We start from the raw sequence: 56926 nt of genomic DNA on the forward strand, positions 1-56926 counted from the left end.
GCACCACCTCCTCGTCGCCGGACTCCTTGGCCCGCACGACCTCCAGGTGGTGTTCGTACTCGGCGAGCACGCGCTTGAAGACGATGTCGCTGACGCCCACCTTGTCGGCGAGGCGCGGCAGGGCCTCGTAGGCCTCCTCGGACGCGGTCGTCTGCGCGAGCCTGAGCTCCTCCTCGACCGCGGTGTCCTCGGGCAGCCGCGAGAACCGGATGATCGACGGCAGCATGATCGACTGCACGACCAGCGTCAGCACGACGACGCCGGACGTGATGAGGATGATCTGGTCGCGGAACGGGAAGGGCGCGCCGCCGACGACCGTGTCCGGCACGGCCAGCGCGGCGGCCAGCGACACGGCGCCGCGGAACCCGGCGGCCGACGACACCAGGCGTTGACGTGCGCCGACGCGGCGCAGTCGTTGCTGCGGACGGCGGTCGAGCGCGCGGATGATGTACGGCGTGGTGTAGCTCCAGAGCAGGCGGGTGCCCGCCACCGCGAGCGCCACCAGGCCGATCGTGCCGAACGCCCGGAGCGTCTGCGAGCCGTCCAGCGACCGGATCGCGCCGTTGGCCTGGAGGCCGATCAGGACGAACAGGGCGCCGTTGAGCAGGAACGTGGCGATGCCCCAGAACGCGGAGCTCATCTGGCGGGTGTCCGCGGGTACGACGCGCGGCCCGACCTGCGACAACGCCAGGCCGCAGACGACCACGGCGATCACGCCGGAGCCGTGGGCGACCTCGGCCAGCAGGAACGCGGTGAACGGGGTGAGGAGGCTGATCACGGTCTCGTGCATGGGGTTGTCGAGCCGCTTGCGGACCTGCACGGCGAGCCAGGCGACGGCCAGCCCGGCCACCGCGCCGCCCGCGTAGGACAGCAGCAGCCGCAACCCGACCAGGCCGACGCTGAACTGCTGCTCGCCCGTGGTGATCGCGATGGCGATCGCGTAGATCACGAGCGCGGTGCCGTCGTTGATCAGCGACTCGGCCCGCAGGATCGTGGTCGTGCGGCGCGGCATGCCGCGGGCGATGGCCGAGACGGCGGTCGCGTCGGTGGGCGCGAGGGCCGCGCCGAGCACCCACGCCGGACCCCAGTCGAGGCCCAGCGCGTGGGCGACCGCCGCGACCGCCGCCGCCGTCGCGAGCACGAGCAGCGTGCTGAGCAGCACGATCGGGCGCAGGTTGCTGCGGATCTCCCGCAACGAGGTGTTGAGGCTCTCCCAGTACAGCAGGGCCGGGAGGAAGATCAGCAGCATCGCCTCCGGCGGCAGGCTGACCGACTCCAGGGCGGGCACGAAGCCGAGCGCCGCGCCGCACACCACCAGCAGGACCGGGGCGGCGAGGCGCAACCGTCCAGACGCGACGCTGCTCGCCAGGACGCAGACGCCCAGCACCACCACGAGTTCGAGACCGAGCATGGGGTCAATTTAGGCGGCCCGGGCGCCGAACGCGTCATCCAATTCGGCCATCGAGGAAGGGGCGGACGCGCTCAGGCGCTGAGCGCGTCATCCAATTCGGCCAGCAGCCGCGACTTGGGCCGCGCTCCCACGATCTGCCGGATCGGCACGCCGTCGCGGAACAGCAGCATCGTGGGCAGCGACATGACCTGGTAGTCGCGGGCGGTCGCGGTGTTCTCGTCGGCGTTGATCTTCAGCACGGTCAGGTCGTCGCGCTCCCGGTCGATCTCGTCGAGCACGGGCGAGAGCATGTGGCACGGTCCGCACCACTGCGCCCAGAACTCGACGAGCACGGTGCCGGTCCGGGTCTTCTCCGCGAACGTGGCGTCGGTCAGCTGCACTGGAACTCCTTGGGTTCTGGCACGAGGCACGGATCCTGGAAGGCGAGTCTGGCCAGCAGGAACTCCCGGACGGTCTGCAACCGCTCCAGGCAGGCGTCCACCTCGGCGAGCTTGCGCCGGTAGACCTCCCGCGAGTCGGGGCACGAGTCGCCGGACTCGTGGCCCGCGCGCAGGCACGCCACGAACGGCTTGGTGTCCTCCAGGGAGAGTCCGACCGCCTGCAGCGACTGGATCTCCTTCACCAGTCGCAGGTCGTGGTCGTCGTACTCGCGGTAGCCGTTGGACGTGCGTTGCGCCGCCAGCAGTCCCTGGGACTCGTAGAAGCGCAGCGCACGCGTGGTGGTGCCGGCTCGCTTGGCCAGTTCGCCGATCCTCATGACCGGAACGCTAAACCTTGACGCGCACGTCAAGGCAAACCCGCGAAATATTCCCGTCCCGGCGAGTTTTCCCACCCAGTGGCCGTCGAAGCGGTGACCCCCTGACCACGCACAGAATGCGAGGACCCGACGAGAGGGGGACCGGTGGGGTCACCACTGCACCTGGCCGTCGCGTTGCGCGCGACCGGCGACGAGGCGTTCACCGCGAAGCACTGGGTGGAGCTCACCCGTGAGGCCGAGGAGGCCGCGCTCGACTTCGTCACGTTCGACGACTCGCTGGGCGGCGAGCCCGGCCTCGACGCGGTGCTGACCGCTGCCCGCGTCGCGCCGCTCACGTCGCGCATCGGGCTCGTTCCCACGGCGGTCGTCACGCACACCGAGCCGTTCCACCTGTCGAAGGCCATCGCGACGCTCGACTACGTCAGCAAGGGGCGCGCGGGCGTGCAGCTCACGACGGACTCGTTGCACGGCAAGCACTTCGGGCGGCGCGACAACTTCGACGACCTGTGGGGAGAGGCTGCGGACCACGCCGAGGTGCTGCGGCGGCTGTGGGACAGCTGGGAGGACGACGCCGAGATTCGCGACGTCGCCACCGGCCGGTTCATCGACCGGGAGAAGCTGCATTACATCGATTTCGAAGGGCGCTGGTTCAGCGTGCGCGGGCCGTCGATCACGCCGCGGCCGCCGCAGGGTCATCCGCCGATCGCCGCCACCGAACCGGGGTTCGCGGACATCGTGTTCGCCGACGACGCATCGGTGTCGGACGGGCTCGTCTTCCGCGACGTGATCGGGATCCCCGAGGTCGACCAGCTGCTCGCCTGGCAGAGCGAAGGATTCGCCGGGTTCCGGATTCACGCCGAGCTGCCCGAGGTCACCCGCGGGCTCGTCCCGCAGCTGCGGCGCGAAGGCCTGTTCCGGACGGAGTACGAGCACGCCACGCTGCGAGGGCACCTCGGCCTGCCCAAGCCCGCCAACCAGTACGCCTAGGAGGAACGCGAGATGACCAAGCAGATCCACCTCGCCGCGCACTTCCCCGGCGTGAACAACACGACGGTGTGGAGCGATCCGCAGGCGGGCAGCCACATCGAGTTCGACTCGTTCGTCCACTTGGCACGGACGGCGGAACGGGCGAAGTTCGACTTCTTCTTCCTCGCCGAGGGACTGCGGCTGCGCGAGCAGGGCGGTCAGATCTACGACCTGGACGTGGTCGGCAGGCCGGACACGTTCACCGTGCTCGCCGCGCTGGCCGCGGTGACCGACCGGCTCGGGCTGGCCGGCACGATCAACTCCACGTTCAACGAACCCTACGAGGTGGCCCGGCAGTTCGCCTCGCTCGATCACCTGTCCGAAGGGCGCGCGGCGTGGAACGTCGTCACGTCGTGGGACGCGTTCACGGGCGAGAACTTCCGTCGCGGAGGCTTTCTCAAGCAGGAGGACCGCTACACCCGCGCGGAGTCCTTCCTGCGCACGGCGTGGAAGCTCTTCGACACGGGCATCGGCCGGTTCGAGCACAAGGACCAGCACTTCGACATCAGCGGCACCTTCGGCGTTCCGCAGTCACCGCAGGGCCGTCCGGTGATACTGCAGGCGGGCGATTCCGAGGAGGGCAGGGAGTTCGCCGCCGCCACCGCCGACGCGATCTTCTCGCGGCACGGGACGCTGGAAGCCGGCCAGCAGTTCTACCGGGACGTGAAGGGCAGGCTCGCCAGGTACGGCCGCACGCCCGACCAGTTGGTGGTGCTGCCCGCCGCCACGTTCATCCTCGGCGACACCGACGCGGACGCTCAGGAGAAGGCGGCTCAGGTGCGGAGGCAGCAGGTCAGCGGGGCGACCGCGATCCGGTTCCTCGAACAGGTGTGGAACCGGGACCTCAGCGGCTACGACCCGGACGGGCCTCTGCCGGTGGAAGAGCCGCTGACCGGCGAGAACACCATCGCGAAGGGCCGCGCCAGCGTGCGGATGTTCAAGGACCCGGTGGCCACGGTGAAGGAGTGGCGCGAGCGGGCCGCGGCCAAGAACCTGTCGATCCGCGACCTCGTGATCGACGTGAGCGCGCGCCAGACGTTCATCGGGTCGGCGGACACCGTCGCCACGCAGATCAACGACCTGGTGCAGCAGGACGCGGCGGACGGGTTCATCCTCGTGCCGCACGTGACGCCGGGCGGGCTGGACGAGTTCGCCGACACCGTGGTGCCGCTGCTGCAGGAGCGCGGCGTCTTCCGGGAGGACTACACCGGTCCGACGCTGCGGGATCACCTCGGTCTCCGATAGTTGTTCACCACGTGGACGTCCTTGCTCAGGCAATCGAGCGCTCCCTAACGTGAGGCGCGTTCTGCACGTGCTCTCATCCGAGCGCAGGGAAGGGAGGGCAGGAATGACCGACTTCGCCTTGTTCCTGTCCTCCCGCAGGCACATCGACCACGGGCGCGTGTCGAGCGCCGCCTGTACCGGCTGACCTCTCGGCCCTTCCTCGCCCCGCCTGCCCGACAAGGACCCGCCATGTCTTCTGGCACCCTCACCCCAGTGTCCACAAAGGACACAGAACTGGCCTCGTTACCCGTCGTCGCCTCCCGCCATCCGTGGCGATGGGTCGGCGTCGTCGCCGTGCTGGTGCTCGTGGCGCAGTTCGTCCACGGCCTGGTCACCAACCCCGCGTGGGACTGGCCGACGTTCGCGCGCTACTTCACCGCCCAGTCGATCCTCACCGCGGTCGGCACCACGATCCTGCTGACCGTCGCCGGAACGGTCATCGGCTTCGCGCTCGGCATCGTGGTCGCGGTGTTGCGGCTCTCGAAGAGCCCGTTCCTGCAGGCGGTCGGCTGGACCTACGTCTGGGCGTTCCGGTCCATTCCGCTGATCGTGCAGCTGCTGTTCTGGTTCAACATCTCCTACCTCTACCAGCGGCTGAGCCTCGGCATCCCGTTCGGGCCGGAGTTCGTGACGTTCGAGACGGTGCAGCTGATCAGCCCGATGGGCGCGGCCGTGCTCGGTCTCGCGCTGCACCAGGCCGCGTACGCCGCCGAGATCGTCCGCTCCGGCGTGATCTCCGTGGACCGCGGCCAGCTCGAAGCCGCCGCCGCGCTGGGCATCCCGAGGTTCCGGCAGTTCCGCAGAATCGTGCTGCCGCAAGCGATGCGCGCCATCCTGCCGAACGCCGCGAACGAGGTGATCAGCCTCTTCAAGGGCACGTCGGTCGTGTCCGTGATGGCGATCGGCGAGCTGTTCTACCAGGTCCAGGTGATCTACGGCCGCAACGCGCGGGTCGTCGCGCTGCTGATGGTCGCCACCGTCTGGTACATCGTCCTGACCACACTGCTCTCGATCGGCCAGCACTACGTCGAGCGCTACTTCGCCCGAGGAGACCGCCGGTGATCGAGGTGCTGGGCGTGCACAAGAGCTTCGGCTCCAACGAGGTGCTGCGCGGGGTGTCGCTGGACGTCGCGGCCGGCGAGGTGGTCGTCGTGCTCGGGCCGTCGGGTTCTGGCAAGTCGACGTTGCTGCGCACGATCAACCACCTGGAGAAGGTCGACCGCGGGTTCATCAGCATCGACGGCGACCTGGTCGGCTACGAACGCCGTGGCGGCAGGCTGCACGAGCTCAAGGAACGCGAGATCCTCAAGCAGCGCAGGCACATCGGGTTCGTGTTCCAGAACTTCAACCTGTTCCCGCACCTGACCGCGCTGGAGAACGTCGCCGAGGTCGCACCGGTCGAGGAAGCACGGCGGTTCCTGGCCCGCGTCGGCCTGGCGGACAAGGAGGACGCGTACCCGCGCCAGCTGTCCGGTGGTCAGCAGCAACGCGTCGCGATCGCGCGAGCCCTCGCCACGAAACCGAAAGTCGTGCTCTTCGACGAGCCGACCTCGGCGCTCGACCCGGAACTGGTCGGTGAGGTGCTGGACGTGCTGCGCGACCTCGCCCGGTCCGGCACCACGATGATCGTCGTCACGCACGAGATCGGTTTCGCCCGCGAGGTGGCCGACCGGATCGTGTTCATCGACCAGGGCGTGATCGTCGAGCAGGGCACGCCGTCCGAGGTGCTCGACCACCCGTCCCACGAACGCACCCGCGCGTTCCTGTCCAAGGTTCTCTAGCAAGGAGTTCGTTGTGCGCAAACCACTTCTCGCCGCGCTGGCCCTCGTCCTCGCCGCCTGCGGCACGGCCGAGAGCGAGCCCTCGTCCAGCGGCGGGGCGTTGAACGTCAACCTGAGCCCCGACCAGAAGCGCGTGACGGCGCAGAAGGACGACAAGATCGCCGCGAAGGTGCCGGAGAAGTTCAGAACCAAGGGCGAGCTGGTCATCGGTGGCTCCGCGGGTACAGCGCCGCCACTGCGGTTCTACGCCACCGACGACAAGACCGTGATCGGCGTCGAGACCGACATCGCCACGCTGGTGGCGGACGTGCTGGGCCTCAAGCCGAAGCTGGAGGTCTCCTCGTGGGAGAACCTCTTCGTGGGCCTCGACAGCGGCGCGTACGACGTCGGCCTGTCCAACATCACGGTCACCGAGGCGCGCAAGGAGAAGTACGACTTCGCCACCTACCGCCTGGACACGCTGGCGTTCGAGGCGAAGAAGGGCGGTGCCTGGCGGGTGAAGAAGCCCGAGGACGTGGCGGGCAAGGTGATCGCCGTCGGTTCCGGCACCAACCAGGAGAAGATCCTCGTCGACTGGAGCGCGAAGAACGTCGCCGCGGGCCTGAAGGCCACCGACATCAAGTACTTCCAGAACTCGTCGGACTACTACCTGGCGCTGCAGTCCGGCCGCATCGACGCCTACCTCGGCCCGAACCCCACATCGGCGTACCACGCGGCCACCTCCGGGCAGACCGAGGTGATCGGCAGCTTCTCCGGCGGTGCCTCCGTGCCGGGCAAGATCGCCGTGACCACCAAGAAGGACAACGGTCTCGTCGCCCCGGTCCAGGAGGCGCTCAACCAGTTGATCGCGAACGGGAAGTACGCCGAGGTGCTCAAGCGCTGGGGGCTGTCCGACGAGGCCGTGCCGGCGTCGGAGATCAACCCCCAAGGCCTCCCGAAGACCTGAGGACACCACCATGCGACTCAGCATCACGATCGACACCGAGGACGAGGACGTCGCGGTGCGGCTGCTCGGCGCGTTGAAGGACGTGGGCCTGGTGCAGGCCGCGGAGGACGTGGCCGACGAGGCGGAGGTGCGGATCCTGCCGGACACCCGGCAGGTGCTGTTCCAGGGAGAACCCGTCGAGCTGACCAGGCTGGAGTTCGAGCTGCTGCTGCACCTGTGCGAGCACCCTGATCGCGTGCACCGCCGTCGTGACCTCCTCGCGGCGGTGTGGGGTGTCAACGACAACTACAGCGGCGCACGGACGGTCGACGTGCACGTGCGACGGGTGCGGCAGAAGCTCGGTGTCGCGGCGGACGTGATCCAGACCGTGCGCGGGGTCGGGTACCTCGTGGCCTCCAGCGGGCGAGTGCGGGTGGAGCGGTCGCCGAACGTCGTGCGGCTCGCCGACCGGCGGGCCGGGTGAGGGATGTTCGACCGATCAGACCGGTCCGGTATGCGCGGAACAGTCCTTGTGAGGCCTTTATGGGTTGATTAGTTTTCAACCAGTGGCAACGACGTCTGTGCGGATCCAGGTGCTGGGTTCGACGCGGGCATGGCACGGCCGGACGGAGGTGGGCCTCGGCCCGCCGGCTCGCAGGGCCGTGCTGGGGCTGCTGGTGCTCGCCGAGGGCGAGTCGGTGACGACCACCGACCTGATGGACGCGCTGTGGGGCGAAAGGCCTCCGCGCAGCGCGGCGAACGTGTTGCAGACGCACGTCAAGCACCTGCGCCGGTTGCTGGAGCCCGGCCGCACGTCGCGTTCCACCAGCGAGGTCCTGCCGTACACCAACGGCGGCTACGCGGTGAACCCGGACGTCGTGGACATCGACCTGATGGCCTTCCGGCGCCTGGTCGCCGCGGCCCAGGACGGTGAGGCGCTGGCGTTGTGGCGCGGCAGGCCGCTGGCCGACCTGCCCGCCCTCGCCACCCACCCGAAAGTCGTGGCGCTCGTGGCGGAACACCGCGAGGTGCTCGCCCGCTACGGCGATGCGATGATCGAGACCGGCGCCGCGGCGGACGTGCTCCCCGGCATCGCGGAGGCGGCCGCGGACCAGCCGCTGGACGAGGCGTCACAGGCGCGCCTGATCCGCGCGTACCACGCGGTCGGGCACCGGGCGATGGCGTTCCAGACCTACCACGAGGTGCGTGACCGGCTCGTGGAGGAGCTCGGCATCGATCCCGGTCCCGACCTCCGCGCGGCGCACGCGGCGTTGCTGCACGACGACGTCGCCGGAGTTTCGCGGCCTGCCCTGCGGGTGCCCAGGCAGCTGCCGGCCCAGCCCACCGGGTTCACCGGCCGCGCCTCTGCCTTGTCCACATTGGACTCGCTGGCGCCCTCTCGCGACGACGGTGCGGTGACCATCATCGCGATCTCCGGCACCGCCGGGGTCGGCAAGACGGCGCTGGCGGTGCAGTGGGCGCACCGCGTGCGGGACAGGTTCCCCGACGGGCAGCTCTACGCGAACCTGCGCGGGCACGCGAAGGGCGGGGCCACACCGCCGATCGAGGTGCTGGCCCAGTTCCTGATCGCGCTGGAGGTGCCGGCCGAGCGCGTGCCCGTCGACCTGGAGACGGCGGCGGCGATGTTCCGCACGTTGACGACGGACCGCAGAATGCTGGTGCTGCTGGACAACGCCGCGGGCCCGGACCAGGTGCGGCCGCTGCTGCCCGCCGGTCCGGCGTGCGTCGTCGTGACCGGCCGCGAACGGATGACCGGGCTGGTCGCCCTGCACGGCGCGCGTCAGGTCACGCTCGACGTGCTGAGCCCGGAGGACTCGGTGGACCTGCTGGCCCACGTGCTGGCGCCGCAGCGGGTCCGCGCCGAACCGGTGGCGGCCGCGGAGCTCGCGAAGCTGTGCGCGCACCTCCCGCTCGCGTTGCGGATCGCGGCCGCCAACCTCGCCGATCACCCCGAACGCGGGATCGAGGACCACGTCGCGGACCTGCGGGACAGCAACCTGTTGACCGCGCTCGCCGTGCAGGGCGACGAGCAGACCGCGGTGCGGACCGCGTTCGACCTCTCCTACGCCGCACTTCCCGGTGCGGCACGGCGGTTGTTCCGCCTGCTGAGCCTCGTGCCGGGCGCCGACGTCGGGACCGAGGCGGTGGCGGCGCTCGCCGGTGTCGCCGCTGGGCAGGCGGCGCGGCTGCTGGACCGGCTCGCCGCCGCGCACCTCGTGGAGCCGCACGGGGCTGGGCGCCACGGGTTCCACGACCTGCTTCGCCGGTATGCCGCCGAACGGGCTGAGCGGGAGGAGGCGGCTGGGGACCTGGACGCGGCGCTGCACCGGTTGTACGACTGGTATCTGGGCGGGGTGGACGGCGCGGCTCGCGTGCTTTACCCGCACATGTTGAGGTTGCCGGTTGCTTCGGGTGGGTCCGCGCCGCCTGCTGGTGTCGCGGAGGCGTCGGAATCCCGGCCGCCCTTCGGCGCCACGGAGGCGTCTGCCTGGCTGGAGTCCGAGCTGGCCAACCTCGTCGCCGCGGTCAGGACCGGTCCGCGGCCCACGACCTGGCTGCTCGCCGACAGCCTGCGCGGCTACTTCTGGATGTGCACGCGCCAGGTGGAGTGGCTGGCCGTCGCGGAGGCCGCGCTGGCCACGGCGGAGCAGGAGGGCGCGCCGAGGGAACGGGCCGCCGCCCGGCTGAGCCTCGCCGACCTGTACTTCCGGCAGGGCAGGTACGGCGACGCCGTCCACCACTACACGCACGCCCAGCTGCAGGCGCGGCAGGCGGGCTGGGTCGAGGCGCAGGCCGCCGTGCTGGGCAACCTCGGGTGCGTCTACTGGCAGTCGGGCCGTCTCGACGCCGCGGCGGTCCGGTTCCGCCGCTGCCTCGCGTTGAGCCGCGGGGTCGGCCAGCCGGCGGGGGAGGCCGTGGCGCTGGGCAACCTCGGCCTCGTGCACTGGGAGATGGGCAGGCTCGCGGAGGCGGCCGAGCACTACACCGAGGCCCTGCGCCGGTACCGGCAGATCGGGTCGCCCTTCGGGGAGGCGCTCAACCTCGGCAACCTCGGCCAGACGCAGCGCGCCCGCGGCCGGCACGCCGAGGCGGTCGAGCTGCTCACCCGTGCGGTCGCGCTGCACCACGAGGCGGGCAACCGCAGCGGTGAGGCGCTGGCGCACAGCAGGCTGGCGGCGACGTTCCTCGACCTGCGCCGCGACGCCGAGGCGCTCGACCACGCGCGCACCGGTCTCGCGCTCGCGCAGGAGACCGGTGATCCGCGCACCGAGGTGGAGGCGCTCGCCGCGCTGGCCGCCGTGGACCTCGGGCTCGGGCACCGGGCGGAGGCGGTGCGCCGCTACCGGCAGGCGCTCGGCCTGGTCCGCCGCATCGGCGACCGGTACCCGGAGATCGACATCCTGATCGGCCTGGCTACGGCGACCGCGGACGACGGGCTCGCGCGGCAGGCGCTGGTCCTCGCCGAGCGCGCGGGTTACCGCGCGCTGCGGGAACGGGCGTCGGCCGCGCTGTCCTGACCTACCCGATGCCCTTGCGCAGGACGCGGCTGTCACCGTTGGGCCACACCGTGATCACGCCCCACGGGTTCACGCTGCCGTCCGTGCCGTCGCCGTTCTTGCACGAGAACTCGCCCATGTTGTAGGCGTTCCAGGCGTCGTCCTGCGCCGGCGTGATCGCCTCCTCTGCGTTCGTCACCCAGACGCACGTGCTGCCGTCCGCCTCGTGCGTGAGGTGCGGCGTGATGGTGGTGATCTTGCCGTTCACGACGCACCACGTGACGTTGTAGGTGTAGGCCCACCGGCCGGGGTCGGCGAGCTGCACCGCCGCGGACGTGAACTCCCGGCACCCGGTCTCGGCCGCGGCGGCCGTGCCCGTGGTGAGACCGGCGGTGAGCAGCGCCGCGCCGACCGCGATCATGAACCTCATCGTGTGCCCCCTCGAAGTCCTGTGGCCTCAATGGGATACCCGTCGCGAGGCCTGCGCAAGGTGCCTGCGCAGCAAGTCCATGCGACGTCCAATCGACGTCCAGTCCGGCGCAATAGCTTGTGCCGCAGGGTTTCCGACCGGGGAAGTGGGACTGATGAAGGCGCAGACCAAGAGGGGTGCCGCCGCGGCGGCCGCCGCAGCCGTGGTGCTGGCGGCCGTCGTCGGCGGTGGCGGCAGCAGTGCCGCTCAGCCGAGCGGGTTGCGGGCGTACGGCATCTCGGCGGACGGCACGTTGATGGCGACGTTCACGACCGATCGGCCGCAGGTGCTGGACTGGGTGCGGACGATCCAGGGCTTCTCCGGCGACACGGCGGCGATCGGGGTGGACTTCCGGGTCCAGGACGGGCTGATGTACCTGGTGGGCAACAAGGGCGGCATCTACACCGTCAAGCTCCCGCCTTCGCCCAGCTACGACCCGGTGATCACCAAGGTGTCGCAGCTGACCGTCGCGCTGTACGGCACGTACTTCGGCGTCGACTTCAACCCCGCCGCCGACCGCCTCCGCGTGATCAGCGACAACGGCCAGAACCTCCGCCACGACCTCAACACCCACACCACCACGACCGACACGACGCTGACCACCCCGCCGGCCACCGGACCGACCAAGGGCGTGACCGCGGCCGCGTACACGAACAACGACCTGGACCCCGGCACCGGCACCACGTTGTTCGACATCGGGACGGCGACCGACCAGGTGCTCATCCAGTCACCGGCCAACAACGGAACCCTCGCGCCGACCGGCGGTCTCACGGTGGACGCGGGCCCCAACGCCGGGTTCGACATCTACAGCACCCTGAGCGGTGGCAAGGCGGTCTCCGTCGCGGGCTTCGCCACCCTGACCGCACCCGACGGCTCCACCTCGCTGTACAGCGTCAACCTGCTCAACGGCACGGCGACGAGCATCGGCAAGTTCCCCCTCCCGATCGGCGACGTGGCCATCTCGCTGAGCGGCAGCTGAAGCGCTCCCACCACGGCCGTCCAGTCGACGTCCAGTCCTGATCAATAGCTTGTGCCACAACGTTTCCTACCGGGGAGTGGGACTGATGAGGGCACGGGTGAACAGGGGCGTCGCCGCGGCGGCCGTGGTGGTGTCGGTGCTGGCCGGCGTGGCCGGTGGCGGTGGGAGCAGTGCCGCTCAACCCGCGGCGGGGTTGCGCGCGTTCGGCATCTCGGCGGACGGCACGTTGATGGCGACGTTCACGACCGATCGGCCGCAGGTGCTGGACTGGGTGCGGCAGATCCAGGGCTTCTCCGGTGACACGGCCGCCATCGGCCTGGACTTCCGCGTCCAGGACGGGCTGATGTACCTGGTGGGCAACAACGGTGGCATCTACACCGTCAAGCTCCCGCCTACGCCCAGTTCCGACCCGGTCGTCACGAAGGTCTCGCAGCTGACCGTCCCGTTGTACGGCACGAGCTTCGGCGTCGACTTCAACCCGGCGGTCGACCGCCTGCGGATCGTCAGCGACACCGGCCAGAACCTGCGCCACAACCTCGGTGACAACACCACGACCGAGGACGCCGTGCTCTCCACCCCGCCCGCGCTCGGCCCGACCAGGGGCGTGACGGCGGCCGCGTACACGAACAACGACCTGAACCCGGACACCGCGACCACGTTGTTCGTCATCGGCACGGCCACCGACGAGGTGCTCATCCAGTCGCCCGCGAACAACGGCCTGCTGACCGCCACCGGCAAGCTCACGGTGGACGCCGCCGACGCCGGGTTCGACATCTACAGCACCCTGAGCGGTGGCAAGGCCGTGTCGGTCGCGGGCTTCGCCACGATCACGGCGGCGAACGGCAGCGCGTCGCTGTACAACGTGAACCTGCTGGGCGGCACGGCGACCAGCGTGGGCAAGTTCCCGCTGGCCATCAAGGACCTGGCGATCTCGTTGACGGGCAACTGACATGACCGATCACCAGACCCTCGTGTTCGAGACGATGGACCCCCTGTTCAAGCACATGCTGTCCGGCTACCTCCTGCGCACCGCGCTGGAGCTCGGCCTGCCCGACCTGGTGGGGGAGGAGCCCGTGCCGGTCGCGGACCTCGCGCGCACCGCCGGCATCGACCCGGACCTCACCCTCCGCCTGTTCCGCGCCCTGCACGGCCTCGGGTTCTTCCGCAGGGCCGCGCCGTACACCTACGTGCACAACGAACTCTCGCTGCTGTTGCGGACGAACACCGGAGACGCCCCTGCGGAGATCGTCAGCGGGTTCTTCAAGCCGGACTGGATGTGGCCGTTGTGGGAGAGGTTCACGGACGCGGTGCGCACCGGCACCTCGCCGTTCTCCTCGGTGCACGGCAAGGACTTCTACAGCTTCCTCGGTGACGTGCCCCAGGTGGCGGAGAGCTTCAACCGCGCGATGACGTTGTCGCTGGGCCCCACCAACCCGCTGGTGGCCGAAGCCCTGGACCTCGGCGGCGGGCAGCACCTGGTGGACGTCGGCGGCGGTCAGGGAAGCCTGCTGCGCGCGGTGCTGGAGCACCACCCCGAGGTGCGCGGCACGCTCTTCGACCTCGAGGTCGCCCTCGCAGACATGGACCCCGAACTGTGCACCGGCGTGCTGGCGGAGCGGTGCGACGTCGTGGCCGGGGACGCACGGGAGTCCGTGCCGGCCGCGGACGCCTACCTGATGCGGCTGATCCTGCACAACTGGGACGACGACACGTGCGTGCAGATCCTGTCGCGCTGCGCCGAGGCCGGGAACCCCGGTGCGCGGGTCTTCGTGGTCGAGGCGTTGCGGTCCGACGGCTACGCGTTCGTGCCGCTCATGGACCTGCAGATGTTCATGCTGGTCGGAGGCAAGGAGCGGGACGAGGACGAGTTCGCCGCGTTGTTCGAGCGGGCCGGTCTGCGGTACGTCGGTACGCGGGCGACGCCCAGCGCCCTGCACGTGATCGAGGCCGGCCGGCCCTAAAAGCGGTTGCCGCCTCGCGGAGGCCCGGTGTTGCATGGCACGCCGGGTCTCAACGGGGGAGTGGTCGAATGCAGGTGTCCCTTGTGGACGAGTTGATCCGCACGCAGTTCCCGCACTGGCACGGCCTTCCGATCACCCGCGTCGAGCACGGCGGCACCAGCCACGCGCTCTTCCGGCTGGGCGACGACCTCGCCGTCCGGTTGCCGGACCGCGAGTGGTCAACCGGTCAGGCCGAACGCGACGCCGCCGTCCTGCCCCTGCTCGCCCGCCACCTCCCGGTCGCCACGCCGGAACCGGTCGCGCTGGGCGAACCCGGTTCGGGCTATCAGCACCGCTGGACCGTCGTGCGCTGGCTGCCCGGTGCGACCGCGACGGTCGCCGAGGTCCGGCCCGACACGCCGATCCGCCTCGCGGAGCTGATCCACGCGTTGCAGGGCATCGAGGTGGGCGACGCGCAGTGGGTCCCGCACCGCGGCAACGCGCAGATCGGCGAGCACGACGACCTGATCCGCGAGCGGATCACGCAGGTCGGCGGAGACCCGCGACTCTTCGCACTGTGGCAGGACGCGCTCGACGCACCGCCCTGGTGCGGGGCGCCGCGCTGGCTGCACGCCGACCTGCACAGCGGCAACCTGCTGTTCACCGGCGGCGAGCTGACCGGTGTGATCGACTGGGGCTGTGCCGGGGTCGGTGATCCGGCCGGTGACCTGATGTGCGCGTGGCTGTTCCTCGACGAGCGCGGCAGGCGGGCGTTCCGGCGCGAGCTCGGCGAGTTCGACGACGCCGCGTGGGTTCGTGCCCGCGGCTGGGCGCTGCACCTCGCGGTCCTCGGGCTGCCGTACTACCGCGACACCAACCCGGTCTTCGCCGACATCTGCCGGCACACCCTCGACCAGCTCTGTCCTGGGTGGAACGGCTAGCACCACGCACAGCGCCGCGCACGGGATCTCCGCGAAGCCCGCCATGGCGGCGGCGACGGCCAGTTCCGTGCCGGTGGACGTGGCGAGGTCGAGGCAGGCGTCGACGAGGAGAAGCACCGCCGCGACGGCCGCGGGTGTCCGGTAGTGGGCGCCGGTGCGCAGCAGGAGACCGGTGGTGATCAGGGCGGCGGCTTCCAGGGTGTCGAGGGTGACCCAGACGGCGGCCTGCGCGGGCGGCAGGGTGGTGGCGAGGTGGGCGAGCCAGGGCAGCAGGGCGAGCCCTGATCCGGTCAGCAGCCGGGAGGAGAAGGTCACGTGATCAACCCTCTGATCTCGGCCGGGCGAAATCAGTCGCACTGCTTTCCGTTTTGGGGGTGGCACCAGGTACACCCCCGGCGCGGACGCCTACGGTTGGATCATGAAGATCCGGCTGCGGCGAGCGCTCACCCGCCTGGTCCGCGACCTGTCCTTCCTCGCGCTGGGGGCGCCGTTCCACCTCGTCACGGGGTTTCTGCTGTTCAACGCGTTCGGTCTGGTGTGGGAGATCATCGGGGGCGGGGACGCCGAGGCACCCGTGCTCCTCGGGGTCGACCTGGCGCTGGTGATCTTGTGCGTGCCGGTGCTGACCGCGGCGCAGCGGTGGCGTTTCCGGCAGCTGCTCGGGATCGACGTCCCACGACCGGGCTGGCGGCGGCCGTGGCGCCAGGCCGGCTACCACGGCCTCGCCGGGGCGCTGTTCGGCACGCTCGAAGTGCTGGTGGTGGGGCTGGCGGTGGCCGGGGTGGCCGCGGTGGCGGTGTACGCGCTGCCCTGGCAGTGGCGGATCGAGCTCGGCGAGTACGTGCCGGTGGCGTACGTCGTCGTCGCCGGTCTGGTCGCGCTGGCCGCCGTGCCGCGCCTGGCCGCGGTCGCCGTGCGGCTGGAGAGCGCGCTCGTGCCGTCGTTGCTCGGCCGCAGCAGGGAGGAGGACCTGGAGCGGCGGGTCGAGGACCTCACCGCGAGCCGGGCCGGCGCGGTCGACGCCGCGGACGCGGAACGGCGGCGCATCGAACGCGACCTGCACGACGGCGCGCAGCAGCGGCTGGTGTCGCTGGCGCTGAACCTGGGCCTGGCGAAGGCGACGCTGGACCTGCCGCCGGACGCGGCCGCGGTGATCGACTCGGCGCACCGGGAGGCGAAGGAGGCGATCGAGGAGCTCAGCACCCTGGTGCGCGGCCTGCACCCCGCCGTCCTGGACGAGCTGGGGCTGGACGCGGCGCTGTCGGGGCTCGCGGCCCGCGCCCCGCTGCCCGTGCGGCTGCGGGTGGACCTGCCCCGGCGGGCGGCACCGGCGGTGGAGGCGGTCGCGTACTTCGTCGTGTCCGAGGCGTTGACGAACGTCGCCAAGCACGCGCGCGAGGCGACCAGGGCCGAGGTGACGGTGACCATGGTGGGCGGGATACTGCGGTTGACGATCGCGGACGACGGCCTGGGCGGCGCCGACCCCGGCAACGGGAGTGGCCTGAAAGGGCTCGCCCAGCGCGTGCGGTCGGTCGACGGAACGTTCCGGATGAGCAGTCCCGTGGGGGGACCGACCGTGATGAGCGTGGAGCTGCCTTGCTGAGAAGTGCCGTGATCGCCGAGGACTCCGTGCTGCTGCGGGTCGGTCTGGTCAAGGTCGTGGAGATGGCGGGCTTCGACGTGGTCGCCGAGGTGGGCGACGCCGAGGCGCTGCTGGCCGCGGTCGAGGAGCACCGGCCCGACCTCGCGCTGGTGGACGTCCGGATGCCTCCGGGCTTCACCGACGAGGGCGTGCGCGCCGCGCTGTCGATCCGCCGCAGCCTGCCGTCGACCGCGGTGTTGCTGCTCTCCCAGTACGTCGAGGAGCGCTACGCGGCCGACCTGCTCGCCGCCAACACCAGCGGGATGGGCTACCTGCTCAAGCACCGGGTGGCGGACGTCGAGGAGTTCGTCGAGGCGCTGCGGCGGGTGGCCGACGGCGGCACCGCGCTCGATCCGCAGGTCGTCGCCCAGCTGCTGGTGCGGCGGCGCAGCGATCCGCTGGATCGGCTGACCGCCCGCGAACGCGAGGTGCTCGCGCTGATGGCCGAAGGGCGTTCCAACGCGGGCATCGCCGCCCAGCTCGTGGTGAGCGAGAGCGCGGTCGCCAAGCACATCAACGGCATTCTCGCCAAGCTCGACCTCCCGAAGGCCGACGCCGACCACCGCCGCGTGCTGGCGGTGCTGCACTTCCTCGGGCTAGGACGCCCGGAAGCGCTGCGGTGACGTCCCCGTCTCGCGGGTGAAGAACTTGGTGAAGTTGGTGGCCTCGCTGAACCCCAGCCGATGCCCGATCGCGGCCGCCGACAGATCGGTGTGCACGAGCAGCCGCTTGGCCTCCAACGCGACCCGTGCGTCGATCAACGCCTTGGCCGACCGGCCGGTCGCGGCCGCGCAGATCCGGTTGAGGCTGCGCAACGAGTAGCCGATGCGGGCCGCGTAGTCGGCGGCGTTGCGGCTGGTGGCGAACGACCGTTCCAGCTCCTGCTGGAACCGTTCGAAACGGGCGTCGCCGTGCGCCAGGTCCTCTGTGGACGGCAGGCGGGCGATGCGCAGCAGCAGCGCGCCCAGCAGCTGGCGGAGCAGGTCCACCGGCTCGTTCGTGAGCAGGTTGCGGCGGTACTCCTGCCGGAGGTCCTGCACGGCGCGGATGAGGACGGCCCGTTCCGCCTTCGGGGCGGTGAGCGTCGTCGGCCCGAACGGGCTCAGCAGCTGCCGTGTGCCGTCCAGCGTGGGTGGGAACGCGGGCGTGAAGAGCACCATGAGCATCTCCACGTCGCCTTCGGGCAGGCGCAGCACGCGGCCGGGACTGAGGTGCAGCAGCGTGCCGGGTCCGCACGGGTGGTCCACGAAATCGACCATGGTGGTGCCGTGTCCGGCGGTGCACAGGAACAGCTGGTGGAAGTCGGTGCGGTGCACCTTCTTCAGCGTGTCCTCGCTGAGCCTGCGCCGGAGGACGCCGAGGTCGAGTGCCTCCAGCCCCAGCTGCCCGCGGTCGGGGTTGCTGAAGCCGAACTGCGCGACCTGTCCACTTCTGACCATGGTGAGGCGCGATCCTACCTCGTTCTCAGGTGGCCCGTGCGACATCTTTGCTGCCATGGACAACAAAGAACTCGTGCTCAAGGCCACCGGCGAACTCTTCGGCGACAAGGACCCGTCCGCTGTGGACCGCTGGGTCGCGCCGGACTACCGCCAGCACAGCGCGCTCATCGGCGACGGCCCCGAGGCGTTGCGGGGGCTCGTGGCCTCCCTGCCTCCGGGCTTCCGCTACTCGTTGGCGCGGGTGATCGCCGATGGTGATCTCGTTGCGCTGCACGGCGTCTATCACGGTTTCAGTCCGGAACCGCTGGTGGCGTTCGACCTGTTCCGGGTGGTGGACGGCAAGCTCGCCGAGCACTGGGACGCCCTCACACCGCTCGTCGGGGAGACGGCCAGTGGACGGTCCCAGACGGACGGTCAGGCCGCCCCGTCGGACGTCGACACCGAGGCTTCTCGCGCTCTGGTGCAGGAGTTCGCCCAACGGGTGCTGCAGGACGCCGACTACTCGGTGCTGACCGACTACATCTCCACGTCGACCTACCTGCAGCACAACCCCGAGGCCGCCGACGGCCTGGCCGGCTTCGGCGCGGCCGCGGCCGAGTGGGCCGGGCAGGGGCGCAACCTCGTCTACAAGACCGTCCACAAGGTCGTGGCGGAGGGTGATCTCGTGCTGCTGCAGTCCGAGGGCGAGTTCGGTGAGCCGGTGGCGTACTGGGACCTGTTCCGGGTCGCCGACGGCAAGATCGTCGAACACTGGGACGTGATCACGCCGGTGCCGGCCGCCCTGCCGCACTCCAACGGCCTGTTCTGACCCGTGATCACCGCACTGCCGTTGCGCGACTACCGGTCCGCGATCGCGCTCGACGAACCGTTCCGCCCGCTCAGCCCGCCCGCGCCCGCGCGCCGGCTCGGAGTGCTGACGGCGGAGGCGTTGCGGCTGCTCGGCGAGGACCCGCAGGTGGGGCGGTTCGCCCTGCCGCGCGGGCCCGCCGAGCAGCGGCGGCTGCTGCGCCACCTGCTGACGGTGCGGGAGCCGGTGCCGTTGGGGGCCGAGTTGCTGGGCGTGCTGGACGCCGTGCTCGGGGGTGAGCGTCAGGTGGCGCTAGGCCGCGACCTTCAGCCGGACCCGCTGGCCGGCGAGCCGTCCCCGCCGATCGCGGTCTGGCGCGGTGACATCACCCGGCTCATGGCCGACGCGATCGTCAACGCCGCCAACGACGCGCTGCTCGGCTGCTTCCAGCCGGGCCACCCGTGCGTCGACAACGCGATCCACGCCGTGGCCGGGCCGCGGTTGCGCGCCGACTGTCACCGGATCATGACCGCGCAGGCGGCACCGGAACCCACCGGCACCGCGAAGATCACCCGCGGCTACCACCTGCCGGCACCGTTCGTGCTGCACACCGTCGGCCCGATCGTGCGCGGGAAGGTGCTGCCCGCACACGAAACCGCCCTCGCCGACTCGTACCGGGCGTGCCTCGACGTCGCGGCGGAGGTCGAGAAGATCCGCACCATCGCGTTCTGCGCGATCAGCACGGGGATCTTCGGGTTCCCCAAGCGGGCGGCGGCGCGGATCGCGGTCGGCACCGTCGCGGACTGGCTGGCCGCACACCCCGGCCGGTTCGACCGGGTGGTGTTCACGACCCTCAGCGACGAGGACGACGACGCCCACCGGGAGCTGCTGTGACGTTCGAACGCTGGCTGGACGAGGCCGACCGGGTGCTCGTCGCGTCGGGGGTGGCTGACGCGGCGGGGGTGGCGGGCGTGGTGAAGGTTGCGGTGTGGCGCGTGTGGCGTGGCGGCGTGGCGGAGGTGGCGCGCAGCCGTTGTGGCGGGTGCGGCGCGTGGCGGGCAGCCGACGTGGCGGGCACCGCTGATGTGGCGGGTGTGGCGTGTGGCTGGTGCCGGTGGGCACCTCGTTGCCCCTCGTTGCCCCTCGACCTGCTGGGGCCCGTTGGCGTGCGGGCCGAGCACGGCGTTGATCACGACGTTGCTAGACCTGCACCGATCCAGGCGTTTCCGTTCGATGAACTGACGACGCACCCTCCGTTCGAGCGGATCACCGCGCCGATCGAGGCCGCGGAGGTCCAGCGAGAGTGATCAAACCGGTGCTGTGGATGCCATAGCACGCCCCGCCATCCGCGAACCGGCGTAGTGCGGCCCGCCATCTGGGGTCATTCGTCAGGTTACGCACGTGAGAAAGTTTCATCACCCCTCTCGACGGCGACTGTGGTTTGTGCGTACGGTGAGGCCCACTAACGTACTGGCCAGTAGGTAGCGAACTGAATTCCTTTCTCCCCACCCCCTGCACGGTGAGGAAGCGAGCGCAGTGAACATGCTGTCGGATCGAGATCGGGTGCTGTGTCTGAGTCCGTTCAGCACCCCCAACCCGGCCCTCGTGGTCGCGGCCGAACGAGCGGGCGGCCTCGGCGTGCTCGATCTTGGGCCGCACGCCGCCCGTGACCTGAGCCGCGTCGCGCAGCGCCACCGGCGCGCGTTCGCGGTCCGGCTGCACGGACCGTTGCCGGGTCCTTTGCCCGACGCCGTCGACACGGTTGTGGTTGATCTCGTTCGGTATGCCCCGAACCTGACTGAACTGGGCGAACGGCGCGTGCTCGCCATGATCACATCAGTGGCCGAGGCCGTGGCGGCGATCGAGTTCGGGGTCAGCGGGCTGATCGCCAAGGGTGCCGAGGCGGGCGGGCGCGTGGGTGGTTCGCCCGCGTTCGTGTTGCTCCAGCAGGTGCTCGCGATCACCGACCTGCCGGTCTGGGTGGCCGGGTCGATCGGGCCGGACACGGCTGCCGCGGCGGTCGCCGGAGGCGCGCGAGGTGTGGTGCTGGAAGGCCAGCTCGCCCTGGTCGCCGAGGTGCGAAAACATATTTCCGCTGAAATTGTGAACGCCGTTCGGGCGATGGACGGCGCCGACACCGTTGTGAACGCCGGGTTGCGCGTTCATGTTCGTCACAAGACGCTCGAAATAGGCCAGGAAGGCGCGTTCGCGGAATTCAACCGTGCTTCGTTTGGCACCGTTGGAGGCGTCGTCGGCGCGATTCAGCGGGCCATTCGAGACAATGTCGCCCAGGCGGGCGGCCACCGCTCGCTGCGGGCCGGTGGACCGTTCTGCGACCGCGTGCCCGGACTGCGCTACCCGATCGCGCAGGGGCCGATGACCCGCGTGAGCGACCAGCCCGCGTTCGCGCAGGCGGTCGCGGAGGGCGGTGCGCTGCCGTTCCTCGCGCTCGCGTTGATGGAGGGGCCGGCGGTCCGCGAGCTGCTGGAGCAGACCTCGGCGAAGCTCGGCGACCTGCCGTGGGGCGTGGGCCTGCTGGGCTTCGCGCCGCCGGAGCTGCGGGCCAGGCAGCTCGAAGCCGTGCTCGCGGTCAAACCCCGGTACGCGGTCGTGGCCGGCGGCACGCCCGCGCAGGCACGCGAGCTGGAGAGCGCGGGGATCGAGGCGTTCCTGCACGTGCCGTCACCCGCGCTGCTGCGCCGGTTCCTCGACGAGGGCGCGCGCAAGTTCGTCTTCGAGGGCTCGGAGTGCGGCGGGCACACCGGCCCTCGGTCCAGCTTCACGTTGTGGCAGCAGCAGATCGACGTCCTGCGCGGCCGCGAGAAGGATGTCGTCGCACTGTTCGCGGGTGGCATCCACGACGCCCGTTCGGCCGCGATGATCGACGCGATGACCGCGCCGCTGGCGGCACGGGGCGCGGCGATCGGCGTGCTCGTCGGCACGGCCTACCTGTTCACCGAGGAAGCCGTCACGCACGGCGCGATCCAGCCGGTGTTCCAGCAGGTCGCGCTGGAGTGCGAGGACACCGCGCTGCTGGAGACCTCGCCCGGCCACGCGGTCCGGTGCGCTCAGACGTCCTATGTGGACACGTTCGAGCAGGCCCGCGCCGAGCTCGCGGGCCTGCCGAAGCAGGAGAGCTGGGAACGGCTCGAACAGCTCAACCTCGGCCGGCTGCGGCTGGCCAGCCGCGGTCTGGTCCGCGGTGAGAACGGCCTGGAAGAGGTCGGCGAGGACGAGCAACGCCGCGAAGGCATGTTCATGATCGGCCAGGTCGCGACCCTCAGGAACGAGCGCACCACGATCGCACAGCTGCACGAGGACATCGTCTCCGGCGTGCTGCCCGAGAGCCGTGCGGCAGCCGCCGAACGAGAGCCGCTGGACATCGCCATCGTCGGCATGGCGGCGATCATGCCGGGCGCCCGCGACGTCGCCGAGTTCTGGTCGAACATCCTCAACGGCACCGACTCCGTCACCGAGATCCCGCCAGACCGCTGGTCGCCGGAACGCTACGGCAGCCCGTTCAAGTGGGGCGGGTTCATCCCGCGCACGGCCTTCGACCCCCTGGCCTACGGCATCCCGCCCGCGTCGCTGACCTCGATCGAACCCGCGCAGCTGCTCGCGCTGGAAGTGGCGGCGAGGGCGCTCAAGGACGCCGGTTACGAAACACGGGTGTTCGACCGCGAACGCGCGTCGGTGATCTTCGGCGCCGAGGCCGGTGCCGACCTCGCCAACGCCTACACGGTCCGCACCGCGCTGCCCGCCCTGGGCGTCCGCGGTCTCGACGACCACCTGCCCGCGCTCACCGAGGACTCGTTCCCCGGCGTGCTCGGCAACGTCATCTCCGGCCGGGTCGCCAACCGGCTCGACCTCGGCGGCGCGAACTACACCGTCGACGCGGCCTGCGCGTCCAGCCTCGCCGCGCTCGACGTGGCCTGCAAGGAGCTCGTCGGCGGCACCAGCGACATGGTCCTGTGCGGTGCGGTCGACCTGCACAACAGCGCGCACGACTACCAGATGTTCGCGTCCGTGAAAGCCTTGTCCGCCAAAGGCCGCTGCGCCACGTTCGACTCCGCGGCGGACGGCATCGCGCTCGGCGAGGGTGTCGCCTGCCTGGTGCTGAAGCGGCTCGCCGACGCCGAACGCGACGGTGACCGGGTCTACGCGGTGATCAAGGGCATCGGCGCGTCGAGCGACGGCCGGGCGAAGGGCCTCACCGCGCCGCGTCCCGAGGGCCAGCAGAGGGCGCTCCGCAGGGCCTACGCGTCGGCCGGGCTGCCGGTCACGTCCGTCGGGCTGGTCGAGGCGCACGGCACCGGAACCGTGGTGGGCGACCGCACCGAACTGGCCTCGCTGACCGAGATGTTCGCGAGCGTCGAGCCCGGCACCTGCACGATCGGCTCGGTCAAGTCGCAGATCGGGCACACCAAGTGCGCGGCGGGCCTCGCGGGCGTGATCAAGGCGGCGCTGGCCGTGCACACCGGGTTGCGGCCCGGCACGTTGCACGTCAAGCAGCCCAACGAGTTCTGGAACGCCGAGACCAGCCCGTTCGCGTTCGGCCACCGCACCTGGGCGGCCGGGCAGCGCGTCGCGGGCGTGAGCGCGTTCGGGTTCGGCGGCACGAACTTCCACACCGTCCTCGCGGGCTACGACGGCGCCGACGGGCCACGCCACGGCCTGACCCTGTGGCCGGCCGAGCTGTTCCTGATCCGCGGCGAGAACCCCGAAGCCGCGCAACGGGAAGCCGCGCGGCTCGCCGCTCTCGTCGACCCAGGGACCCCGTTGCGCTCACTGGCCGCGGCGTGCGGCAGCGGCACGGTGCAGGCGGCGTTCGTGGTCGGTGATCACGACAGCCTGCGGCTGGCGCTGGCGGACGTGGCGGCCTGGCGTGCCAACGACGTCGTGAAGCTGCGTGAAGCAGAACGGCCCCAGGTCGCCTTCCTGTACCCCGGCCAGGGCAGCCAGCGGCCGGGCATGCTGCTGGACCTGGTCACGGCGTTCCCGTGGCTGCAGGAGTTCGTGGACTCCCGCTGCGAACGGGTGATGTACCCGCCGGCCGCGCTCACCGCGGACGACGTCGCCAGGCAACGCGCGGAGATCACCGACACGAGGATGGCCCAGCCGGCGCTCGGCATCGCCGGGCTCATGGTCACCGCACTGCTGGAATCCGTTGGGGTGAAACCGGATCTGGCCGGCGGCCACAGCTACGGCGAACTGGTCGCACTCGCCGCCGCCGGCGTGTTCGAGCCAACCGAGCTGCTCGACCTCAGCGCTGCCCGTGCCGAGGCGATGCTGGAGGCGGTCGGCGAGGACCCCGGCACGATGGCCGCGGTGTCCGCGCCACTGGCCGAGGTCGAGGCGCTCCTGCCGCCGGATGTCGTGGTGGCCAACCACAACGCACCCGACCAGGTCGTGATCTCGGGTCCCACCACGGCCGTCGAGAACGCCGTCGAGGTGCTGCGCAACGCCGGGCTGAGCGTGAAGAGCATTCCGGTCGCGGCCGCGTTCCACAGCCCGCTGATGGCGGGTGCCCGCGACCGGTTCGCGGCCCGCCTGTCGGCCATGTCCATTGGTGAGACGGCTTTCCCGGTGTGGTCGAACGTCACCGCGCAGCCGCACACCGACGTGCGGGACGGGCTGTCCGCGCAGCTCGCGGGCCGGGTGCGGTTCGTGGACCAGATCGAGTCGATGTACGCGGCGGGCGCGCGGATCTTCGTCGAGGCCGGGCCGGGCGGCGTGCTGACGTCGTTGGTCGGCAAGACCCTCGGCGACCGGCCGCACCGGGCGCTGCGGTGCGACGACCACGTCACGTTCCTGCGCACGCTCGCCGAGCTCGCGGCCGCGGGCGTCGAGGTGGACGCCGCGCCGTTGTTCGAGGACAGGGCCGAACCCGCCGCGGTCGTGCCGCAACGACCGGGCTGGTACGTGGATGGAGGTCTCGTGCGGGACGCGAACGGCGACGCACTTCCTGGTGGGCTGCGGCCCGCGACGGAGTTCCCGACCCTGCGGGTGGGATCAGGACTGAGCCGGGACGAGATCATCGAGAAGTTCCTGGACGGCATGCGCGACGCGGTCAGCGCCCAGCGCGACGTCCTGCTGAGCTACCTCGGCACCGCGCCCGCCGACGTCCCGCCGCCGAGGCCGGTGATCGAGCAACGACCGGTCGTCGCAGCTCCTCAGCCCGAGGTGAAGCAGGAAGACGTCGCCACCGTGGTGCTGCGGACGATCAGCACCCGCACCGGCTACCCGGTCGAGATGCTGCAGCCGGGGCTCGACCTGGAAGCCGACCTGTCGATCGACTCGATCAAGCGCACGGAGATCGTCGGCGAGCTGGTGCAGGCGCTCGGCGCGTCGGGCTCGATCGACGAACTCGCGCAGCTCAAGACGATCGAGGGCATCGTCGGCTGGTTCGGCGCCGCACCCGCGGCCGCACCGGCAGGCAAGGACGTGCGGGCGGTCGTGCTGCAGACCATCAGCACGCGCACCGGCTATCCGGTCGAGATGCTGCAACCGGGCCTGGACCTCGAAGCCGACCTGTCGATCGACTCGATCAAGCGGGCCGAGATCGTGGGCGAGCTGGCGCAGGAACTTGGCGCGACCGGCTCGGTGGACGAACTGGCTCAGCTGAAGACGATCGACGGGATCGTCGGCTGGTTCGGGGAGACCCCGGCCCGGCCGAAGTCGTCCGGCCGGCTGGTCCGGCTCGTTCCCCAGGTCGTGCCGTGCGAGCCCGCCCAGCCGGTCGACCTCACCGGCAAGGCCGTGCTGATCGTCGACGACAACGGCATCGGTCTCGAACTCGCCGACCTCCTCGAACGCCACACCACCCGCCCGCGCATCGAGCCGGTCTTCCCGGCCGACCTGACCGGCATCGACGTGATCATCCGGCTCGGCGCCCGGCTGCCGGAGGCGTTCAGCGAGGTCAAGGCCTGCGTGACCAACGGAGTGAACCTGCTCGTGGTCACCACGGGCGGCGGCACGTTCGGCTTCGACCACACCCCGGACGAGCTGCCCGCCGACATCGGCCTGCACGGCCTGATCCGCACGGCCGCCCTGGAGCACCCGGACCTCGTGGTGCGCGCGGTCGACGTCAACCCCAAGGAAAGCCACCGCGACATCGCCACGGCGTTGCTCGCGGAGATCGGCTCCGGCCCGGCGGTCGTCGGCTACCAGGCGGGCAAGCGGCAGGTCATCGAGGCCGTGCCGGCCGAACTCGGCACCAGCGCGCTCAACCTGAACGCCGACAGCGTCGTGCTGCTGACCGGCGGCGCCCGAGGCATCACCGCGCTGGCCGCGACCGCGCTCGCCGACCGCACCGGTTGCCACATCGAGCTGATCGGCCGCACGCCGATCGCTCCGGAGGATCACCGCCTCACCCACGCCACGACCGAGCCCGAACTGGTGAAGGCGCTGTTCGAGCTGGGCGAGAAGGAGAACGTCCCGGCCAAGGCCCGCGGGGTGCTGGCCGAACGCGAAGTCCGCCAGACCCTGGAACGGTTGCGCGCCAAGGCTTCGAGCGTGCGGTACCACGAGTGCGACGTCACCGACGCCGAAGCGGTCGGCAAGGTGATCGACGACGTCAAGGCGAGGTTCGGCCGGATCGACGGCGTCGTGCACGGTGCCGGGGTGCTGGACGACAAGCTGATCACCGCCAAGACCCAGGAGTCGTTCGACCGGGTCTGGGCCACGAAGGTCAACGGCGCCAAGGCGTTCGACACTTTTGGCACCGAGGGCTTCCTGGTGCTGTTCGGCAGCGTCAGCGGCGTGTTCGGCAACCGCGGCCAGGCCGACTACTCGGCAGCGAACGACGCCCTCGACCGGATGGCCCGGTTCTGGGGCGCGCAACGCCGGGTCGTCGCCGTCGACTGGGGTCCCTGGGCGGGCGCGGGCATGGCGGTCGGCCTGGCCGACGAGTACGCCCGTCGCGGCATCGGGCTGATCGACCCCGAACAGGGCGTCGAGGCGTTGCTGAACGAGATCGCCAGCGGCACCGACGTGCAGGTGGTCTACCGATGGGAGGCATAGCGATCGTCGGGATCGGCGCCGTCTTCCCCGGTGCCCCCGACGCGACGACGTTCTGGCGCAACATCGTCGCCGGCGTCGACGCCATCGGGCAGATCCCGGCCGGACGCTGGGACCCGGCCACCTACTACGACCAGGACAGCACCACCGGCGACCGGTTCTACTGCCGCAGGGGCGGGTTCGTCGACGACCTCGCGGAGTTCGACCCGACCAGGTTCGGCATCATGCCGTCCACAGTGGATGGTGCGGAACCGGACCAGCTGCTCGCCCTCGCCACGGCCGCCGAGGCCATCGCGGACGCGGGGGGTGAATCGGCGCTGCCGTCCAGGGACCGGGTGGGCGTGGTCGTCGGGCGCGGTGGATACCTCACGCCCGGCTGCGCGCGCCTCGACCAGCGCGTCCGGCTCGCGGACGAGGTCGTCTCGGTGGTGCGCGACCTCTTCCCGAACCTGGCCGGAGCCGACCTGACCGCGGTTCGCCAGGCCATCCGGGACCGCCTCGGCCCGGAGCAGCCGGAGTCGTCGATCGGGCTCGTGCCGAACCTCGCGGCCTCCCGGATCGCCAACCGGTTCGACCTGAAGGGCACCGCCTACACGGTCGACGCGGCCTGCGCGTCCGGCCTGGTCGCGGTCGAGCACGCCGTCCGCGAGCTCCAGGAGGGCCGCGCGGACGCCATGCTCGCCGGTGCCGTGCACGTCTGCCACCACCCGACGCTGTGGAGCGTCTTCACGCAGCTCAGAGCGTTGAGCCCGACCGAACGCATCCGGCCGTTCGACGCGAACGCCGACGGCACGCTGCTGTCCGAGGGCGTCGGCATGGTGCTGCTCAAGCGCCTCGAAGACGTCGGCGACGAGCGCGTGTACGCGGTGATCCGCGGCATCGGCACGGCCAGCGACGGCCGCGCGACCAGCATGATGACGCCCAACCCCGAGGGACAACTCCTTGCCGTGCAACGGGCCTGGGCCAACGCGGGCCTGGACCCGCGCGAGGACGGGCTCGGCCTGATCGAGGCGCACGGCACCGCCACGCCCGCCGGTGACGCCGCGGAACTGGCCACGATGATCAACGCGTTCGGCGCGGACGGCGACGAGATCGGCATCGGCACGGTGAAGTCGATGATCGGCCACGCCATGCCCGCCGCCGGGATGGCCGGGCTGATCAAGGCCGCCCTCGCGTTGCACCACAACACGTTGCCACCGACCCTCAACGTCGAACAGCCGCACAGTTCGTTGCAGGGCACCAGGTTCACACCGGTCGTGGAGGCCCGCGAGTGGGCCGGACCGCACCGCGCGGTCGTGAACGCGTTCGGGTTCGGCGGGATCAACGCGCACGCCGTGCTCGACGGCCACACGGTCGCCAAGCCGCGCAAGCCGGTCATGACCTTCGCCGCCGACACGGCGGAGGAGCTGGCCAGAGCGGTCGCGGAACGCCGGTGCTCGACCGCCGACCGCGCGTTCCGGCTCGCCATCGGCAACCCGGACGAGCGCAAGCTCAAGCTCGCCGAGCGGATCATCGCGCAGGGCAGGGCGTGGCCGGGCCGGCACGACATCTGGTTCGCCCACGAGCCACTCCTGACCAGCACCGACCAGGTCGCGTTCCTGTTCCCGGGCTTCGAGCGGGAGTTCAGCGGCGAGGTCGTCGACCACGCGGTCGGGCTGCTGCAGGACGGCCGCCGCGAGGCCCGTGAGCTGATGGCGCTCGGCATCACGCCCGGCGCGCTCGCCGGGCACAGCATGGGCGAGTGGACCGCGATGGTCGTCGGCGGCATCTACCCGACGATCGACGAGTTCGTCGGCGCGCTCGGGCCCGGCGCGGTCGCGGTCGTCGACATCGCCTACGCCGCACTCGGTTGCTCGGCCGACACCGCCGAGCCGCACCTGATCGACGGCGTGACGATCAGCCACGACAACTGCCCGCACCAGTCGGTGATCTGCGGCCCGATCGACCGGCTGGAGCTCGTGCTCGGCGAGCTCAAGGCCAACGGCGTGATGGCCCAGCTCATGCCGTTCCGCACGGGCTTCCACACCCCGGCCCTCGCGCCCTACCTGGGCCGCGCCAAGGAGATGCTCGACCAGCTGCCGGTCCGCGCGTCGGACATCCCGGTGTGGTCGGCGAACTCCCTGGAACCCATGGCCGCGGCCGAGGTCCGCGACCTGGTGCTGCGCCACCTGGTCGAGCCGGTGAAGTTCCGCCCGTTGCTGGAACGCCTGTACCAGGCGGGTTTCCGCGCGTTCGTCCAGATCGGACAGGGCAGCCTGCCGGGGTTCGTCACGGACACGCTGTCCGACCGGCCGCACCTCGCGGTGAACGCCGACATCGCACCCGAAGCGCTGTGGGCGTTCGGGCTCAAGCGCGGCACCAGCCACAAGGTCAAGCTGCGGCTCGGCACGCCGAAGATCAAGGTCGACGCGCTCGGCACCGAACCCGTGCTGATGGCCGACGACAGCCCGATGTCCGCCGCGGTCAACGCACTGCTGGCGCACACCAACGCGGTCGCGCGCGAGGTCGTCGGCGCGCTGCGGCCGAACGAGGCCGGGTTCACCCGCGAGTTCTCGTTGCGCACCATGCCCGAGCTGGTCGACCACTCGGTGTTCCCGCAGCCGCCGGGCTGGCCGGACCTCGCCGACGGGTTCCCGATCGTGCCCGCGACCGGCCTGCTGGAGGTGTTCGCGGACGCCGCCCGCCGGCTCACCGGCGGCACCGTGCACGGGTTCGCCGAGGTCAGGGCCAAGCGCTGGCTCACCGCACTGCCCGCGACGACCGCGAAGATCACCGCCCGCGCGGAAGGTCCCGGCCGCGTGGTGGTCAAGGTCGGCGACTACGCCGAAGGCGTCGTGCTGATGGCACCGGTGGCGCCGCAACGGGTCGGCGAGGAGCTGACGGGCGTCCGCGCGGCACCGGTCAGCGCGGCCGAGCTGTACCGGGACAACTGGATGTTCCACGGACCGGCGTTCGCGGGCGTCGCGAAGATCGACTGCCTGGCGGACAACGGGATCGCCGGCGTGCTGACCCCGCTGCCCGCGCCGGGCGCGTTGCTGGACAGCGCGGGACAGCTGATCGGGCACTGGATGCAGGTCAGCCTCACCGTCGACCAGACGGTGCTGCCGACCGGGATCGAGCAGGTGTCGTTCCACGGGCCGGCGCCGACCGGCGACGTGCACTGCACGGCCTGGATCCGCTCGGTGACCGCCCAGGAGATGGTCGCCGACGCCGAGCTGACCGTGAACGGCGAGCTGTGGTGCCGGATCACCGGCTGGACCACCCGCCGGTTCACCACGGACGACCGGATCTGGCAGGTGAAACTGCGTCCAGGCACCGAGATGCTGTCCGTTCAGGACGGCGAGTGGTTGAACGTGACCGAGAACTGGTCCGACAGCGCCACCCGCGACCTGATCATGCGCCGCTACCTGAACTCCGCCGAACGGCTGCACTACGCCGGCCTGGACGTACCGGCGCAACGGGACTGGCTGCTGCGCGTGATCGCGGTGAAGGACGCGGTGCGCCGGTGGCTGTGGGACCGCGGAGCCGGGCCGATCTACCCGGTGGAACTGACGGTGGACGCGGCAGCCCGGGTGCGCGGCGCGTTCGCCGTGCCCCAGATCGAGGTCGTCGCGGAACAAGGGCGAGCCGCCGCCCGTGTGCGAACGGAGAAGTGATGGACGAGGTGCTGCAGCAGGTCGCCAAGATGATCACCGAGGTGGTCGGGCCCGACTTCCTGCTGGGCGTGGAGATCACCAGGGACACCACGTTCAGCGACGACCTCGGGCTGGAGTCGATCGAGTTCGTGGCGCTGGCGGACAAGCTCAACGCCCACTACGGCGTCGACCTCGTGGCGTTCCTGGCGGACATGGACATCGACGAGATCATGGCGATGTCCGTGGGCCGTCTCGTCGACCACATCACGGCACGTGTCTGAGGTCCACGCCCGAGGGCTGCGGTTCCACGTGCAGCGGCTCGGGCCTGAGGACGCGCCGACCGTGGTGTTCGTGCACGGCCTGGTGATGGACAACCTGTCCAGCTTCTACTACACGCTCGCCGCGCCGCTGGCCCAGGCCGGGTTCGGCACCGTGCTGTTCGACCTGCGCGGGCACGGGCTGTCCGAACGGCCGCCTTCTGGCTACACGCCGGAGGAGAGCGCCGAGGACCTCGTCGCGGTGCTCGACGAGATCGGCGTGACCGAGCCGGTCTTCCTGCTGGGCAACAGCTACGGCGGGGTGGTCGCGATGCACGCGGCCGTCCAGGCGCCCGAACGGGTCGGCGGCGTCGTGCTGGTCGAGTCGGCGTGCGGGGGAGTGGTCGGCGACGCGTGGTTCGAGGACATCACGAACACGCTCACCGTCGCCGCGCTGGGCCTGGAGTTCGACCGGACGCAGGACCAGCTGATGGCGCTGGGCCAGCGCAAGATCGCGAAGCTCGCCGTGAACGCCAACGCGTTGCTCAACGGGACCACGTTGATCGACGACCTCGGCTCCGGCGCGAAGCTCGACCTGACGCAGGTGCGGTGCCCGGTGCTCGGCGTGTACGGCGCGGAGTCCGAGCTGATCGGGGCGGCGGCGGAACTGCGGGAGCGGATCCCGTCGTGCCGGCTGCACATCGTGTCCGGGCTGGGCCACACGGTGTTGCGCGAGGCCACGGCCGAGCTGCTCGACGTGCTGCTGGACTGGTTGCCGTCATGAGCCGGTTCCTGTTCGTGGTGCCGCCGCTGACCGGCCACGTCAACCCGACCGCGTCGGTGGGCGGGGAACTGCTGGCGCGCGGGCACTCGGTCGCCTGGGTCGGTCACCCCGGCACGCTGGCGCCGTTGCTGCCGGACCAGGCAGTGGTCTTCCCGGCGATCGACGACGTGCTGGAGGCCGGCATCCGGGCGAAACGGGAGCGGTGGCTCGCGTTGCGCGGGATGGCGGTGCTCAAGTTCTTCTGGGAGGAGTTCCTGATCCCCCTCGGTCACGCGATGGTCCCCGGTGTCGCCGACGCGGTCGCGCGGTTCGGCCCGGACGTGATCGTCGCTGACCAACAGGCGTTGGCCGGGCCGCTCGTGGCGCGGCACGCCGGGCTGCCGTGGGTGACGTCGGCGTCGACGTCGGCCGAGCTGATCAATCCACTGAGGACGATGCCGAAGGTCGACGCGTGGGTGCGCGACCTGCTGTACGACTTCGCCGGTGGGGACATCAGGTTCTCCGACCGGCTGGTGCTGGTCTACAGCTCGAAGGCACTGGTGGCGGGCGACTTCGGGGACGAGGTCGCGTTCGTCGGACCGGCGTTGACGCACCGGGTCGAGCGGGTGGACTTCCCGTGGGGGCGATTCTTCGGGCTGGGCTCTCCCGAGGGACATCCGAGCGAACGGCGCCGGGTCCTCATCTCCCTCGGCACCCTCAACGGTCCCGCCGGCGAGCGTTTCCTCAGCCAGGCGCTGGAAGCGGTCGCCGGCCTCGACCTCCAGGCCGTCGTGGTCGCCGAACCGCGGCCCGCGCCGCCCAACGTCCTCGTTCTGCCGTCCGTGCCGCAGCTCGCGTTGATGCCGCACCTGGACGCCGTTGTCACGCACGGCGGTCACAACACGGTGTGCGAGGCCTTGGCGCACGGGTTGCCGCTGGTCGTGGCACCGATCCGGGACGACCAGCCGACGGTGGCCGCCCAGGTCGTGGCGGCGGGTGCGGGCGTGCGGCTGACCTACTCGCGGGCACGGGCCGCGGACATTCGCAGCGCGCTGGAGTCCGTCCTCGACGAGCCGGAGTACGGGCTCGCGGCGGAGCTGGTGCGGGACTCGTTCTTGGCGGCAGGCGGCGCGACGACCGCGGCCGACCTACTGGAGAAGGTGGTGGCCGGGTGATCCTGAGCGTGTTGGTGGTGCTGGTCGTCCTCTTGGACGTCCTGCGTCTGCGTTCCCGCGCGTCCAAGCTGCGAGTGCTCGCCAAGGGCGCGGGCGAGCACTCGCTCCTCACCGCCACCGGAGTCCATCCCGAGGGCTCGTGGCAGACCGGCGCCGATCTCGTCGACCTCGTGCCGCGCGACCTGCCGACGGTCGCCGCGCTCGACCTGCTCGGCGCGGTCGACCCGGCCAAGTACGCCGACGACCAGTGGGCGCGCGGGATCAGTGCGGCGCAGGCCGTGCTGGTGCGCGAGCAGTTCGTCGAGGAGATCGACACCGACGACCCGACGGAGTTCGTGGCGTTCGTGCGCAGGGTCAAGGACCACGTGCGAGCGCGGGTCGAGATCGCGGTCGCGCCGGGGCTGAAGGCCGGTCCGTACGACCTCGGCTACCGCGCGGCGACGTTGCGGCAACTCGGGAAGCGGCCGTCGCTGTGGATCGCCGGCTCGGTCATCGGGTATGCGACCGTCGTGGCCGCGCTGGTCACGAACTGGCGCTGGGGACTGGTCGCGCTGGCCGCGTACTGGGCGCACCCGCTGCTGGTGTTCGCGGGAACGCCGTTGCGGCCGCGCGACCTGTGGGTGCCGCGGTTCGTGCGCACGCCGTACCTGTGGCTGAAGACCGCCGGTGGCAAGAAGTCCACCGCGGAGAAGCGGCAGGCCGAGCACCTCAGGCAGGCCACGCCCTGGTACGAGGAGAACCGCTCCAGGAACTTCCACGAGGCCCGGCGCGACAACTGCCCGTCGTGCGGCAGCGCCGACCTGCGCCGGTGGGTCACCGCCACGGACCTGGTGCAGCGCAAGCCAGGCACGTTCACGATGGACCGCTGTGTCCGATGTGGACACGTCTGGCAGAACCCGCGGCTGTCCGAGGAGGGCCTGGGCTTCTACTACCGGGACTTCTACGACGGTCTCGGCGAGACCTCGGCCGAGGCGGTGTTCTCCGGCAAGACCGATCCGTACTACGGCCGGGCGCGGATGGTCGAACCGTTCACGAAACCCGAGCGGTGGCTGGACGTCGGCTCCGGGCACGCGCACTTCTGCCTGGGCGCCAAGGAAGTCCTGCAGTCCACCGCGTTCGACGGGCTCGACCAGGGTGCCGCCATCGAGGACGCGGCGCGGCTCGGCCGGATCGAACAGGCCTACCGGGGCAGCTTCAAGGAGTTCGCGGGCGAGCTCAAGGGCCGGTACGACGTGATCAGCATGCACCACTACCTGGAGCACGTGCGGGATCCGTGGGAGGAGCTCGACATCGTCGCGGACGTGCTGCCCGACGGCGGCTACCTGCTGATCGAGCTGCCGGACCCGGAGTGGCGGCTCGGGCGGTTGTTCGGCAAGTACTGGATGCCGTGGTTCCAGCCGCAGCACCAGCACATGATGCCGATCGGCAACCTGGAGCACGCGCTCGCCGACCGCGGACTGACCACAGTGGCCACCGAACGCGCGAAAGCCCATCTGTGCAACGACTTCACCCTTGCCTTGCTGCTGTTCCTGGGCAACATCGCGCCTCGCACGCCCGCGCCGTGGCGGCCGGAACGGGTCCGGTTGCGCCGCACGCGCAGCTTCCTGGTGTGGTCGCTGGGGATTCCGGCGTTCTTCGTCGCGATGGCGCTGGACCAGACGGTGAACCGGTTCCTCGCGGCCCGCACCGGCAACGGCAACGCCTACCGGTTGCTGGCCAGGAAATCGGAACCGCAAGCATGATCGACATCGCGGATCGGCCGGAGATCGCGCCGGAGCTCAGGCTGGTGCCGCACGCGTTCCGGCGCACGTTCGGCAGGCCGGCGGCAGGTGTCTGGTACGCGCCCGGCGTGCTGAACCTGCTCGGCGGTGCGGTGAAGGTGCACGCCAAGTGGGGTGCCATCGTGGCAGGGGACCGGCGTGACGACGGCCTGCTGGAACTGGTCTCGGTGAACCGGCCGACCGAACGGGCTCTGCTGCCGTCCGACGACGTTCCGTCGTGGGCAGCCCCGCTGTCCGGTTCTCCCGGCGGCGCCACGCTGATGTGCAGCATCGACCTACCACAGGGCAGCGGCCTGTCCGCAGGCGAAGCACTGCGAACCGCAGTAGCCCTGGCCCTGCGCGACCTAACCGGAACCCCCGACGTTTGCGATGAAGGGAACCTTCCTACACCTCAGGTGGATGAATGTTCCCTTCATCGTTTGCTCGTCGTCGATACTCGGGTGAGGAGGGCGGAACCGCAGGTGGTGAGGCCGTACGTCCACGATGGCGGTGATCTCGGGGCGGCTTTGACGGCCTACCACGGCTTTCAGGACCCGGATCCCGAGCAGGACGCGGTGGTGCGGGCCGCGCTGGCCGCCGGTGCGCGCGGGGCGAGCATGCTGGTCGACCCGCCGGGCAGGCCCGCGGTCGTGCTGGTCGACGCGGACCTGGTCCCGGCGGTGAAGAAGGCGATCACGAAGGTGGTGGAGCTGCCTCCCCGCTACCTCACGATCGTGCCCAGTCGTCTCAGCACTGAGGCTTTGCGGTGAACTCGGCCCGGCGCAGGTCCTTCGAGTTCGGCCCCACCAGGAGGACGAAGTCGCCGGGCTCGACCACCCGGTTCCCGTGCCGGTCGACGATCGTGCAGGCCGCGACCGGGAGCTCCAGCGCGACCTGCGCGGTCTCGCCGGGCTCCAGGTCGACCTGCCGGAACGTCTTGAGCTCCTTGTCCGCCCAGCTCACCGACGTGACGGCGTCGCTCACGTAGACCTGCACCGTCTCCCGGACGGGGCGAGCACCGGTGTTGGTCAGCGTGATCGAGGCCCGCACGGTCTCGTCCGGCCGCAGCACCGTCGTCTCCACGTGCAGCTCGCCGTACTCCACCGTCGTGTACGACAGGCCCTCGCCGAACGCGAACGCCGGCTCCTGCGTGAGGTCGGCGTAGCGGGTGCCGTGCTGGCCGCGGATCTGGTTGTAGTACGTCGGCTGCTGGCCGGCGTGGGCGGCGAACGAGATCGGCAGGCGTCCGCTGGGTTCGATCAGGCCGTGCAGCAGCTCGGCGATCGCGCGGCCGCCCTGCATGCCGGGGTTGGCCGCCCACACGAGTGCGGCGGCGTTGCGGGCCGAGTCCGGCAGCACCAGCGGTTTCGACGCCAGCAGCACGACGATCAACGGCTTGCCGGTCTCGGCGAGCGCGTCCAGCAGGGCGATCTGGCCGCCGATCAGGTCGAGCGTGGCGGTGGAGCGGCCCTCGCCGACCAGCTCGATGCGGTCACCGACGACGGCCACCACGTAGTCGGCTTCCTGGGCCGCTTGGACGGCTTCGGCGATCAGCTGGGCGTCCGGCGGGCAGGGCTGGACGACGGGCGGACGCGGCTGGCCGTCCGGGAACGTCTCGCCCTCCGGGTCCGGTTCGAGCGTCAGGATGTCCGCGCCGCGGGCGTACGTGACGTCGGAGGAGAGCTCGCGCAGCCCGTCCAGGACCGTGGTGATCATCTCGCGCGGCTGGCCGTCGGGCAGCCAGTCGGCCTGGCCGGACGAGCCCGCCCAGTCGCCGAGCTGGGTCTGCGCGTCGTCGGCGAGCGGGCCGACGACCGCGATCCTGCCCTTGCGCAACGGCAGCACGCCCTCGTTGCGCAACAGCACCAGCGACCGCCGCGCGACCTGGAGGTTCAGCGCCACGTGGTCCTCGTGGTTGATCACGACCCGCTGGCGCTCGGGGTCGGGCCGGCGCGGGTTCTCGAACAGCCCGAGGTCGAACTTGAGCGTCAGGATGCGGGAGACCGCCTGGTCGAGATCCTTCTCTTCGAGCAGACCCTCTTCGACCGCCTGCAGCGCGCCCTCGAAGAACTGCGGGGTCGTCATGATCATGTCGTTGCCCGCCCGCACCGCGGCCGCGGCGGCGTGCGCGTAGTCGGGCTGCAGCTTCTGCTCCCAGACCATGCGGCCGACGTTGTCCCAGTCGGTGACCAACGTGCCCTGGTAGCCCCATTCGCCGCGCAGCACCTCGTCCAGCAGCCACGAGTTGACCGTGATCGGCACGCCGTCGGTGGTCTGGTAGCCGAGCATGAACGTCGCACAGCCCTCGCGCGCGACCCGCTCGAACGGCGGCAGGAACCACGACCGCAGCTTGCGCCGCGACAGGTCGGCTTCGCTCGCGTCCCGGCCGCCCTGCGTCTCGGAGTACCCGGCGAAGTGCTTGGCGGTGGCGAGGACGGCGGTGTCGTCGGTGAGCCCGTCGCCCTGGTACCCGCGGACCATCGCCGCCGCGAGGTCACCGATCAGCACCGGGTCCTCGCCGAACGTCTCGTCGACGCGTCCCCAGCGCAGGTCCCGCGCGATGCACAGCACCGGTGAGAACGTCCAGTGCACCCCGGTCGCCGCGGCCTCCTTCGCGGTGACCCGGGCGACCTGTTCGACCAGCCGGGGGTCCCAGGTCGCCGCCATGCCGAGCTGGGTCGGGAAGATCGTGGCGCCCTCGTGGAACGAGTGACCGTGGATGCAGTCCTCGGCGATCAGCAAGGGGATCCGCAGCCGCGTCCGCGCGGTGAGGTCGTGCGCGCGCAGCACCCGTTCCGGCGAGGTGTGCAGGATCGAGCCGACGTGCTTGCCCAGCACGTGGTCGTCCAGGTCCTCCCTCGAGTCCAGCTGCATCATCTGCCCGACCTTCTCGGGCAGCGTCATGCGCCCCAGCAGGTCGGCGACCCGCGTCGAGGTGGGCAGCGTGGCGTCGAGGTAGGGCACGTCGTCGCGATCCATGTGGTCTCCGGGAGGGCTCGTGCGGCGGAGCGCTTGTGGGAGCGCTCTCACACTTTCTAGCCGAAACCGGTTCCGCGCGAAACCGGTTTCCGCATTTCCGGTACCAACGAATCGGTCGAGATCGCCCCCGACTAGGCCGAACGCGGCAAACCGGCGGCCTGTCCGGACAGTGCGTGCCGCAACCGTGACGCCTTGTCATGGCCTCGTGCCGCCACCACGGCGACCGCCGCGAATCCGACGGCGTTCAGGCCCCATGCGGCGAAGTCGAGCTCGTGACTGGTGACGACCACGGCGGCCACGAAGTGCAACGGCTGCGAGATCGCGGTTGCCGCCGCTGCCCAGCGCGGGAAGCCCGACTGCCACATCGCGGCGCCCAGCAACACCGTGCCGATCACGTGACCGGCCACGAAGACACCGGTCGCCGCGTCGAGGGCGGGGTGGCTGATGGTGTGGCCGTTGAGCGCCGCCGCGTCCTCGGCGACGAGGAGGCCGATCGACAGGTAGGCCGGGACCAGCAGGACGGCGGCTGCCGCGGTGGTCTTCGGGGCCTGCTCGCGGGTCGTTCGCGCGATCCAGAGCACCGCCGGTGCCAGGGTCAGCATGGCGACGAAACCGAGCCAGATCACCCAGTTCTGGGCGTCCGGGTGCGCGGCCACCTTCTGCAGCACGGTGGCGTCGTCGTCGGTGGTGTTGTACGGGAGGATCAGTCTCAGGACCGCGATCGCCGCCGGGCCGATCGGGAGCAGCCACCTCATCGCGTCACCGCCGTGCGGCCCTTGAGCACCAGGGTGGCGCCCGCGGCGGTCAGCAGCACGATGGCGGCGGCCGCGGCGATCGCCGGTGCGGGGACGTCCGGTGCGACGAACGCAGGCAGGGCGGTCGCGGCCGAGATGGCGCGCAGGACGATCAGCGGGAGGATCGCCCTGTGGGCGCCTCGCCAGGCCGAGATCAGCAGGACGAGGCTGGCGAGGCCGAGGGCGGCGGAGACCAGGGCGATGGCCATGGGCGGTGACTGGCCGTCGGTCAGCAGGGGGAGCGACAGGTCTGCCGCGGAGAGCAGGCCGAGGACGAGCAGGCCGGTGCGGAACATCGGGTACCTCCTGGTTGATCGGGTGGAGGCGGCTGCTGGTCCACGCGGGCTCCCCGCACGTTGGCGTAGAACCTCGCCGACCTGAGCACCTCCGGGTGGTTCGACAGCAACTGTCCGTTCAGGCCCGTTCCCCGCACACCGGTGCACGATCCGGCCGAGCCGGGAGGTTTCCCGGACGTGCCGGGATCGCGTTCCCGGGACATCGGGTGCCCGGCGGCCCACACTTACCGGCATGAACGTGGGCCGCGTCCTCGCGTCCGGCCTCGGCGCCCTGGTGGTGGCCGAGGCCGGCGCCGCCGCCGTGGTCGTGCTGCGCCTGGGCTGGACGTGGCAGCAGGCGCTGGACGCGTTCGTCGTCACGAACTCCGCGATGGCGCTGGCGTTCGCGGTCTGCGGGTCGGTGCTCGCGTGGCATCGGCCGCGCAACCCGATCGGCTGGCTGTTCCTCGCCGACGGGCTCGGGCACGCCACCACCGCGGTGGGCATGCCGGTCGGCGACCCGCTGGTCGCGACGATCGCCGCGTACGCGTGGCCGTGGTCGATCGGGCTGTTCCTGCCGCTCGCGCTGGTGCTCTTCCCGGACGGGCGGCTGCCGTCGCGGGGCTGGCTGCCGGTGGCGGTCGCGATCGTGGCGACGGCGCCGTTGTTCGTGGTCGAGGTGGCGGCGGATCCGTCGATTCCGGGTTACCTGAAGCTGCCGGGGTACGCGGAGCTCGGTCCGTTGTGGACCGTGTCGGAGCTGCGGACGCTGGCGGCGTTGCTGGCCGGTGTGGTCGCGCTGGCCGTGCGGTACCGGCGGGGCGAGGACTCGGTGCTGTGGTTGCTGCTGGCGGCTTCGGTGGCGGCGGTGTTCGTGGTGCCGTGGTCGTTCGTGGCGGGCACGCCGGTGTTCGTGCTGTTCGCGATCCCGTTGATCCCGGTCGCGGTGACCATCGCGATCGTGCGGCACCAGCTGCTCGACATCCGGCTCGTGGTGTCGCGGGTGCTGGCGTGGTTGCTGTTGTCGGCGGTGGTGCTGGGTGTCTACGCCGCGCTGGTCGCGGTGCTGGACCGGTTCGTGTCCGCGCGGCTCGGGCGTTCGGTCGTGGCCACGGTGGTGGTCGCGCTGCTGGTCGCGCCGGTGTTGCCGCGCCTGCAACGGCTCGTCGACCGCGCTCTCTACGGCGACCGCGGCGATCCGGCCCGGGTGGTCTCGCGGGTCGGCGAGCACCTGGCGGGCGAAGGGCTGGCCGGAGTCGTGGCGGCGGTTCGGGTGGCGTTGCGTGTGCCGCACGTTGCCCTGACGGCCGCTGACGTCACGTTGGCCAGTGACGGCACACGGCCTTCGAACGTCGTCACGGTGCCGTTGGTGTACGACGGCGCGGTGCTGGGTGAACTGCACGTTGGTGTGCGCACTGGCGAGAGCACGCTCGGTGCCGCCGATCGCAACGTGTTGAGCCTCGTAGCGGCTCCTCTGGCCGTGGCCGTGCACGCGACGTTGCTGTCCACGCAGCTGCAGGCATCCCGAGAACGCCTTGTCACCGCACGCGAAGAAGAACGCCGACGCCTTCGACGAGACCTGCACGACGGCCTCGGCCCGACGCTGACCGGCGTGGCGCTGAGCGCAGACGCCGCCACGAACCTGCTGGCCACCGACCCGGACCGCACCCGCAGCCTGCTCACCGGGGTGAGCGCGGACGTCCGCACGGCCATCGCCGACGTGCGCAGGCTCGTGGAGGACCTGCGCCCACCGGCACTGGACGAGCTCGGCCTGCTCGGCGCCCTCCGCCAACGTGCCGAAACCCTCGTGCGCACACCCCTGCAGCTCCGGCTGGACGTGCCGGACGCGGTGCCGTCGCTGCCCGCCGCCGTCGAGGTCGCCGCGTACCGCATCGCCACGGAAGCGTTGACCAACGTCGTCCGGCACGCGAAGGCCTCGTCGGTCGTGGTGCGATTGCGATGCGCTCAGGAGCTTGAGGTGGAGGTCACCGACGACGGTCCGCCCAACGGCCCGTGGCGCCCCGGTGTGGGGATGCAGGCGATGCGAGAGAGGGCGGCCGAGTTGGGTGGCGGGTTCGAGGCCGGGCCGACGGCCAGGGGAGGACGGGTGCTGGCGCGCCTGCCGGTGGAGGTGCCGTGACCGACATCCGCGTCGTGATCGCCGACGACCACCCCATCGTCCGCGAGGGCATGAGCGCGTTGCTCACCTCGCTGGACGGCTTCGTCGTGGCGGGCGTGGCCGCGACGGGCCGCGAGGCGGTCCGCGAGGTCGTCACCACCCGGCCCGACGTCGCGGTGCTCGACCTGCAGATGCCCGACCTCGACGGCATCGCCGCGACCAAGGAGATCGTCCGCGCCGCACCGGACGTCGCCGTGCTGGTGCTCACGATGTTCTCCGACGACGACTCGGTCTTCGCCGCCATGCGCGCGGGCGCCCGCGGCTACCTGGTGAAAGGCGCCGAGCAGGACGAGATCGCGAGGGCCATCCGCGCGGTGGCGGCCGGTGAGGCGATTTTCGGGCCGGCGGTGGCGCAGCGGGTGCTCGGGTTCCTGACCGGGTCGTCCACACCGGACGTGCCGTTCCCCGAGCTCACCGGACGGGAGCGGCAGGTCCTCGACCTGCTGGCCGCCGGGATGTCCAACGGTGCCATCGCCGCGCGGCTGGGCGTGGCGGCGAAGACGGTGGCGAACAACGTGTCCGCCATCTTCGCCAAGCTGCAGGTGGCGGATCGGGCGACGGCGATCATCAGGGCACGGGACGCCGGGCTGGGGCGTTAGCGGCACACGGCAGGGCGCGCGAGAAGCCGCCGCGCCACACCGCTACCGCGCCGCCTTCGACCCGTTGGGCGCGATGGCGAACCGCCCGTCCACCCCTTGCCCGGTCGTGTCACCGGCGTTCTCGTCGTCCACGTACCGGTACACGGGGTGACCACCGATGGTGACCTGCTCCAGCCCGTCCGGCCGCAGGAACGTCTTGAGCAGCGCCGGGTCGATGTCCGGCGCGTCGAACTTGCCGCCGGCGGCCAGCAGCGGCGACCACACCAGCGTGCAGTCGGCCTCGACGCAGACCGACGACGGCGGGTTGGTGCCGTCCTTCTCGTCGAAGTAGAGCGTGTAGTGGTCGCGGTCGGCGACGACGGGGCCGAGCGCGGCGGACTGCTCGATCCGCAGTGTCGCGACGTCGTTCGGCAGGACCTGCGGCGGTCCGACAGCGGGGCCGGCGGCGGCCTCCAGTTCCTGCAGCGACGCGGTCTCCTCCTCGGCGGGCGGCGAGGAGCAGGCACCGAGACACAGGACCAGGGCGAAAACGGCGAAGCGGCTCACGCCAGGGACTACGGACGGAGCCCGGGACGCGGTTCACTAGGCGTTCGCCAGCGCCGGAACCGGTTCACTTCCTCCATGGGTGGCATCACCGGATGGGTCAGCTTCGGCCAAGACCTCACCATCCGGCACGACGTGCTCGCGGCGATGACCGCGACGTTGCTGTCGCGCGGCCCCGACGCGGGCGGCCTGTGGACCTCGGAGCACGCGGCGTTCGGCCACCGCAGGCTCGCGACCCTGGACCCGGCGCGCGGCGGTCAGCCGATGTCGGCCGGGCACGCGACCATCTGCTACGACGGCGCGGTCTACAACTTCCAGGAGCTGCGCGCGGACCTCCGGGCGCGTGGGCACCGGTTCACCACCGGGACCGACACCGAGGTCGTGCTGCACGGCTACCTGGAGTGGGGGCTCGGTGTCGCGGAACGGCTCAACGGCATGTTCGCGTTCGCGTTGTGGGACGGCCGCGTGCAACGGCTTGTGCTCGTGCGCGACCGGCTCGGCGTGAAGCCGTTGCACTACCACCCGGTCGGCGACGGCGTGCTGTTCGGGAGTGAGCCCAAGGCGATCTTCGCGCATCCCGCCACCCGCAGGGAGGTCGACGCGGACGGCCTGCGCGAGCTGTTCCTGCACACCCCCGGCCGCACGATCTACAAGGGGCTGCACGAGGTCAGGCCCGGCACGGCCCTGACGATCGACCGCGCCGGTGTCCGCGAACACGTCTACTGGCGCCTGGAAACCGCGCCCCACCTCGACGACGCCGAGGAGACGGACGCGGAGATCCGCCGGTTGCGGCAGGACACCGCCGCCCGCCAGCGCGTCGCGGACGTCCCGGTCGGCCGGCTCCGCAAGATCGGCACGACCGGTTCCGCGTCGAGGCACGAACTGGTGCGGATCAGGGACGTGCCGCGCGGCCCGGGCGACATGGACTTCCCACTGCTGGCGATCTTCCGGGCCGCTCGCGAACGGGTCGTGCTCCCGGAGGAGGGCGCCGACGACCTCTTCGGGGGACACCGCCCGTTCGAACGCACGTTGTTCCGGGAAGAAGTCCTCAGGACGCTCGACCTGGACACCTACCTCGCGGACAGCCGCGCCAGCGCGCACAACGAGATCGCGAGGCTGCCGGGAGAACCGGACGAGCAGTGGCGCGAGCGGAAGTCGGCCCACCTGCACCTCACCCGGACCCTCCCGGTGCTGCTCGACCGCATCGACCGGCTGAGCGCGGCGGTGGGCCTGGAGGTGCGGCTGCCGTTCACCGACCACCGGCTCGTCGAGTACCTCTACAACGCACGGATCCCCGGCGCCGTGGCACCGTCTCTTGTGGACGGATGGCAGGTCGCGCGGCTGCCCGGCGATCACCCCGTGTTCGACCTCGTCGACCCCGCACGGGTGACGGACCAGGCGCTGGACCTGGCGGCCTGGCTCGACGTCCACCGGCCTCACCTGAAGCTGTAGGACCTCACCACAGGAACACGAGCCTGAGGAAGTAGACGACCAGGGCCAGCGTGGGCACCAGCAGCAGGACCTTGCCGTACACCGCGAGCAGGTGGCTGTTGGTCCGCGGGCCCAGCGCCCTCTTGCGCGCACCGATCTGCCGCAGTGCGAACTGGATCGCACGAGCCACGTGGAAGCCCGCCGAGCCACCCTTGTCCTTCTCACCGGGCAACGGCCCGACCGGTTGCACGCGCGGGGTCCAGTCCTGGTCGAAGACGACCACCTCCGACGTCCACTTGCCAGGCGCGGCAACGGCTTTCGCGGGCTTCGGCAGGTGGGCGTCCAGCCGTTCGGCGAGGTCGGGACGGCCGCCGGGGATGAGCAGGACGAGCTTGCCCGGCGGCTGGGTGGCTCGTGCCTGGTCGACCTCCCACCACACGCCGTCGCCGTCACCGAGCCGCAGCACGATGAGCTGCGACAGGCCCATCAGCTTCAGGACACCGGCCTGCCAGTCCTCGCCGGGCAGGTAGAACCGCGCCGCGCCGAGGTGCGGCAGCTCCTCGTCCGGCCTGCCCACGGCGACCACCGGACCGAACGCCCTGAGCGCGCCGATCAGGTGTTCCTCCAGCGAGTGGATGCTCACCACGCCGGTCCACAGCACGCCGGGCAGTTCGTCGACGGCCGCCGCGTCCTGGTCGTCGCCGAAGCCGCGCAGGTACAGCACCGGTGCGCGCCAGTCGTTGCGCAGCGTCTGGGCCGCGGTTCTGGCCGCTCTGGGGCGGGAGTAGCGCAGGACGTAGTAGGCGATCGGCAACGCGACGATGCCGCCCACGAGGATGACACCTCTAGCGGCCCAAGGAAGTTCATAGGCACGGGTCGCCGCCACCACCGCGAGGAAGCCGACGACCAGGAACGTGTAGCCGATCCCGGTGACCACCAGGAAGACCGGCCGCCGCCACCACGGTCGCGGCGGCACGTACTGGAGCACCAGCTCGACCACCTCGGCGTTGGCCTTCCTGCGGCGGTGGCGCAGGACGAGCGCGGCGGCGGTCAGCAGGGCACCGGCGACGAGCCACGGCAGCGCCCGCCCCCAGGCCTCGGCGGACCTGTCGTCGAGCGACTGCTGGTCCTGCGCGATCTTCTCGGGCACGTCGCGGGTGAACCGGCGGGCGAGATCCATGTCGCCCTCGTCGGCCGCACTGGCCCCCAGGGAGATCGACACGTCCGCCTTGCGGCCGAATCCGTGCTCGTAGAACCAGCTGGCGGCCGCGCGGGTGCCGTTGGCATCGCCCCGGTCCAGCGCGGCGACGAACGCGGCGTACTGCGCGGGGGCGTCGTGGAAGGCGTTGCGCTCACGCAGATCGATGCCCGCCGTGATGGCGAGCAGCAACGCCACGTAGGCGACGACGGCTGCGATCGCCGTGACGAGCCGGGTAGTCGTCTGCACGGCTTCACGTTACGGCCGGGTGATCGCCGCCAACATGAGTTCGCGGATCTCCGTCGCGATCTCGTCCACCGCCAGCGGCGGTTCGTGCGCCTGCCACTCCCGCAGCAGCCCGGTGACCGCCCCCACCAACGCGATCGCGGTCAGCCGGTACGACCGTTGCGGCGCCACTCCGGCGGCCGCCGCCCGCAGGGCTTCGGACTCGATGAACTCCGCCCACGTGGTCACCCACCGGACGTGCTGCCGCTCGATCTCCGCGTTCACCCCGACGGCCTCCACGTAGTTGAGGCGCGGCGCACGGGGATCCGCGGTCACGGTGCGCACGAACACTTCCAGCAGCGTCGCGATCCGGACGGACACCTCGGCGGTCTCCAGCTCGATGAGCGCCGTGCGCACTTGGGCGAACGCGGTGGCGTTGATCAGGTCGTGCAGCTCGCGGAGCAGGTCCTCCTTGGAACCGAACTCCTCGTAGAAGTTCCGCGTGGAGACACCGGCCTCCGTGCACAGCTCGGTGATCTTGGTGGCGGCGAAGCCCGTGCTGGTGAAGAGCTCCAGGCCGGCCTGGAGCAACCGAGCGCGCCGCTCGGCTCTGCGCTGCTCTGGCGACACACCGCCGTAGGCACGAGGCACCGGAGGGCTCCAATCCGGTAATCAAGGTTGTCAGATTACGTCGGCGCAACCTCGGCCGCACCCCGGACGTCTGGACCTTCAGCTGCCGGTCGCGCTTCTCTCCAGCGCGGGGCAGCCCTGGGTGGAGTAGGCGGCGTTGTACTCGAAATGCCACTGCTCGTTTTCGTAACGGCGGCACCAGCCGAGGGTGCTGCCGTTTTTCTCGACCCATTGCGCCGATTCGATCGGCTGGATGTCGACCGCATATCCGTGAACGTGCATCGAGCGGTCCGGCGGGTTCAGCACATAGCGCGAGGCGAGTTCTTCGGTGCCGAACTTCTGCACGGCGTCGTCGAACTCCTTCCGCTGCTGCTGGCGGCTGCGCTTGCCGTCGTTCAGGCAGAGCTGGACGCCCTGGCTGGAAGCCTTGGCGCGCAACGACTTCCACGCCTGAAGCACCTCAGGGCGCAGGCCGTCGGGCGCCTCGTCGAGGTAGCGGGCGTCGATCGCGCACTTCGGTCCGTCCGGCGGTCCCGGCACCTCCTCCAGAATCGCGAGGGCCTTTCCCGGATGCCGGTCGAACACGAGCGTCAATCTGCCCAGGTAACCCAGCGCGCCGCCGGCGGAAACCACGAGTGTGACGATCAGCAGCACGCCGAACACGACGCGTCTGGAGGTCTTGGACATGATTTGAATAATACGTCGGCGCGCGGTGGTTCTGTCAGCAACCCGTAACAGTCGGTCGGCAGCTGTGTCACGGTGAACGTGTCGTGCGACACAGCCGTTCGGCCCAATCACGCTTTCGGCGCAACGGCCAAATGTGATCGGTGAACGAGTGCTGGCCCCTTTTGCATCGGTGAAACGTGGTGGCAACATCTGCGTCGGCCGAGAACCGGCCTGTTTTTGTGAGGTCTCAGGAGGACCGTTTTTCATGTTCGGCCGCATCTTTGCGATCGTTGCTGTGTTCATGTCGCTTTTCGCCCTCGCCGGCACCGCGCAGGCCGCCCCGGCCGCACGCCCCGCGACCGCGCTGGTGCTCACCGTCCGGTACTCGGACGTCGAGGGCAACGCCGTCAAGGCCACCGTCCTGACCTGCGAACGAGGTGACCTCCACCCGCGCAGGGCCCTCGCCTGCGCGCAGTTGGCGGCCACCGGGGCGGACCTGGGGGCCATGCGGTCCGACAACCGCGCCTGCACGTTCATCTACGCGCCGGTCGAGGTGTCGGTGTTCGGCTTCTGGCGAGGTGCGCCCGTCAACGAGGTGCACACCTACCCGAACTCGTGCGTCATGCTGGCGCACACCGGTGCTGTGTTCGACTTTTAAAGTTCACGGCACCGGCCATTAATGTGCAGCGGGGCGCGGCAGGGGCGCTCCGCTGCACATTTTATCGGGCAGAAATGGGTGTTGCTCCGAATGGCGGCCAGGACGGCCCGCGTGCGAGGGTGTGATCATGGCCGCCTCCTCGCGCTTCCCCCTGCTGTCCTGGACGACCATCGCCCCCGTGCTCGGCGTGCTCCTGCTCGCCCTGGCCTGGGGGCGCGACCTCGCACCCGTGCTCGTCGCCCTGGTCGCCGTCGTGCTCGCGGCCACCGTGCTGGCGGCCGTGCACCACGCCGAAGTCGTGGCGCTGCGGGTGGGGGAGCCGTTCGGATCGCTGGTCCTCGCGGTCGCGGTCACGATCATCGAGGTGGCCCTGATCGTCACGCTGATGGTCTCCGGCGGCCCGGAGGCCTCGTCGCTCGCCCGCGACACGGTCTTCGCCGCGGTCATGATCACCACGAACGGCATCGTCGGCATCGCGTTGCTGCTCGGCGCCCTCAAGCACGGCACGACCCTCTTCAACGCCGAGGGCAGCGGCGGCGCGCTGGCCACCGTGATCACGCTCGCCACCCTCACGCTGGTGCTGCCGACGTTCACCACGACCACGCCCGGCCCCGAGTTCTCCGGCCCGCAGCTCGCGTTCGCCGCCCTCGCCTCCCTGGCCCTGTACGCGATGTTCGTCTTCACCCAGACCGTCCGGCACCGCGACTTCTTCCTGCCCGTCACCGAGAACGGCGTGATCGAGAGCGAGGAGCACGCCGAGGCGCCGTCGGGCAGGGCCGCGCTCGCGTCGCTCGGCCTCCTGCTCGTCGCCCTGGTCGCGGTGGTCGGCCTCGCCAAGATCGAGTCGCCCGCGATCGAGGCCGGCGTGCGGGCCGCTGGGTTCCCGCAGTCGTTCGTCGGCGTCGTGATCGCCCTGCTGGTGCTGCTGCCCGAGACGATCGCCGCTGCCAGGGCCGCGTTGCGCGACCGGATCCAGACCAGCCTCAACCTCGGCTACGGCTCGGCGATCGCGAGCATCGGCCTGACCATCCCGACCATCGCGCTAGCCACGGTCTGGCTGGACGGCCCGCTGCTGCTCGGTCTCGGCCCGATGCAGATGACCCTGTTGCTGTTGACGGTCCTGGTCAGCGTGCTGACGGTCGTGCCGGGCCGGGCGACGAGGCTGCAGGGCGGCGTGCACCTGGTGCTGCTGGCCGCGTTCCTCTTCCTCGCGGTGAATCCATAAAGCCGAACAGCCTATTGCCCCGTTGCGACGTTCGGCCCTAGATTGCGGTAACGCCGGTTACCACAAAGGGGTCCAACGATGCAGCTCCGCGCCGTGCTCGCCGCCGTTCTCCTGTTATCAGCCCTGGTCACACCCGCTGCGGCGGCCGCACCGGGCGATCTGGTCAGCAGTCAGGAGGTGGCCTGGCACCCGGAGCCGTTGAGGTTGTTGCCCGCTCCGGTGAAGGCCTACGAGATCCGCTACCGCTCGACGTCCGCGACCGGTACGGGCAACGTCGTGTCCGGCATGGTCCTGGTCTCTCCGCTGCCGTGGACCAACGGCCCGCGCCCGATCGTCGCCTACGCGATGGGCACGCAGGGCATGGCCGACCGCTGCGCGCCGTCGCAGCAGCTGCAGAACGGCAGCGAACCCGAGATCGCCTTCCTCGCGCAGGCCATGTTCAACGGCTGGGCCGTCGCCGTCACCGACTACGAAGGCCTTGGCACGCCAGGGGATCACACCTACGCGGTGGCCCGCTCGGAAGGCCGCGCGCTGCTGGACGTGGCACGTGCGGCGAGCAACATCCCCGGCCTGTCCGCGGCCGCGCCGGTCGGCGTCTTCGGTTACTCGCAGGGCGGTCAGGCGGCGTCGTCCGCCGCCGAGCAGTGGAAGTCGTACGCGCCTTCGCTGAACGTCGTCGGCGTCGCGGCCGGCGGGGTGCCGGCCGACCTGAACGCGGTCGCGAAGTTCAACGACGGCAACGCCGGGTCGGGACTGGTGTTCGCGGCGGCGGCGGGATACGCCGCGGCCTACCCCGAACTGCCGCTGGCGGAGGTCCTCAACGACCGCGGCCGGCAGGTCGTCGACCAGATCCGCGACTCCTGCGTCGCCGAGATCGCCCTGGTGGCACCGTTCACGCGGATCAACTCGCTGACCACGAGGCCGGACGTCATGCAGGACCCGGTGTGGCAGAACAGGTTGGTGGAGAACTCGCTCGGTTCGGTCAGGCCCGCCGCGCCCGTGTACCTCTACCACGGCACGGTCGACGAGCTGATCCCGTTCAGCGTCGGGCAGAAGCTGCGCTCGCAGTGGTGCGGGCTCGGTGCGGACGTGCAGTGGACCGCGTTGCCGCTGCTGGGGCACATCGCCGCGATCAGCGCGTGGGGTTCGAACGCGCTGAACTGGCTGGGCGACCGCTTCGCCGGCAAGCCCACGCGTCCTAACTGCTGATCACCGCGGCGGCGAGGGCCGGGAACCAGGCCACTGGCGCGATCCACGCGTGCGCCAGTGGCAACGGCCTCTTCAGCAGGTACTTCACCGCCTGGAAGTAGGCGATTCCCCTGGCGTCGGGATTGCGCCGGCGCCAGCCCCTCACCATCAGCATGTCGCCGAACGTGTTGTGCAGGGTGAGCACCGCGAAGCCGGTCCACGCCAGCACCGCCGAACCCGTGGTGACGAAGCCGATCCAGATGCCGAGCCCGGTCAGTGCGGTGGCCAGGTGGTAGTAGGCCAGGCGTGGCACCTGTCTTCGCGCTCTGAGCACACGCGCCAGCAGCACCAGTCCGATCACGCTGTTGAGCACCCACGCGGCCAGGGCGATTGTCGCTGTCATGGACCGACAGTACTACGTTCGTAGTGTCTCGTCACTACGTTTATAGTGAGCAGGTGACTGCGAACCGGGAACGCGCCCTCGCCGCCGCCGTCGACCTGCTCGGCACCGAAGGGCTGCGCGGCCTGACGCACGCGCGGGTGGACGACCGCGCGGGCCTGCCCAAGGGGTCGACGTCGAACTACTTCCGCAGCCGGGCGGCCCTGCTGGACGGGGTCATGGACTGGATGGTGCGCCAGGAGGTCCCGACGGTCGAGGCGGCGTTGCGGCCGGAGTCACCGGAAGACCTGATCGACGAGCTGTGCCGGCTCTACGAGTTCATGACCGGGCCGAACGTCGTCACGGTCAAGGCGCGCATGGTGCTGTGGGTGGAAGCCGCGACGAACCTCCAGGTGCGGGAGGCGTTGTCGCGCGGCCGGGCCACGATGACCTCGATGCTGGTCCCGGCACTGGCAAGCCTCGGGGTGCGTGATCCGCTGGCCGCCTCGGACGCGATCGGGATGTGCGTGCAGGGCCTGTTCCTGCAGCAGTTCGCGCGGGACGAGGCGATCGACCCGCGGCCGCTGCTGGAGATCATCGTGCGAGGTGCTCTGGCGTGAACCGCTTCCGGAACGTGAAGCCCTCCGGCGTCGGCCCCTCCCGCCGGACCAGGTCGAGCTTCGCGAGCCCTTCCTCGGTCGTCGGCCGGTGACCAGCGGGCACCCACCACATCACGTCCAGCGCGGTCGCCGGGTCGAACCACTTGGCGCTGCGCTGCACCGCCTCCAGGTGGATGCCGCCGTAGGTGAACTCCCACAACGCCTCCACCGACTCCCAGACGCTGAGGTTGAACGCCTCCCGCATCGGGTCGTGGCCCAGCCGGCTCAGGTCGGCGATCATCTCCTCCGACGTCGGCCGCCACACGAAACCGGGTTCCTGCCGCGCGAGTTCGTCGATCGGGTCGACGCGGCGGGTGAACCCGCGCATCCGCCAGTGGTCGAACGGCCAGAGGCCGGTCGTGATGTTGGCCTGGGCCAGGTGGAATTCCCCCATGCGCCCACTCTGACATGATCAGCCCATGAGGTGTGTGGTGCTGGACGACTACCAGGGTGTGGCGCTCGCCAACGCGGACTGGTCGGGCCTCGACGTGACCGTGCTGCGCGAGCACCTGGACGACCCGGCCGGCGCGCTGGCGGACGCCGAGTGCGTCGTGATCATGCGCGAGCGCACGCCGTTCACCGCGGAGCTGTTCGCCCGGCTGCCGAAGCTGCGCCTGCTGATCACCAGCGGCATGCGCAACGCCTCGATCGACCTCGCGGCCGCGCGCGAACACGGCGTCACGGTCTGCGGCACCGGCAGCGCGAAGACCCCGCCGACCGAGCTGACCTGGGCGTTGATCCTCGGGCTCGCGCGGCACCTCGCGGCGGAGAACGCGGCCTTCCACTCCGGCGGCCCGTGGCAGAGCACGGTCGGCGTCGACCTCGCCGGCCGCACGCTCGGCCTGGTCGGTTTCGGCCACCTCGGCAGGGCGGTCGGGCGGATCGGCCAGGCGTTCGGCATGGACGTCGTGGCGTGGAGTCAGAACCTCACCGCCGAGCGGACCGAGCCGGAAGGGGTGCGGCTCGCGTCCGGGCTGCACGAGCTGCTCGAACAGGCCGACTTCGCGTCCGTGCACCTGGTGCTGAGCGACCGCACCCGCGGCCTGCTGGACGCCGCCGCACTGGCCCGCCTCAGGCCCACCGCGTTCCTGGTCAACACCTCGCGCGCCGCCATCGTCGACCGCGACGCCCTGCTGAACGTGTTGCGGCACAACCGGATCGCGGGCGCGGGCCTGGACGTGTTCGAGACCGAACCGCTGCCGCTCGACGACGAGCTCAGGACGTTGCCGAACGTGCTCGCCACCCCGCACCTCGGGTACGTCACCGAGTCCAACTACCGCACGTACTTCGCGGAGGCCGTCGAGGACGTCCACGCGTTCCTCCGCGGCACGCCCGTCCGGGAGCTGACCGGCTGAGTAGCGGCTCCGGGCGGTTCGGCGATACACGGATGTGGACTCTCGTCTCGTCGCGGTCACCGGCGCCACCGGCCGGCAGGGGTGGTGCGGTGGCACGGCACCTGCTCGCGGACGGCTGGCGGGTGCGGGCGCTGACCCGTGATCCCTCGTCGCCCGCGGCTGCCCGGCTGGTCTCGGCCGGCGCCGAGGTGGTGCGCGCGGACCTGGACTCACCGGAGTCGCTGCGATCGGCCTTCGCCGGTGCGCACGGCGTGTTCAGCGTCCAGAACCCGATGATCGGCGGGCCGGAGGTCCGTCAGGGCACGGCGGTCGGGGTGCACGCGAATCCCGTTGCCGCCGATCCCGCCGCCACCCGTGCCGTGCTGCCGTCCGCGCAGACCGTCCAGGAATGGCTGGATCGTCGAACCTACTCGTAGTAAGTTCGGCGGCATGACCCCTGACGCCACCGCGCACATCGACGTCGCGGCCTCACCGCAACGGGTGTTCGACCTGGTCAGCGACCTGCGCGGGCTCGGCGGCGTCGCCGAGGAGTACTCGGGCGGGCGGTGGCTGGGCGTGGCCGGCCCGCGCGTGGGCGCCCGGTTCCGCGGCGTGAACCGGCGCGGCTGGCGGGTGTGGCCCACGACGTCCACGGTCACCGACTGCTCGGTCGAGCGGTTCGCGTTCGAGGTGAGTTCGTTCGGCATGGCGGTGTCGCGCTGGCAGTACGACATCGAGGAGACCGCGTCGGGGTGCCGGGTCACCGAGTCCACGTGGGACCGCCGGCCGGGGTGGTACAAGCCGATCACGGTGCTGGCGACCGGGGTGAAGGACCGCGCGGTCACGAACCAGGCCAACATCGAGGCGACGCTGGCGCGGTTGAAGCAGGCCGCGGAGGCCTGACCGGCTCGCTCAGATGGAGATCGACTCCACCGCGGCCTCGGCCAGCGGGGCGGCGGACTTCCGGTACCGCGTGGCGAGCGTCTGGAACAGCTGCTCGGCCTCGATCGCCGGCCAGTCGGCGGCCAGCAGCTCGGCGGGCAGGTGCGGGTCCTGACGCACCAGGTCGAGCCAGTCCCCGTGCAGCACGAGCTGGCGGGCGAGGTCGTCCGGCAGTGAGGCCTGCGGTGCGCGGCCGCCCCACCGCTTGAGGAAGTCCTGGTAGCGGGCGGCGATGGCGTCCGTGTCGAACGCGCGCGTGGCCAGGTCGGCGGCCTCCGTCGGCTTCGCGTGCTGGGCGGTGAACACCGTGACGTTCTCGGTCAGGTCGAGCTCGGTGACCATCTGCGCGACGTCGCGGGTGCCGGGGGCGATCCACAGGCCGTTCTGCACCGGGCCGAAGCCCGCCCACTGCAGCTGGGTGCGCAGGTCGTGGCGTTCGCCGCGCCGGCCCTCCGGCAGTGAGAAGCCCACCAGGGTCCAGGTGCCGTCCCAGTCGCGGTTGACGGCGCCGCGCTGCCAGATGCGCTGTTCGCCGTCCAGCAGCACGTCGTTCGCGCGCTGGGTCAGTCCGAAGTAGACCTTGCGCCCGCTGCGGTGCTTCTCGAGCAGGCCGCGGCTGGTCATCCGGCTCAGGGTCGAGCGCACCGCCTCCTCGGAGACGTCCACGCGGCCGAAGACGTCGATCACGCTGCCCGAGTACACGGCGATGTCGCGGCCGAGCACGTACAGGCCGAGGAAGTTGAGCAAGAGGGACTGCGGCGTCACCCTGTCACGATACATGTTGGGCAGAATCTAGACGAGCGTCACGAATATGTCGTACTTTGAGGGTCCCAACGGAGAGGACTCGTCGGATGGAGCTGTCGGGAAAGGTCGCGATCGTCACGGGCGCCGGTCGCGGGCTGGGGCGTGCCTACGCGGAGGCGTTGGCGCGCAACGGGGCCAAGGTCGTCGTCAACGACGTGGACGAGGTCGCGGAGGAGGTCGCTGCCGCCATCGGAGGCAAGGCGGTGATCGCGCCGGTCGGGCCCACCGAGACCGCGGACCGGCTCGTCGCCACCGCCGTCGAGGAGTTCGGACGGCTCGACGTGCTGGTCACCAACGCCGGCATCCTGCGCGACCGCGTGCTGTGGAAGATGAGCGACGACGACTTCGACGCCGTGATCAACGTCCACCTGCGCGGCACGTTCACGTGCGCCCGCGCGGCGGCCGTGCGCATGCGCGAGCAGGGGACGGGCGGCAGCCTCGTGCTCATCTCGTCACCGGCGGGGCAGCGCGGCAACTTCGGTCAGACCAACTACGCCGCCGCGAAGGCGGGCATCGCCGCGATGGCCCGCACCTGGGCCCTGGAGCTCGCCAAGGCGGACATCGCCGTCAACGCGGTGATCCCGGTGGCCGCCACCGAGATGACCAGGACGATCCCCGCGTTCGCGCCGTTGATCGAGGAAGCGGAACGGAATGGCACGCCGTTGCCCGCCTGGGTGCGCCGCGACGAGGGTCTCGGCACGGTCGAGGACGTCGCCGAGCTGATCGTCTACCTCGCCTCGGAGAAGGCGAAGGGCGTGACCGGACAGGCGATCGGCATCGGTGGCGACCGGCTCGCCCTGTGGTCGCACCCGGCCGAGAAGCACGTCCTGTTCGCGGACGGCGGCTGGAAGGCGGACGAGATCGCCGAGCGGTGGGACGCGTTCCAGCCCGAGACCTACGGCATCCCGGCACCGGTGGCGCCGTGAACGTCGACGACCTGGTCGCCATCGACGTGCACACGCACGCCGAGATCTCGAAGGACGGCCACGGCGCGCTCAGCCCGGCGCTGATGGAGGCCTCCACCAAGTACTTCAAGGCCGGACACCGGCAGCCGACGATCGCCGAGACCGCGGCGATCTACCGCGAGCGGAAGATGGCCGCGGTGATCTTCACGGTCGATGCCGAGCACGCCACCGGGCATCCGCGCATCTCCAACGAGGAGATCGCCGCGTCCTGCGCCGAGCACGCCGACGTGCTGATCCCGTTCGCGAGCGTCGACCCGTGGAAGGGCCGCGCCGCCGTCCGCGAGGCACGCCGGCTGGTGGAGGAGCACGGGGTCCGCGGCTTCAAGTTCCACCCCAGCCTGCAGGACTTCTCGCCGAACGACAGGATGGCCTACCCGCTCTACGAGGCCATCGAGGAGCTCGGGGTGCCCGCGCTGTTCCACAGTGGACAGACCGGGATCGGTGCCGGGGTGCCGGGCGGTGGCGGCATCCGGCTCAAGCACTCCAACCCGATGCTCGTCGACGACGTGGCGGTGGACTTCCCGCACCTGAAGATCGTGCTGGCGCACCCGTCGTTCCCGTGGCAGGACGAGGCGCTCGCGGTCGCCACGCACAAGCCGTTCGTCCACATCGACCTGTCCGGCTGGTCGCCGAAGTACTTCCCGCCGCAGCTCGTCCGCTACGCCAACACCTTGCTGCAGGACAAGGTCCTCTTCGGCTCGGACCACCCGGTGATCACCCCGGACCGCTGGCTCGCCGACTTCGCGAAGCTCGACATCTCCGAAGAGATCCGGCCCAAGATCCTCAAGCACAACGCCGCTCGTCTGCTCGGGCTCACGAAGGAGGACATGTGATCGTCAACGGGATCGCAGAGCTGAAAACCCTGGCACAGCAGGACCTGGGCCACACCGACTGGCTGGAGATCGACCAGAACCGCGTCAACCTGTTCGCCGACGCGACGGACGACCACCAGTGGATCCACGTCGATCCCGAGCGCGCCGCCGGGGGACCGTTCGGCGGCACGATCGCGCACGGCTACCTCACGCTGGCGCTGCTCATCCCGCTCATGAGCGAGCTGCTAGTGATCGAGGGCGTGCGGATGAGCATCAACTACGGCCTGGAGAAGGTGCGGTTCCCGGCTCCCGTCCCGGTGGGCGCCAAGATCCGTCTCAAGGGCACGGTCGCGTCCGTCGACGAGGTAGCGGGCGACGGCGTGCAGGTGGTCATCGACTTCACCATCGAGATCGAAGGCTCCGAAAAGCCCGCGTGCGTCGCGCGCGGGGTTTACCGACACTACGCCTGAGATGAGAGTGCCATGGCGACAACAACGCAGTTACGCCGTGCCGTCGCGTCGAGCTTCCTCGGCAGCGTGATCGAGTACTACGACTTCCTGCTCTACGCCACCGCCTCCGCGGTGGTGTTCAACAAGGTCTTCTTCTCGTCACTGGACCCGCTCGTCGGGACGATCGCGAGCTTCGGCACGTTCGCCACCGGCTATCTCGCCCGGCCGCTCGGCGGTGTCCTCTTCGGACACTTCGGCGACCTGCTGGGACGCAAGAAGATGCTCGTGCTCACCATGAGCCTGATGGGTGTCGCGAGCTTCCTGATCGGTCTGCTGCCCACCTACGCCGCGGCCGGCTGGCTCGCGCCGGCCGGGCTGGTGCTGCTGCGCGTCGTGCAGGGCATCTCCGTCGGCGGCGAGTGGGGCGGCGCGGTGCTGATGTCCGCGGAGCACGCCACCAGCAGGCGTGGGCTGTGGGCGAGCTTCACCAACGCCGGCGCACCGTGCGGCATGGTCCTGTCGACCGCGGCGCTCACCGGCACCGCGGCACTGGTGGGGGAGCAGGCGTTCCTCAGCTGGGGCTGGCGGGTGCCGTTCCTGCTCAGCCTGGTGCTGCTCGCCGTGGGCCTGTTCGTGCGGATGAAGGTCGAGGAGACGCCGGTGTTCGCCGCCGAGCGCAAGCGCACCTCGGCTCCGCTGGTCGACGTGCTGCGCAACCACCCGCGCACGTTGCTGCTCGGCGTCGGTGTCGGGCTGTCGGCGTTCGTCGCCCAGTCCACGCTCACGACGTTCGTGCTCGCGTACGGCGTGCAGGTGGGCAACAGCCGTCAGTCGATCCTCAACGCGCTGACGCTCTCGTCCGCGCTCGCGGTGATCGGCATCCTCGGCTGGTCGGCGGCGTCGGACCGGCTCGGCCGCCGGCCCGTCGTGCTCGGCGGCGCCGTCGTCATGGCCGCGTTCGGGTTCGTGCTGTTCCCGTTGGTGGACAACGGCTACGTCGTGATCGCGCTGGTGCTCGGCCAGGCGTTGATCCACCCGATGATGTACGGCCCGCTCGCCGCGCTGTACAGCGAGCTGTTCAACACCGGCAGCCGCTACACCGGGGCCTCGCTCGGCTACCAGCTCGCGGGCCTCGGCGCCGGTCTCGCACCGCTGCTGTTCGCGCAGGTGCAGGCGAGCGCGGGCACCAGGGCGATCCCGTTCATCCTCGCGGCGTTCTGCGTGCTCACCGTCGTCTGCACGATCGCGCTGCAGGAGACCAGCCGGACCAGCCTGACCGCGGACAGGACCGCGGCCGGGCAGCTGACCGGCTGACTGACAACCGGACAGAAACACTCACATCTTCACACGCACTCCAACAGCCACCAACAGCAGGCATCACGCCGCTGAGCTGCAGACATCGGAGGACCGGAACTTTTTCCGGTCCTCCGTTTTCGTTGTAAACGCTCTCAAGCCTGTGGGAGCGTCTCCAAACGACGGTTGAC

At 70.8% G+C, this 56926-nt stretch carries 52 protein-coding genes and 1 pseudogene (1 of these 53 only partly in view); 38 read left to right on the forward strand and 15 right to left on the reverse strand.

Features of this window, described 5'->3' with window-relative positions; translation table 11 throughout:
* From ACWEIJ_RS21610 to ACWEIJ_RS21620, 3 genes are all read right to left on the reverse strand, one after another.
* Window positions 1–1411: the 5' portion of a Na+/H+ antiporter gene (locus ACWEIJ_RS21610; RefSeq protein WP_449838990.1), read on the reverse strand. 173 nt of this gene lie to the left of the window's left edge; the window shows 1411 of its 1584 coding nt (coding positions 1–1411); its start codon is at window positions 1409–1411; the stop codon falls past the left edge of the window.
* Between the two features lie 71 nt (window positions 1412–1482).
* Window positions 1483–1791: a thioredoxin gene (gene trxA, locus ACWEIJ_RS21615; RefSeq protein WP_189256903.1), complete on the reverse strand. Its 309-nt coding sequence runs from the start codon at window positions 1789–1791 to the stop codon at window positions 1483–1485.
* Window positions 1782–2168: a MerR family transcriptional regulator gene (locus ACWEIJ_RS21620; RefSeq protein ID WP_449838991.1), complete on the reverse strand. Its 387-nt coding sequence runs from the start codon at window positions 2166–2168 to the stop codon at window positions 1782–1784. Before ACWEIJ_RS21620 ends, trxA begins: the two co-directional genes overlap by 10 nt.
* A 144-nt stretch (window positions 2169–2312) precedes the next feature.
* Here ACWEIJ_RS21620 and ACWEIJ_RS21625 point away from each other — a divergent pair, with 144 nt between their 5' ends.
* The 7 genes from ACWEIJ_RS21625 (at window position 2313) to ACWEIJ_RS21655 (ending at window position 10723) form a co-directional block, all read left to right on the forward strand.
* Complete coding sequence (locus tag ACWEIJ_RS21625; RefSeq protein ID WP_449838992.1) at window positions 2313–3155, forward strand: LLM class flavin-dependent oxidoreductase; 843 nt, start codon at window positions 2313–2315, stop codon at window positions 3153–3155.
* A gap of 12 nt (window positions 3156–3167) precedes the next feature.
* Window positions 3168–4439: an LLM class flavin-dependent oxidoreductase gene (locus tag ACWEIJ_RS21630; RefSeq protein ID WP_449838993.1), complete on the forward strand. Its 1272-nt coding sequence runs from the start codon at window positions 3168–3170 to the stop codon at window positions 4437–4439.
* Between the two features lie 252 nt (window positions 4440–4691).
* Window positions 4692–5540, forward strand: a complete 849-nt coding sequence (locus ACWEIJ_RS21635) for an amino acid ABC transporter permease (RefSeq protein ID WP_449838994.1) — start codon at window positions 4692–4694, stop codon at window positions 5538–5540.
* Entirely contained in the window at window positions 5537–6259 is a 723-nt protein-coding gene (locus ACWEIJ_RS21640; RefSeq protein ID WP_449838995.1) for an amino acid ABC transporter ATP-binding protein, read from the forward strand. The genes ACWEIJ_RS21635 and ACWEIJ_RS21640 overlap by 4 nt, the downstream gene beginning before the upstream one ends.
* Before the next feature lie 13 nt (window positions 6260–6272).
* A complete protein-coding gene (locus ACWEIJ_RS21645; protein WP_449838996.1) occupies window positions 6273–7205 on the forward strand; it encodes an ABC transporter substrate-binding protein in 933 nt (310 codons plus the stop codon).
* 10 nt (window positions 7206–7215) lie between these two features.
* The gene (locus tag ACWEIJ_RS21650; protein ID WP_449838997.1) at window positions 7216–7668 is read left to right on the forward strand and encodes a winged helix-turn-helix domain-containing protein; all 453 of its coding nucleotides are present in this window, start codon (window positions 7216–7218) and stop codon (window positions 7666–7668) included.
* An 82-nt stretch (window positions 7669–7750) separates the two neighbouring features.
* The gene (locus ACWEIJ_RS21655; RefSeq protein WP_449838998.1) at window positions 7751–10723 is read left to right on the forward strand and encodes a tetratricopeptide repeat protein; all 2973 of its coding nucleotides are present in this window, start codon (window positions 7751–7753) and stop codon (window positions 10721–10723) included.
* A gap of 1 nt (window position 10724) precedes the next feature.
* Here the strand turns inward: ACWEIJ_RS21655 and ACWEIJ_RS21660 are convergent, their stop codons facing one another.
* A complete protein-coding gene (locus ACWEIJ_RS21660; RefSeq protein ID WP_449838999.1) occupies window positions 10725–11132 on the reverse strand; it encodes a hypothetical protein in 408 nt (135 codons plus the stop codon).
* A gap of 154 nt (window positions 11133–11286) precedes the next feature.
* On the opposite strand from ACWEIJ_RS21660, the gene ACWEIJ_RS21665 reads away from it, so the two are divergent.
* From ACWEIJ_RS21665 to ACWEIJ_RS21690, 6 genes are all read left to right on the forward strand, one after another.
* The gene (locus ACWEIJ_RS21665; protein ID WP_449839000.1) at window positions 11287–12150 is read left to right on the forward strand and encodes a DUF4394 domain-containing protein; all 864 of its coding nucleotides are present in this window, start codon (window positions 11287–11289) and stop codon (window positions 12148–12150) included.
* An 85-nt stretch (window positions 12151–12235) separates the two neighbouring features.
* Entirely contained in the window at window positions 12236–13099 is an 864-nt protein-coding gene (locus tag ACWEIJ_RS21670; protein WP_449839001.1) for a DUF4394 domain-containing protein, read from the forward strand.
* A gap of 1 nt (window position 13100) precedes the next feature.
* Entirely contained in the window at window positions 13101–14111 is a 1011-nt protein-coding gene (locus ACWEIJ_RS21675) for a methyltransferase (RefSeq protein WP_449839002.1), read from the forward strand.
* Window positions 14112–14194: 83 nt separating this feature from the next.
* Window positions 14195–15031, forward strand: a complete 837-nt coding sequence (locus ACWEIJ_RS21680) for an aminoglycoside phosphotransferase family protein (RefSeq protein ID WP_449839003.1) — start codon at window positions 14195–14197, stop codon at window positions 15029–15031.
* 418 nt (window positions 15032–15449) lie between these two features.
* A complete protein-coding gene (locus tag ACWEIJ_RS21685; protein ID WP_449839004.1) occupies window positions 15450–16634 on the forward strand; it encodes a sensor histidine kinase in 1185 nt (394 codons plus the stop codon).
* Complete coding sequence (locus tag ACWEIJ_RS21690; RefSeq protein ID WP_449839005.1) at window positions 16628–17296, forward strand: response regulator; 669 nt, start codon at window positions 16628–16630, stop codon at window positions 17294–17296. Before ACWEIJ_RS21685 ends, ACWEIJ_RS21690 begins: the two co-directional genes overlap by 7 nt.
* On the opposite strand, the gene ACWEIJ_RS21695 is transcribed toward ACWEIJ_RS21690, so the two are convergent.
* Window positions 17270–18112 (reverse strand): helix-turn-helix domain-containing protein, encoded by an 843-nt coding sequence (locus tag ACWEIJ_RS21695; RefSeq protein WP_449839006.1) that lies wholly within the window; start codon window positions 18110–18112, stop codon window positions 17270–17272. The two genes, ACWEIJ_RS21690 and ACWEIJ_RS21695, sit on opposite strands and share 27 nt — an antisense overlap.
* Window positions 18113–18167: 55 nt before the next feature.
* Between ACWEIJ_RS21695 and ACWEIJ_RS21700 the strand changes: the two genes are divergently transcribed.
* The 10 genes from ACWEIJ_RS21700 to ACWEIJ_RS21745 all read left to right on the forward strand — a co-directional run bounded on the left by ACWEIJ_RS21700 (window position 18168) and on the right by ACWEIJ_RS21745 (window position 35278).
* Complete coding sequence (locus ACWEIJ_RS21700) at window positions 18168–18920, forward strand: nuclear transport factor 2 family protein (protein WP_449839007.1); 753 nt, start codon at window positions 18168–18170, stop codon at window positions 18918–18920.
* 3 nt (window positions 18921–18923) lie between these two features.
* The gene (locus tag ACWEIJ_RS21705) at window positions 18924–19793 is read left to right on the forward strand and encodes a protein-ADP-ribose hydrolase (protein WP_449839008.1); all 870 of its coding nucleotides are present in this window, start codon (window positions 18924–18926) and stop codon (window positions 19791–19793) included.
* Window positions 19790–20206 (forward strand): hypothetical protein, encoded by a 417-nt coding sequence (locus ACWEIJ_RS21710; protein WP_449839009.1) that lies wholly within the window; start codon window positions 19790–19792, stop codon window positions 20204–20206. The genes ACWEIJ_RS21705 and ACWEIJ_RS21710 overlap by 4 nt, the downstream gene beginning before the upstream one ends.
* A 256-nt stretch (window positions 20207–20462) precedes the next feature.
* Window positions 20463–26921 carry an SDR family oxidoreductase gene (locus ACWEIJ_RS21715; RefSeq protein WP_449839010.1) on the forward strand — a complete coding sequence of 2153 codons (6459 nt, stop codon included), beginning with the start codon at window positions 20463–20465 and terminating at the stop codon, window positions 26919–26921.
* A complete protein-coding gene (locus tag ACWEIJ_RS21720; protein ID WP_449839011.1) occupies window positions 26909–30574 on the forward strand; it encodes a beta-ketoacyl synthase N-terminal-like domain-containing protein in 3666 nt (1221 codons plus the stop codon). The genes ACWEIJ_RS21715 and ACWEIJ_RS21720 overlap by 13 nt, the downstream gene beginning before the upstream one ends.
* On the forward strand, window positions 30574–30834 hold the full coding sequence (locus ACWEIJ_RS21725; protein ID WP_189256896.1) for an acyl carrier protein: 261 nt from the start codon (window positions 30574–30576) through the stop codon (window positions 30832–30834). Before ACWEIJ_RS21720 ends, ACWEIJ_RS21725 begins: the two co-directional genes overlap by 1 nt.
* Complete coding sequence (locus ACWEIJ_RS21730; protein ID WP_449839012.1) at window positions 30827–31594, forward strand: alpha/beta fold hydrolase; 768 nt, start codon at window positions 30827–30829, stop codon at window positions 31592–31594. The genes ACWEIJ_RS21725 and ACWEIJ_RS21730 overlap by 8 nt, the downstream gene beginning before the upstream one ends.
* Window positions 31591–32748, forward strand: a complete 1158-nt coding sequence (locus ACWEIJ_RS21735) for a glycosyltransferase (protein WP_449839013.1) — start codon at window positions 31591–31593, stop codon at window positions 32746–32748. Before ACWEIJ_RS21730 ends, ACWEIJ_RS21735 begins: the two co-directional genes overlap by 4 nt.
* Window positions 32745–34490, forward strand: a complete 1746-nt coding sequence (locus ACWEIJ_RS21740) for a class I SAM-dependent methyltransferase (RefSeq protein ID WP_449839014.1) — start codon at window positions 32745–32747, stop codon at window positions 34488–34490. The genes ACWEIJ_RS21735 and ACWEIJ_RS21740 overlap by 4 nt, the downstream gene beginning before the upstream one ends.
* Window positions 34487–35278, forward strand: coding sequence for a hypothetical protein (locus ACWEIJ_RS21745; RefSeq protein ID WP_449839015.1), 792 nt, complete (start codon window positions 34487–34489; stop codon window positions 35276–35278). The genes ACWEIJ_RS21740 and ACWEIJ_RS21745 overlap by 4 nt, the downstream gene beginning before the upstream one ends.
* On the opposite strand, the gene ACWEIJ_RS21750 is transcribed toward ACWEIJ_RS21745, so the two are convergent.
* The 3 genes from ACWEIJ_RS21750 to ACWEIJ_RS21760 all read right to left on the reverse strand — a co-directional run bounded on the left by ACWEIJ_RS21750 (window position 35256) and on the right by ACWEIJ_RS21760 (window position 38577).
* Window positions 35256–37487, reverse strand: a complete 2232-nt coding sequence (locus ACWEIJ_RS21750) for an exo-beta-d-1,3/1,6-glucosidase (RefSeq protein ID WP_449839016.1) — start codon at window positions 37485–37487, stop codon at window positions 35256–35258. The genes ACWEIJ_RS21745 and ACWEIJ_RS21750 overlap by 23 nt on opposite strands.
* A 131-nt stretch (window positions 37488–37618) precedes the next feature.
* Window positions 37619–38242: a hypothetical protein gene (locus tag ACWEIJ_RS21755; protein WP_449839017.1), complete on the reverse strand. Its 624-nt coding sequence runs from the start codon at window positions 38240–38242 to the stop codon at window positions 37619–37621.
* Window positions 38239–38577 (reverse strand): hypothetical protein, encoded by a 339-nt coding sequence (locus ACWEIJ_RS21760; RefSeq protein ID WP_449839018.1) that lies wholly within the window; start codon window positions 38575–38577, stop codon window positions 38239–38241. Before ACWEIJ_RS21760 ends, ACWEIJ_RS21755 begins: the two co-directional genes overlap by 4 nt.
* A gap of 232 nt (window positions 38578–38809) precedes the next feature.
* Here ACWEIJ_RS21760 and ACWEIJ_RS21765 point away from each other — a divergent pair, with 232 nt between their 5' ends.
* Together ACWEIJ_RS21765 and ACWEIJ_RS21770 are read left to right on the forward strand one after the other, a co-directional pair.
* Complete coding sequence (locus ACWEIJ_RS21765; RefSeq protein ID WP_449839019.1) at window positions 38810–40696, forward strand: sensor histidine kinase; 1887 nt, start codon at window positions 38810–38812, stop codon at window positions 40694–40696.
* On the forward strand, window positions 40693–41334 hold the full coding sequence (locus ACWEIJ_RS21770; RefSeq protein ID WP_449839020.1) for a response regulator: 642 nt from the start codon (window positions 40693–40695) through the stop codon (window positions 41332–41334). The genes ACWEIJ_RS21765 and ACWEIJ_RS21770 overlap by 4 nt, the downstream gene beginning before the upstream one ends.
* A 42-nt stretch (window positions 41335–41376) precedes the next feature.
* On the opposite strand, the gene ACWEIJ_RS21775 is transcribed toward ACWEIJ_RS21770, so the two are convergent.
* Complete coding sequence (locus ACWEIJ_RS21775; protein WP_449839021.1) at window positions 41377–41880, reverse strand: COG4315 family predicted lipoprotein; 504 nt, start codon at window positions 41878–41880, stop codon at window positions 41377–41379.
* A 75-nt stretch (window positions 41881–41955) separates the two neighbouring features.
* On the opposite strand from ACWEIJ_RS21775, the gene ACWEIJ_RS21780 reads away from it, so the two are divergent.
* Window positions 41956–43329, forward strand: a complete 1374-nt coding sequence (locus tag ACWEIJ_RS21780; RefSeq protein ID WP_449839022.1) for an asparagine synthetase B family protein — start codon at window positions 41956–41958, stop codon at window positions 43327–43329.
* Window positions 43330–43333: 4 nt separating this feature from the next.
* Here ACWEIJ_RS21780 and ACWEIJ_RS21785 read toward each other — a convergent pair whose 3' ends face one another.
* The 3 genes from ACWEIJ_RS21785 to ACWEIJ_RS21795 all read right to left on the reverse strand — a co-directional run bounded on the left by ACWEIJ_RS21785 (window position 43334) and on the right by ACWEIJ_RS21795 (window position 46048).
* On the reverse strand, window positions 43334–44755 hold the full coding sequence (locus ACWEIJ_RS21785; RefSeq protein WP_449839023.1) for a hypothetical protein: 1422 nt from the start codon (window positions 44753–44755) through the stop codon (window positions 43334–43336).
* A gap of 9 nt (window positions 44756–44764) precedes the next feature.
* Window positions 44765–45382: a TetR/AcrR family transcriptional regulator gene (locus ACWEIJ_RS21790; protein WP_449839024.1), complete on the reverse strand. Its 618-nt coding sequence runs from the start codon at window positions 45380–45382 to the stop codon at window positions 44765–44767.
* Window positions 45383–45460: 78 nt separating this feature from the next.
* Window positions 45461–46048, reverse strand: coding sequence for a D-alanyl-D-alanine carboxypeptidase family protein (locus ACWEIJ_RS21795; RefSeq protein WP_449839025.1), 588 nt, complete (start codon window positions 46046–46048; stop codon window positions 45461–45463).
* A gap of 280 nt (window positions 46049–46328) precedes the next feature.
* Here ACWEIJ_RS21795 and ACWEIJ_RS21800 point away from each other — a divergent pair, with 280 nt between their 5' ends.
* From ACWEIJ_RS21800 to ACWEIJ_RS21810, 3 genes are all read left to right on the forward strand, one after another.
* Entirely contained in the window at window positions 46329–46685 is a 357-nt protein-coding gene (locus ACWEIJ_RS21800; RefSeq protein WP_449839026.1) for an SSI family serine proteinase inhibitor, read from the forward strand.
* Window positions 46686–46812: 127 nt separating this feature from the next.
* Window positions 46813–47910, forward strand: coding sequence for a calcium:proton antiporter (locus tag ACWEIJ_RS21805; RefSeq protein ID WP_449839027.1), 1098 nt, complete (start codon window positions 46813–46815; stop codon window positions 47908–47910).
* Between the two features lie 78 nt (window positions 47911–47988).
* Window positions 47989–49119, forward strand: coding sequence for a lipase family protein (locus ACWEIJ_RS21810; protein ID WP_449839028.1), 1131 nt, complete (start codon window positions 47989–47991; stop codon window positions 49117–49119).
* On the opposite strand, the gene ACWEIJ_RS21815 is transcribed toward ACWEIJ_RS21810, so the two are convergent.
* Window positions 49109–49501 carry a hypothetical protein gene (locus ACWEIJ_RS21815; RefSeq protein WP_449839029.1) on the reverse strand — a complete coding sequence of 131 codons (393 nt, stop codon included), beginning with the start codon at window positions 49499–49501 and terminating at the stop codon, window positions 49109–49111. The two genes, ACWEIJ_RS21810 and ACWEIJ_RS21815, sit on opposite strands and share 11 nt — an antisense overlap.
* An 89-nt stretch (window positions 49502–49590) precedes the next feature.
* On the opposite strand from ACWEIJ_RS21815, the pseudogene ACWEIJ_RS21820 reads away from it, so the two are divergent.
* Window positions 49591–49698 (forward strand): annotated as a pseudogene (locus ACWEIJ_RS21820) (TetR/AcrR family transcriptional regulator); the annotation flags it as partial.
* 27 nt (window positions 49699–49725) lie between these two features.
* The gene (locus ACWEIJ_RS21825) at window positions 49726–50097 is read left to right on the forward strand and encodes a hypothetical protein (protein ID WP_449839230.1); all 372 of its coding nucleotides are present in this window, start codon (window positions 49726–49728) and stop codon (window positions 50095–50097) included.
* Here ACWEIJ_RS21825 and ACWEIJ_RS21830 read toward each other — a convergent pair.
* The gene (locus tag ACWEIJ_RS21830; protein WP_449839030.1) at window positions 50072–50530 is read right to left on the reverse strand and encodes a DUF3291 domain-containing protein; all 459 of its coding nucleotides are present in this window, start codon (window positions 50528–50530) and stop codon (window positions 50072–50074) included. The two genes, ACWEIJ_RS21825 and ACWEIJ_RS21830, sit on opposite strands and share 26 nt — an antisense overlap.
* A 25-nt stretch (window positions 50531–50555) precedes the next feature.
* Here ACWEIJ_RS21830 and ACWEIJ_RS21835 point away from each other — a divergent pair, with 25 nt between their 5' ends.
* From ACWEIJ_RS21835 to ACWEIJ_RS21845, 3 genes are all read left to right on the forward strand, one after another.
* A complete protein-coding gene (locus tag ACWEIJ_RS21835; RefSeq protein ID WP_449839031.1) occupies window positions 50556–51491 on the forward strand; it encodes a D-2-hydroxyacid dehydrogenase family protein in 936 nt (311 codons plus the stop codon).
* An 89-nt stretch (window positions 51492–51580) separates the two neighbouring features.
* Window positions 51581–51907, forward strand: coding sequence for an NmrA family NAD(P)-binding protein (locus tag ACWEIJ_RS21840; protein WP_449839032.1), 327 nt, complete (start codon window positions 51581–51583; stop codon window positions 51905–51907).
* A 13-nt stretch (window positions 51908–51920) separates the two neighbouring features.
* Complete coding sequence (locus ACWEIJ_RS21845; RefSeq protein ID WP_449839033.1) at window positions 51921–52373, forward strand: SRPBCC family protein; 453 nt, start codon at window positions 51921–51923, stop codon at window positions 52371–52373.
* 9 nt (window positions 52374–52382) lie between these two features.
* On the opposite strand, the gene ACWEIJ_RS21850 is transcribed toward ACWEIJ_RS21845, so the two are convergent.
* Window positions 52383–53177 (reverse strand): PaaX family transcriptional regulator, encoded by a 795-nt coding sequence (locus ACWEIJ_RS21850; protein ID WP_449839034.1) that lies wholly within the window; start codon window positions 53175–53177, stop codon window positions 52383–52385.
* Window positions 53178–53263: 86 nt separating this feature from the next.
* On the opposite strand from ACWEIJ_RS21850, the gene ACWEIJ_RS21855 reads away from it, so the two are divergent.
* The 4 genes from ACWEIJ_RS21855 to ACWEIJ_RS21870 are packed head-to-tail and all read left to right on the forward strand — an operon-like array spanning window position 53264 to window position 56756.
* Window positions 53264–54142: an SDR family NAD(P)-dependent oxidoreductase gene (locus ACWEIJ_RS21855; RefSeq protein ID WP_449839035.1), complete on the forward strand. Its 879-nt coding sequence runs from the start codon at window positions 53264–53266 to the stop codon at window positions 54140–54142.
* The gene (locus tag ACWEIJ_RS21860) at window positions 54139–55014 is read left to right on the forward strand and encodes an amidohydrolase family protein (RefSeq protein ID WP_449839036.1); all 876 of its coding nucleotides are present in this window, start codon (window positions 54139–54141) and stop codon (window positions 55012–55014) included. The genes ACWEIJ_RS21855 and ACWEIJ_RS21860 overlap by 4 nt, the downstream gene beginning before the upstream one ends.
* Complete coding sequence (locus tag ACWEIJ_RS21865) at window positions 55011–55463, forward strand: MaoC family dehydratase (RefSeq protein ID WP_449839037.1); 453 nt, start codon at window positions 55011–55013, stop codon at window positions 55461–55463. The genes ACWEIJ_RS21860 and ACWEIJ_RS21865 overlap by 4 nt, the downstream gene beginning before the upstream one ends.
* A 12-nt stretch (window positions 55464–55475) precedes the next feature.
* Entirely contained in the window at window positions 55476–56756 is a 1281-nt protein-coding gene (locus tag ACWEIJ_RS21870; protein WP_449839038.1) for an MFS transporter, read from the forward strand.
* Window positions 56757–56926 lie beyond the last annotated feature (170 nt).

This window comes from Lentzea sp. NPDC004789 (assembly GCF_053601075.1).

Coding starts and splice junctions, on each gene's coding strand:
- ACWEIJ_RS21620 (WP_449838991.1), bottom strand. CDS start 2,168: ATGAGGATCGGCGAACTGGCCAAGCGAGCCGGCACCACCACGCGTGCG.
- ACWEIJ_RS21630 (WP_449838993.1), top strand. CDS start 3,168: ATGACCAAGCAGATCCACCTCGCCGCGCACTTCCCCGGCGTGAACAAC.
- ACWEIJ_RS21650 (WP_449838997.1), top strand. CDS start 7,216: ATGCGACTCAGCATCACGATCGACACCGAGGACGAGGACGTCGCGGTG.
- ACWEIJ_RS21660 (WP_449838999.1), bottom strand. CDS start 11,132: ATGAGGTTCATGATCGCGGTCGGCGCGGCGCTGCTCACCGCCGGTCTC.
- ACWEIJ_RS21665 (WP_449839000.1), top strand. CDS start 11,287: ATGAAGGCGCAGACCAAGAGGGGTGCCGCCGCGGCGGCCGCCGCAGCC.
- ACWEIJ_RS21670 (WP_449839001.1), top strand. CDS start 12,236: ATGAGGGCACGGGTGAACAGGGGCGTCGCCGCGGCGGCCGTGGTGGTG.
- ACWEIJ_RS21675 (WP_449839002.1), top strand. CDS start 13,101: ATGACCGATCACCAGACCCTCGTGTTCGAGACGATGGACCCCCTGTTC.
- ACWEIJ_RS21685 (WP_449839004.1), top strand. CDS start 15,450: ATGAAGATCCGGCTGCGGCGAGCGCTCACCCGCCTGGTCCGCGACCTG.
- ACWEIJ_RS21695 (WP_449839006.1), bottom strand. CDS start 18,112: ATGGTCAGAAGTGGACAGGTCGCGCAGTTCGGCTTCAGCAACCCCGAC.
- ACWEIJ_RS21700 (WP_449839007.1), top strand. CDS start 18,168: ATGGACAACAAAGAACTCGTGCTCAAGGCCACCGGCGAACTCTTCGGC.
- ACWEIJ_RS21720 (WP_449839011.1), top strand. CDS start 26,909: ATGGGAGGCATAGCGATCGTCGGGATCGGCGCCGTCTTCCCCGGTGCC.
- ACWEIJ_RS21725 (WP_189256896.1), top strand. CDS start 30,574: ATGGACGAGGTGCTGCAGCAGGTCGCCAAGATGATCACCGAGGTGGTC.
- ACWEIJ_RS21735 (WP_449839013.1), top strand. CDS start 31,591: ATGAGCCGGTTCCTGTTCGTGGTGCCGCCGCTGACCGGCCACGTCAAC.
- ACWEIJ_RS21745 (WP_449839015.1), top strand. CDS start 34,487: ATGATCGACATCGCGGATCGGCCGGAGATCGCGCCGGAGCTCAGGCTG.
- ACWEIJ_RS21750 (WP_449839016.1), bottom strand. CDS start 37,487: ATGGATCGCGACGACGTGCCCTACCTCGACGCCACGCTGCCCACCTCG.
- ACWEIJ_RS21755 (WP_449839017.1), bottom strand. CDS start 38,242: ATGAGGTGGCTGCTCCCGATCGGCCCGGCGGCGATCGCGGTCCTGAGA.
- ACWEIJ_RS21760 (WP_449839018.1), bottom strand. CDS start 38,577: ATGTTCCGCACCGGCCTGCTCGTCCTCGGCCTGCTCTCCGCGGCAGAC.
- ACWEIJ_RS21765 (WP_449839019.1), top strand. CDS start 38,810: ATGAACGTGGGCCGCGTCCTCGCGTCCGGCCTCGGCGCCCTGGTGGTG.
- ACWEIJ_RS21780 (WP_449839022.1), top strand. CDS start 41,956: ATGGGTGGCATCACCGGATGGGTCAGCTTCGGCCAAGACCTCACCATC.
- ACWEIJ_RS21795 (WP_449839025.1), bottom strand. CDS start 46,048: ATGTCCAAGACCTCCAGACGCGTCGTGTTCGGCGTGCTGCTGATCGTC.
- ACWEIJ_RS21800 (WP_449839026.1), top strand. CDS start 46,329: ATGTCGCTTTTCGCCCTCGCCGGCACCGCGCAGGCCGCCCCGGCCGCA.
- ACWEIJ_RS21805 (WP_449839027.1), top strand. CDS start 46,813: ATGGCCGCCTCCTCGCGCTTCCCCCTGCTGTCCTGGACGACCATCGCC.
- ACWEIJ_RS21810 (WP_449839028.1), top strand. CDS start 47,989: ATGCAGCTCCGCGCCGTGCTCGCCGCCGTTCTCCTGTTATCAGCCCTG.
- ACWEIJ_RS21815 (WP_449839029.1), bottom strand. CDS start 49,501: ATGACAGCGACAATCGCCCTGGCCGCGTGGGTGCTCAACAGCGTGATC.
- ACWEIJ_RS21825 (WP_449839230.1), top strand. CDS start 49,726: ATGGTGCGCCAGGAGGTCCCGACGGTCGAGGCGGCGTTGCGGCCGGAG.
- ACWEIJ_RS21830 (WP_449839030.1), bottom strand. CDS start 50,530: ATGGGGGAATTCCACCTGGCCCAGGCCAACATCACGACCGGCCTCTGG.
- ACWEIJ_RS21835 (WP_449839031.1), top strand. CDS start 50,556: ATGAGGTGTGTGGTGCTGGACGACTACCAGGGTGTGGCGCTCGCCAAC.
- ACWEIJ_RS21845 (WP_449839033.1), top strand. CDS start 51,921: ATGACCCCTGACGCCACCGCGCACATCGACGTCGCGGCCTCACCGCAA.
- ACWEIJ_RS21855 (WP_449839035.1), top strand. CDS start 53,264: ATGGAGCTGTCGGGAAAGGTCGCGATCGTCACGGGCGCCGGTCGCGGG.
- ACWEIJ_RS21870 (WP_449839038.1), top strand. CDS start 55,476: ATGGCGACAACAACGCAGTTACGCCGTGCCGTCGCGTCGAGCTTCCTC.